This is a genomic window from Bradyrhizobium sp. BR2003 (assembly GCF_009720285.1).
GTDB lineage: Bacteria > Pseudomonadota > Alphaproteobacteria > Rhizobiales > Xanthobacteraceae > Bradyrhizobium > Bradyrhizobium elkanii.
In genome coordinates, this window is record NZ_SMYJ01000038.1 from 1 (window position 1) to 56,677 (window position 56,677).

The following is a 56,677-nucleotide window of genomic DNA, read 5'->3' on the forward strand; positions in this document are numbered from 1 at the left end:
CCACGGCATCGTGCCCTCCCTCGAATCTTCGCAAATCCGAAGGAATCACAGCCTACCGAGATCACTCACTCCTTTTTCAGTCAGGCTCTCAGGATGGACGGTTCGAAAGCGGCGGGCTGCGCTCAATGCAGATGCAGCAAGTGCGGCTGGAACAGGCCGAGCGCCGTCATCACGATGCCGGCGAGCGTCACCAGGCCGGACACCCAGGCGAGCGCGAGGATACCCGTGATGATGGTCGCCGATGCCAGCACGATGGCGATCTGGAAGGCGGCGGAGGCAAGCTCGAAATGATGATATTTCGCGGTGGCCTCGTCGCGCTCATGCTCGGCGTGCTTGGCGCGCTCGGAGAGCTGCTCTGAACCCTCGCCGGTTTCCGGCTCCGAGCGATAGCGCGCCGCGGTCTTCTGCCAATCCTCGATCTGCTTCTGCAGCGCGGCCCTGGCCGCCTCGTCGGTGGTGGTCGCGAGGTTCAGCTTGCCCTGTTCGGCCGCGGTCTGCACCGCGGTCCGGCGGATGCTCTTGGCCTGGAAGAAGGCCCACAGGTTGGAGGCCTCGACATTCTTGCTGATCGATTCGGTCTGGGCGCCCTTGCCGAGCGTTTCCGACAGCGCCAGGCACAGGGCGATCACGGCGATCAGGAGCGCGATCTTCTTGTTCTCGCCCGAAGCATGCTCGGCATGCTCCGCGTGCTCCATACTTTCATGTGCGCTCATGATTCCCCTCCGGATGAGACCGCGCCACGATTGCCGAATGCAGCGCACAAGGCAAGGGCCGAACGGTTTGCAGTAGCCGTCTCAAGATGAACGGCGCATGACGGCGGGCCAAAGCTCGCGCTTTATTTTGAATCCAGGCCTGGGCGTTCAGCCGCGCGGATGCGCGGAGCGATAGACTTCGAGCAGACGCTCGCTGTCGATGCCTGTGTAGATTTGCGTGGTCGACAGCGATGCGTGGCCGAGCAATTCCTGGATCGCGCGCAAATCGCCGCCGCGGCTGAGCAGATGCGTGGCGAAGGAGTGCCGCAGTGCATGCGGCGTTGCGCTGTCGGGCAGGCCGAGCGCGCCGCGCAGCCGCTCCATGGTGAGCTGGATGATGCGCGGGCTCAAGGGGCCGCCGCGCGCGCCGACGAACATCGGCCCCGCGGGGCTGAGCTGATGCGGGCAGATCGCGGCATAGTCCGCGATCAATTGCAGCACGTTCTGCAGCACCGGCACCATGCGGGTCTTGTTGCCCTTGCCGGTCACCACAAGCACGTCGCCTTCGCCTGGCTTCGGCACGTCGCGGCGCTGCAGCCCCAGTGCTTCGGAGATGCGCAGGCCCGAACCATAGAGCAGTGCCATGACGGCGGCGTCACGCACCAGGATCCAGGTCTCGCGGGTCTCGTCCGCGCGCTCGTCGGCATCGGCAAAGCGTTTCGCCGCTTCCACGTGAATCGGCTTCGGCAGGCTCTTCGCTACCTTCGGCGCGCGGATCGCCGAGAGTGCGCCGACCTTGCCCTTGCCTTCGCGTTCCAGGAAGCGCCCGAACGAGCGCAGGCCAGCCAGCGCCCGCATCAGCGACCGGCCGCCGATCTCCTCGGTGCGGCGCATCGCCATGAAGGCGCGGACATCGCTCGCTTCGAGCCCGGAAAATGCCGCAAGCGTGACGCGCGCGCCCCAGTGTTCGGCCAGGAAGGCGAGGCATTGGCGCACATCGCGGGCGTAGGCCTCGAGCGTCTTCGGCGACAGCCGCCGCTCCGCACGCAGATGCGACAGCCAGCGCGTCATCTCCTGCGTGACCGATGCGTCGGCGCAGTCGAGCTCGAGCGGTTGGATGGGCTGATCGGTCCGGGCCATATCCGTGTCTTAGGGGCTATTGGCGCTGCCCATCTCCTGATTATATCGCACTGCCTTCGTTTACCGTTCGCTAAGAGCGCGAAGCGGTGGGAGAGCGTTTTCGAGCGGGGTGGACGCCGGTTCGCGTGAAGAAAACGCATCAAAACAAGAAGCTGGAGATTTGGTTCTGATTCGATCAGAAACCAAATCTCTAGCCCGCTCGGGTTCAAGGTTTCTGATTCAATGGACCATACCACGCGCCCCGGCCCAGCCTCCGCATCGACGACACGTGTCGTCGACGTGCTGGTGCCTGTCGCGCTGAACCAGACCTATTCCTACCGCATGCCGCGCGGTATGGAGCTTGCGCCGGGCGACGTGATCGGCGTTCCGCTCGGGCCGCGCGAGGTGGTTGCGGTGGTGTGGGCGGAAAATGCCAATCCGGATCCGCGGCTGCACAACCGGCTCAAGGACGTCAGCGAGAAGTTCGATGTTCCGCCGCTGAGGCCGGAGCTGCGCCAGCTGGTCGACTGGGTCTCCAATTACACTTTGTCGGCGCGCGGCATGGTGCTGCGGATGACGCTGCGGATGGGCGACAATCTCGGGCCGGAGCGGACGCGGCTCGGCGTGCGGCTGGTCGGCGAGCCGCCGCGGCGCCTGACGCCGGCACGCCGGCGGGTGATCGAGGTGCTGTCGGACCGGTTGCTGCACGGCAAGTCGGAGGCGGCGCGGGAGGCCGGCGTCAGTTCCGGCGTGATCGACGGCCTGGTCGACGAAGGCACCCTGACGGTCGAGGCGATGCCGCCGCCGGCACCGCCGCCCGTTCCGGATCCCTCCTACGCGCAGCCGGATTTTTCGCGCGAGCAGCGCAGCGCCGTCGACGTGATGCGGACGCTGGCTGCGAGCGGCAGCTTTCACGTCGCGCTGCTCGACGGCGTCACCGGTTCCGGCAAGACCGAAGTCTATTTCGAGGCGATCGCCGAGAATATCCGCCGCGACAAGCAGACGTTGATCCTGATGCCGGAGATCGCGCTGACCGGCCAGTTCCTCGACCGTTTCGCGCAGCGCTTCGGCGTGCGGCCGCTGGAATGGCATTCGGAGCTGACGCCGCGCACGCGGGCGCGAAACTGGGCGGCGATCTCCGAGGGCAAGGCGCCGGTCGTGGTCGGTGCCCGCTCCGCGCTGTTCCTGCCCTATGCCGATCTCGGCCTGATCGTCGTCGATGAGGAGCACGACCAGGCCTACAAGCAGGACGACGGCGCGCATTATCACGCGCGCGACATGGCGGTGGTCCGCGCCCATATTGCAAAGATCCCGATCGTGCTGGCCTCGGCCACGCCGTCGGTCGAGAGCGAGGTCAATGCGCGCAAGGGGCGCTACCAGCGCGTCGCGCTGCCGTCGCGGTTCGGCGGCCAGCACATGCCGCATATCGAGGCGATCGACATGCGACGCGCGCCGCCGCCGCGCGGCCGCTTCATTTCGCCGGTTCTGGCCGAGCAAATTCGCCATGCGATCGAGCGCCGCGAGCAGGCGCTGCTGTTCCTCAACCGCCGCGGCTATGCGCCGCTGACGCTGTGCCGGGCCTGCGGCCACCGCTTCGCCTGCACGATCTGCGATGCATGGCTGGTCGATCACCGGTTCCGGCAGCGGCTGGTCTGTCATCACTGCGGCTTCTCGATGCCGCGGCCGAATATCTGCCCGCATTGCGCGGCCGGGGAATCGCTGGTTGCGGTCGGGCCCGGCGTCGAGCGTCTGCAGGAGGAGGCAGCTCACATCTTCCCCGAGGCACGGACGATGGTGCTGTCGAGCGATCTCATCACTTCGATCGAGACCATGCGCAGCGAGCTCAACGAGATCGCCGAGGGCCGCGTCGACATCATCATCGGCACCCAGCTGGTGGCGAAGGGCCACAACTTCCCGCGGCTCAATCTGGTCGGCGTCATCGACGCCGATCTCGGTCTGAGCAATGGCGACCCGCGCGCCGCCGAGCGCACGTTCCAGTTGCTGAACCAGGTGGTCGGCCGCGCCGGCCGCGAGCAGGGCCGCGGCGTCGGCTTTCTGCAGACCCACCAGCCCGAGCATCCGGTGATCAAGGCCCTGATCGCCAATGACCGCGAGGCGTTCTATGCCAGCGAGATCGAGATTCGCGAGCGCACCGGCTATCCGCCGTTCGGCCGGCTGGCGAGCCTGATCGTCTCCGCCGGCGACCGTCCGACCGCGGAAGGCTTCGCCCGCAAGCTCGCCGCGGTGGCGCCGCTCGACGAGCGGATCCAGGTGCTCGGCCCCGCCGAGGCGCCGCTCGCCGTCATCAAGGGCCGCTACCGCTTCCGCCTGCTGGTGAAGTCGCTGCGCAATGTCGACCTGTCGCAATATCTGCGCGAATGGCTGGCGGCGGGTCCCAAGACCAAGGGCAATTTGAAGTTCGAGGTCGACGTCGATCCGCAGAGCTTCCTGTAGAGCATGATCCGGAAAAGTGTATCGCGGTTTCCGACAAGATCATGCTCAAGACAAAGAAGTAGAGCGGGATGACGGATAGAAGAGGAGTCATCGCGCTCTACTGAGCCGCAAAAGAAAAAGCCTGCCGTCATTTGCGACGGCAGGCCGTTTTGGTGCGAAGCCGGCCTCGCGGCCTTACGCAACGCAACGCTTACTGAACGCGCTTACGAGACGACCTCGGCGGTGACGCGGCCGACGCCGGCACCGGTCAGGCCGATGGCGCGGGCTGCGCCGGTGGAGAGGTCGAGCACGCGGCCGCGGATGAACGGACCACGATCGTTGATGGTGACGACGACGCTGCGGCCGCCATGGGTGACGCGGAGCTTGGTGCCGAACGGCAGCGAGCGGTGGGCGGCGGTCATGGCGTTCTGGTTGAAGCGCTGGCCGGAAGCGGTGCGGCTGCCCGACTCATTGCCGTAGAAGGAGGCCATCCCCGAGAAAGAGTGTCCGCCGGACGGCTGGATCGATGCATTGGCGTCGCGCCAGGACGAGCCCTCGGCGCGGGCGTGGTGATGATGGTGGTGGCGATGATGGTGGTGCCGGGACTTCGCGGACGCCTCGGTCACGCTGCCACCGACCAGAATAGTTGCGGCTACAAAAGCAAGCGCCGTACGCGAGCGGGTTACGTTGCCCGCCGCCTTCTTGATATTCAGCATTGATAAGACCCTCAGACAGTATTGCCGCTAACGCGGCAAGTGGAACCCCCGTCCCTTCGTTGACCAAGGCCGTTTGGTTTCCCAATGAGGCACGAATTGGGCAGTAAATCCCGATTATCTCGTGCTGAAATATCTTGTTACCGCCTTGGGGTAGTCGATCGAGGTTCCGTAATCTTGCTATTTAACCAATTTTTAACGACAAATATACTTGCCAATACTGATTATCGGGGCGACGCTAAGTTTTCGGTAAGTAATCGCCAAATGAAACCGCAGCCCGTCCGGAGTTCCCTGCGCGATCGGCCATAGGCCTATGCAAATTTCGATGGAACAAAATCGCGGCGGCACGAATCGGGTCCGGCGCGTCGAATTTCCGCGCACCAAATTTTTCCGATTCGGTCGCCGGCCGCGGTCGGCAAAAAGCGCGTGCGACAAGGCGGCACTCACGATGCCGTCATGTTGCACCTGCGCGATTGCTATGTTAGCAAAGCCGCGATTTTAACGGTCCCGGCACGTCCTGTGCCGGTCGAAAATCGAAGTCCCGCTTGAATTCCAAGGGCTTGGATCGCTAGGCGCTGCTTTGGTGGCGACGGTTTTTCCCTTGCGAATTTGACAGCAAAAAAGAGCGAGCTCGTGGCTGCTGAAGATCCGTCCGTTTCGGGAGTGTCCGGTCGTTACGCAACGGCCCTGTTCGAGTTGGCGCGCGACGAGCAATCCGTCGATCAAGTCCGGGCCGACCTCGACAAGTTCGAGGCCATGCTCAACGAGAGCGTCGATCTCAAGCGCCTCGTCCGCAGTCCGGTGTTCGCCGCGGACGCCCAGCTGAAGGCGCTGACCGCGGTGCTCGACAAGGCCGGCATCGCCGGCACGTCGGCCAAATTCCTCAAGGTGCTCACCGCCAATCGCCGGCTGTTCGCCGTTGCCGATGTGATCCGCGCCTATCGCGCGCTGGTGGCGAAGTTCAAGGGCGAGGCGACTGCGGAAGTCACCGTCGCCGAGCAGCTCAGTGACAAGAATCTCGACGCGCTGAAGGCCGCACTGAAATCAGTGACGGGCAAGGACGTCGCGCTCAACGTGAAGGTCGATCCCTCCATTATTGGTGGCTTGGTGGTCAAGCTCGGCAGCCGCATGGTGGATAGTTCGCTTCGCACCAAACTCAATTCGATCAAGAACGCGATGAAAGAGGCAGGCTGATGGACATCCGCGCCGCAGAAATTTCTGCGATCCTCAAGGACCAGATCAAGAACTTCGGCCAGGAAGCCGAGGTCACCGAAGTTGGCCAGGTGCTGTCGGTCGGTGACGGTATCGCCCGTGTCTACGGTCTCGACAACGTTCAGGCCGGTGAAATGGTCGAGTTCGAGAACGGCACGCGCGGCATGGCGCTCAACCTCGAAACCGACAACGTCGGTATCGTGATTTTCGGCGCCGACCGCGAGATCAAGGAAGGCCAGACCGTCAAGCGCACCCGCGCGATCGTGGACGCGCCGGTCGGTAAGGGGCTGCTCGGCCGCGTCGTCGACGCGCTCGGCAACCCGATCGACGGCAAGGGCCCGATCCAGGCCACCGAACGCAAGCGCGTCGACGTCAAGGCGCCCGGCATCATTCCGCGCAAGTCGGTGAACGAGCCGATGGCCACCGGCCTCAAGGCGATCGATGCGCTGATCCCGATCGGCCGCGGCCAGCGCGAGCTGATCATCGGCGACCGCCAGACTGGCAAGACCGCGATCGCGCTCGACACCATCCTGAACCAGAAGCCGCTCAACGCCCAGCCGGACGAGAACCTCAAGCTGTACTGCGTCTACGTCGCGGTCGGCCAGAAGCGTTCGACGGTTGCGCAGTTCGTGAAGGTACTCGAGGAGCAGGGCGCGCTGGAATACTCGATCGTCGTTGCCGCGACCGCGTCCGATCCGGCTCCGATGCAGTACATCGCGCCGTTCACCGGCTGCACGATGGGCGAATACTTCCGCGACAACGGCATGCACGCCGTGATCATCTATGACGACTTGTCGAAGCAGGCCGTCGCCTACCGCCAGATGTCGCTGCTGCTGCGCCGTCCGCCGGGCCGCGAGGCCTATCCGGGCGACGTGTTCTATCTGCATTCCCGCCTGCTCGAGCGTGCGGCGAAGCTCAACAAGGATCACGGTTCGGGCTCGCTGACCGCGCTGCCGGTGATCGAAACCCAGGCCAACGACGTGTCGGCCTACATCCCGACCAACGTGATTTCGATCACCGACGGCCAGATCTTCCTGGAAACCGACCTGTTCTTCCAGGGCATTCGTCCCGCGGTGAACGTCGGTCTGTCGGTGTCGCGCGTCGGTTCGTCGGCGCAGACCAAGGCGACCAAGAAGGTCGCCGGCAAGATCAAGGGCGAGCTCGCGCAGTACCGCGAAATGGCGGCGTTCGCGCAGTTCGGCTCCGACCTCGATGCCTCGACGCAGCGCCTGCTCAACCGCGGCTCGCGCCTGACCGAGCTCCTGAAGCAGCCGCAGTTCGCGCCGCTGAAGATGGAGGAGCAGGTCTGCGTGATCTGGGCCGGGACCAACGGCTACCTTGATCCGCTGCCGCTCAACAAGGTGAAGGCGTTCGAGGAAGGTCTGCTGTCGCTGCTGCGCGGCAAGAACGCCGACATCCTCAACGCGATCCGCGACAGCCGCGATCTCTCCGACGACACCGCCGCCAAGCTGAAGACGGTGGTCGAAGGTTTCGCCAAGACGTTTGCATAACGAATGGGGCGTCGCCCGGCTCGCCGCCGGGCGTGACGAACGGAGGCTTGCGATCTGACCATTATGGTCGGATCGCCGGGGTGAACGAAGAATGGCGTCACTAAAAGACATGCGGGTCCGCATCGCCTCGACCAAGGCGACGCAGAAGATCACCAAGGCCATGCAGATGGTCGCAGCCTCGAAGCTGCGCCGCGCGCAGAACGCCGCCGAAGCGGCGCGGCCCTATGCCACCAAGATGGATGCGGTGATTTCCAACATCGCCGCGGCAGCCAACGGCACGCCCGGCGCGCCGGCGCTGCTTGCCGGCACCGGCAACGATCAGGTGCACCTGCTGCTGGTCTGCACCGGCGAGCGCGGCCTGTCCGGCGCGTTCAACTCCGCCATCGTGCGCCTGGCGCGCGAGCGGGCGAACGCGCTACTCGCGCAGGGCAAGGAAGTCAAATTCTTCTGCGTCGGCCGCAAGGGCTACGAGCAGTTGCGGCGGACCTTCGAGAAGCGCATCGTCGAGCATCTCGACCTGCGTTCGGTGCGCCAGATCGGCTTCGTCAATGCCGAGGACATCGCCCAGAAGGTGCTGGCGCGATTCGAGGCCGGCGAGTTCGATGTCTGCACGCTGTTCTATTCGCGCTTCCAGTCGGTGATCGCGCAGATTCCGACCGCGCAGCAGATCATCCCGCTGGAGGTGGCTGAGCCCGCGGCCAATGCGGCGCCCTCCACGTCCTACGAATACGAGCCTGAAGAGGACCAGATCCTCGGCAGCCTGTTGCCGCGCAACCTCGCGGTGCAGATCTTCCGCGCGCTGCTGGAGAACAACGCCTCGTTCTACGGCGCGCAGATGAGCGCGATGGACAGCGCGACGCGCAACGCAGGCGAAATGATCCGCAAGCAAACCCTGATTTACAACCGGACCCGTCAGGCCCAGATCACGAAGGAGCTGATTGAAATCATCTCCGGCGCTGAGGCGGTCTAAGGCAGATTTCGAAGGAGAACAGTCCATGGCTACAGCAGCCAATCAGCTCGGTCGCGTTACCCAAGTCACGGGCGCCGTGGTCGACGTGCAGTTCGAAGGCCATCTTCCGGCGATTCTCAACTCGCTCGAGACCAAGAACGGCGGCAACCGCCTGGTGCTCGAAGTCGCCCAGCATCTCGGTGAATCGACCGTCCGCACCATCGCGATGGACACCACCGAAGGTCTGGTCCGCGGTCAGGAAGTGACCGACACCGGTGCGCCGATCCGGGTGCCGGTCGGCGAAGGTACGCTCGGCCGCATCATCAACGTCGTCGGCGAGCCGATCGACGAAGCCGGCCCGATCAAGTCCGAAGGCCTGCGCGCCATCCACCAGGAAGCGCCGACCTACACCGACCAGTCCACCGAAGCGGAAATTCTCGTCACCGGCATCAAGGTCGTCGATCTGCTTGCTCCGTACGCGAAGGGCGGCAAGATCGGCCTGTTCGGCGGCGCCGGCGTCGGCAAGACCGTGCTGATTCAGGAGCTGATCAACAACGTCGCGAAGGCGCACGGCGGTTATTCGGTGTTCGCCGGCGTCGGCGAGCGCACCCGTGAAGGCAACGACCTCTATCACGAGTTCATCGAATCGAAGGTCAACGCCGATCCGCACAACCCGGATCCGAGCGTGAAGTCGAAGTGCGCGCTGGTGTTCGGGCAGATGAACGAGCCGCCGGGCGCCCGCGCCCGCGTCGGTCTGACCGGTCTCACCGTTGCTGAGCACTTCCGCGATCAGGGCCAGGACGTGCTGTTCTTCGTCGACAACATCTTCCGCTTCACCCAGGCGGGTTCGGAAGTGTCGGCGCTGCTCGGCCGTATTCCTTCGGCGGTCGGTTATCAGCCGACGCTCGCGACCGACATGGGCGCGCTGCAGGAGCGCATTACCACTACCCAGAAGGGCTCGATCACCTCGGTGCAGGCGATCTACGTGCCGGCCGACGACTTGACCGACCCGGCGCCCGCCACCTCGTTCGCGCACTTGGACGCCACCACGGTGCTGTCGCGCGCGATCTCGGAAAAGGGCATCTATCCGGCGGTGGACCCGCTCGACTCGACCTCGCGCATGCTGTCGCCGCTGGTCGTCGGCGAGGAGCACTACAACACCGCGCGTCTCGTCCAGCAGATCCTCCAGCGCTACAAGTCGCTGCAGGACATCATCGCCATTCTCGGCATGGACGAATTGTCGGAAGAGGACAAGCTGACGGTCGCCCGCGCCCGCAAGGTCGAGCGCTTCCTGTCGCAGCCGTTCCACGTCGCCGAAATCTTCACCGGCTCGCCGGGCAAGTTCGTCGACCTCGCCGACACCATCAAGGGCTTCCGCGATCTCTGCCAGGGCAAGTACGACCATCTGCCGGAAGCGGCGTTCTACATGGTCGGCACCATCGAAGAAGCCGTCGAGAAGGGCAAGAAGCTGGCGGCTGAAGCCGCCTAAGCTTCGGGATGTCGTCATCGCCGGACTTGATCCGGTGATCCATCGCACGAGAAGTATTTTGACTGATGGACCCGCGGGTCGAGCCCGCGGGTGACAGCGCAAAGAACGGAAAGACCATGGCCACCTTCCACTTCGATCTCGTCTCTCCCGAAAAGCTCGCCTTCTCCGGCGAGGTCGATCAGGTTGACGTCCCCGGCGTGGAGGGTGATTTCGGTGTGCTCGCCGGTCATGCACCTGTGGTCGCCACGGTGCGTCCGGGCATCCTGACGATCACGGCCGCCGGCAAGCGTGAGAAGGTGATCGTGCTCGGCGGCCTCGCTGAGGTCTCGGACAAGGGCCTCACCGTGCTCGCCGACGTCGCGACCGCGCTTGCGGACATCGATCGCGCGAAGTTCGCCGAGACGATCAACGAGATGCAGGAGAAGCTCGCCGAGAAGGAGGGCTCCGAGCTCGACCACGCGATCGAGCGGCTCGACCACTTCAAGAGCATCCAGCAAGAGCTCAACGCGACGGCTATGCACTAGGGCGCGGTTGCCGACCGGCGATCGCGCCTTTGCGTCGAGTGAGCCGACCCTCCTGATGGAATAGCTCACACTCTTCCAGTTATCGCCTACCAAGACTTGAACAAGTCGACGCTCGCCACACCCTGGCGGGCGTTGAATGCTTATTGCGCGCGGCATCGTCCGGCGGCATTCTTCCGGCATATCCGGGTTCCGGGGCTGGTATTCATGAAGCGCAAGGTCGCAGCGATCGTCGCGGCCGATATAGCAGGTCAGAGCCGATTGGTTGCCGACGATGCGCAAGAGACGCTGCGGCGGCTCACCTCCTCCCGACAAGTCCGCATCTTCGCGGTCGGCCCGGGCGGACGATCTGGAAGTTTGTGAAACGGCTTACAGCGGGGATCATGCACAAATGACAAGCTGCAGCGCGATGACGATTTGGCCCGACCGCATCGCGACTTCACTCCCGGCGTAATGGACAAGCTGCCGTGCTGACTTTCTCCACCGATGCTCTCCGCCCGCAGGACCGTTTCGAGCACTGGTGCGAGGTGCGCGGCAAGAGCCTGTTCGGGGTCACGATCGAACTCGAGCGCGACAAGCGGGCCGATTTCCGCGGACGCTTCACCGCAACGCCGGTGGGCGGTGCTGTGCTGGCGCAGATGTCGGCCTCCTCCTATCGCGTCAGCCGGACCGCATCCGACATCGCGCGCGTTCCGAGCAACAGCCTGCATCTCGCCTGGCAGGTGCGCGGCCCCGGCCACATGAATATCGGCCGCGATCGCGTCCAGTTTGTGCGCAACGGCGACCTGGTGTTCGGCCATTCCAATCTTCCGTTTGCCTCGACGCCCGAACGGACCGATGGCTTCGACTTCTTCAGCCTCAAGATCCCGGTCACCGACGAACTCGTGCTCGGCGTGCGGATCGAGGACGCGCCGCCGGTTGCGCTGGCGCGCGATGCGAGCCTGACCCGACTTGTCGGCGCCATGTTCCGCTCGATGACACGAGATCTCGCGCAAGCCGGGCAGTTCGCCGACGACGTTGCGCATATGGTGCGCCTGGCGCTGCTCGCGCGCGGTCGCCTGCGGCCACGCCGGGACGAGATCCGTGCCGCGCTGCATGCGGGCTACCTCCATGCCGCCCGCGAAATTCTGTTCCGCGACCTGCATCGCGCCTCGCTCACGCCGGCCGCGGTCGCCGCCGAGCTCGACATCTCACTGCGGCAATTGCATGCACTGTTCGAGCCGACCGGCCTCTCATTTGCGCGGACGCTGACGGCGGCAAGGTTGAAGGCGGCGAGGCGTTCGCTCTACGCCAAACGGGAGCGCAGCATCGACGAGATCGCGTTCTCGTGCGGCTTCGACAGCATCGCGACCTTCTATCGCGTCTTCCGTTCGACCTACGGCATGACGCCGGGCGATGCGCGGCGCATTCCGCCGCAGGATCAGCCGGCGAATTCCGCGAACCAGGTCGCGACCGCGCGATAGACATCGCGGCGGAACGGCACCACGAGATCGGCAACGCGATCGAGGCGCTCCCAGCGCCATCGATCGAATTCAGCCGGCTGGCCGTTGCGCGGCGTCAATGGATCGATCTCCTCGTCGCGTCCGGTGAAGCGCAGCGCAAACCATTTCTGCCGCTGGCCGCGGAATTTGGCCAGCCGGTGCGATGCCGGCCCGTCATAGGCGGGGAATTCGTAGGTCATCCAGTCGGTCTCGCCGAGATAGTCGGCGTTAACCGCCCCGGTCTCCTCCCACAATTCGCGCATCACGGCCTCACGCGGATCCTCGCCGGCGTCGATGCCGCCCTGCGGCATCTGCCATTCGAGACCGGGCAGCACGATCTCCGGACCATCGTCCTTGATCCGGTGGCCGATCAGCACGCGTCCGCCGGCGTTGAACAGCGCGATGCCCACATTGGGGCGATAAGGCTTGTCTGATGACATCTCGGTGGCTACGTGCGCGTCTACCTGGCCGGTTACTTGGCGGCGAGACCAGCAAATTCCTTCACGACGCGCTCATAGACCGGACGCTTGAACGGCACAATCAGCGCCGGCAGATTCTTCATCGGCTCCCAGCGCCAGGTGATGAACTCGGCCTTGTGGCCGCCGCCCGGATTGGCAACGTTGATCTCGTTCTCATCGCCGGTGAAGCGCAATGCGAACCACTTTTGCCGCTGTCCGCGATAGCGGCCCTTCCAGGCGCGGCCCGCGACGGTGCGCGGGATATCGTAGATCAACCAGTCCGAGACCTCGCCGAGCTTCTCCACGGACTTGATGCTGGTCTCCTCATAGAGCTCGCGCCGCGCAGCCTGAAACGTATCCTCGCCGGGATCGACGCCGCCTTGCGGCATCTGCCAGACATGCGCGTCGTCGACATGCTCGATGCCGCCCGCACGGCGTCCGATGAAGACCAGCCCTGCTGTATTCAGCAGCATGATGCCGACGCAGGTTCGATAGGGCAGGTCTTCATAACGTGCCATGCTGCCGCTACCTCACACAGTTCCGGCGCTGCCCGACCCGGCCCCCCGGCAAGGTCTCGAGCAACACCAACGGATTGATCGTTAGCCCGATTTTGATTTCAGCATCGCCGTTGTCAATGGCACAAGCATAATGCCCTTGGAATCCAGTGTCTTGAGCCAGGCGCCGAGCCGCTCGATCGAGACCGGCAACGCCGAAGCGACGCCCACCGCCGTGCCGCGTTCCTTGGCGATGGTTTCCAGCTTGACCAGCGCGCGGTCGATTTCCGCCGACGTCGGCACCGCGTCGATGGCGAAATCGGCCTTGGCGAACGGCAGCGACTGGCCCGCGGAGAGGGTCTGCGCGACGCTACGCGGGGTGGAACCGTCGTCGAAATAGCTCAGGCCGCGCTTGGCCGCTTCGCGGACGATAGGCTGCATCACGGGATCGGCCGCAACGAACCGGCCTCCCATGAAGTTGGCGATCCCGGCATAGCCTTGCAGGCGGCTCAGGTGCCAATAGAAGCGGTCGAGGTTCTGCTCGCTGCTCAGCGTGGTCAGCAGGGTTTGCGGACCCGGATCGTTGTCGGGATAGTCGAACGGCTCCATCGGGATCTGCAGCAGGATCTCGTGGCGCTGGCCCCTCGCGCGTTCCGCGAGCTTGCCCGGATCGGAGCCATAGGGCGTGAAGGCCAGCGTCACCGACGGCGGCAGCTTGATGATGGCGTCGGTGGTCTTGGCGGCGCCGACGCCGAGGCCGGCGACCACGATGGCGACCACGGGCATCCGGGCGGCCTTGGCGCGGTCGGCCTCGGCTGCGTAGACGGTAAACGGCTTCAGGCCGTCGGCGACAACAGGGATCATGCCATAGCGTGACTTTTCCAGCAGGCGCGGATCAATGCCGGTCATCGCGAGTGGCGGCGTATCGCCATCGGCCTTGTCGGCCGGATCGCCGGCGCCGATTACCACGTCCTGGCGCTTGCCGCTGGAGCCGTCGATGATGGTGACGGTTCTCGCGTCAGTGGATGCGGCCGGCGCCTTGGCGGCGGATTTGGCCACCGGTTCGGCTGCCGCCTGGCTGGCCGGAGCGTGCTTGTCGCCAGCGGCGGCGGGCGGGGGATTGCGGAGCGCGACACGGGCAATCGGCTCGCCGCCGAGTGGGTTGTCGTTGAACAACGCGATGCCGACAAAGCCGACCAGCACGAGCCCGAGCAGCACGGCGAGCGCCTGCATCGCCGTGAACGGCAGGCGAAACCGGCGCGTCCTGCCCACGGTCTGCTGCCCAAGCGGCGTGCTCAGTTCGTCGGCCGCCTCTGCCATGGCCCTCCCCGAATCAACAGCGCGAACGATAGCACGATGCGGTGCATTCCCGCGCGCCGGCCTCCCCGTCAAAGCACGGTTGCGGGTGGACACCGAAAGCAGAAAGGGCGGCCCGCGGGGCCGCCCTGTTCGCCGAATCGATCGGATTAAATCAGTTCGCGGCCTTGTTGCCCGGCTTGTCGACCGCGGCCTTGTCGCGCGCAGCCTCCGGCGCCGCCGGCGCGCTCGAGGTCGACTTGATGCCATGCAGCAGGTCGTCGGCCATTTTCAGCGCCTTGTCGTCCTTGGCGTCCGGCGGAACGTAGGACTGCGAGCCGGTCTTCTCGTCGCCGTCGTTCTTCAGATGGCCGCGCAGCGAAGCTTCGCCCTTGGTGTCGGTGCGCGCCTTCAGCTCTTCCGGCACGTCCTGCAGCACCTCGATATCGGGCACGATGCCCTTGGCCTGGATCGACTTGCCCGACGGCGTGTAGTAGCGCGCGGTGGTCAGGCGCAGCGCGCCATTGCCCGAGCCGAGCGGGATGATGGTCTGCACCGAGCCCTTGCCGAACGAACGGGTGCCGACCAGCGTGGCCCGCTTGTGGTCCTGCAGCGCGCCGGCGACGATCTCGGAGGCCGAGGCCGAACCGCCGTTGATCAGCACGATCACCGGCTTGCCCTTGGTCAGGTCGCCCGGATGGGCGGCGCGGCGCTGGGTTTCCTCGGCATTGCGTCCACGGGTCGAGACGATCTCGCCACGCTCCAGGAAGGAGTCGGACACCGTGACCGCCTCTTCGAGCAGGCCGCCGGGGTTGTTGCGGAGATCGATGATGTAGCCCTTCAGCTTGTCGCCGATCTGGCCCTGCAGATTGGTGATCTCCTTCTTCAGACCTTCGGTGGTCTGCTCGTTGAAGGTGGTGATGCGGATATAGGCGACGTCGTCGGCCTCGACGCGCGCACGCACCGAGCGGACGCGGATGTTGTCGCGCACCAGCGTGACGTCAATCGGATTGTCCTGGCCCTTGCGGATGATCTTGAGCTTGATCTTGGTGTTGACCGGACCGCGCATCTTCTCGACGGCTTGGTTCAAGGTCAGGCCCTGCACGGCCTCGTCGTCGAGGGTCGTGATGATGTCGTTGGCCATGATGCCGGCCTTCGAGGCCGGGGTGTCGTCGATCGGCGAGACCACCTTGATCAGGCCGTCTTCCATCGTGACTTCGATGCCGAGGCCGCCGAACTCGCCGCGGGTCTGCACCTGCATGTCGCGGAAGCTCTTGGCGTCCATGTAGCTCGAGTGCGGGTCGAGGCCGGACAGCATGCCGGAGATCGCGGATTCGACCAGCTTGCTGTCATCGGGCTTCTCGACATAGTCGCTGCGCACCCGCTCGAACACGTCGCCGAACAGATTGAGCTGGCGATAGGTGTCCGACGTCGCGGCGCGCGCGCTCGACCCCATCAGCACAGCGCGGGGCTGCGTGACGAAAAGCGTCAGGGCCGCGCCGGTGGCGGCGCTAAGGAGAATTACCGAAGTCTTGCGCATCATCCGCGAACCTTTTCGCCTTCATTTGCGGCCCACCATGGACCTGGATCGATTGGAGTGCCGTCTTTCCGGAACTCGACATAGAGCACTGGCTGGCTCGCATTGGTGGCGAGAATGGATGCAACTTGGGACGTCGACCCCATGGTCGCAACCGGCTCCCCCGTAAGTACAAACTGGCCGATGTTTACCGAAATACGCTCCATCCCGGCGATCAGGACATGATACCCGCCCCCGGCATTGAGGATCAAGAGTTGTCCATAGCTGCGGAAAGGACCAGCGTAAACAACCCAGCCGTCACACGGGGTTGTGACCTGCGCGCCCGGCTTGGCTGCCAAAGAAATGCCTTTTTGTACGCCCCCCGCCCCGTCGGAACCGCCAAATTCGCGAATCTTGGTGCCATTCACGGGATAGGAGAACAGGCCTTTGGCCGAGGCGAAAGCGACCGCCGGGCTCATGCGGGCCGGGTCCTTGAGCGCGCCCAGATTCGGCTTGCCGTTAACCGTCGCCGGCGCGCCCTGGAGGCTGGCCGTGGCGGCGGCCTTGGCCGCGCTCTTGAGATCCTGCTCCATCTTGGCGATCAGGCTCTGCAGATTGTCGGCCTGCTTCGACAGCGCGATGGCGCGGGCGCCTTCGGCCTCCATGTCCTTTTCGGCCGCGCTCTGCTGCCGCTGCCTTTCGTCGACCAGCGCCGCCAGGCGGGTCTGGTCTTCCCTCAGCTTGTCGCGGTCGCCCGCCAGCGCATCGCGTTCGGTCGAGATGGTCTTGCGCAGCGCCACCAGTTCGCCGAGATCGCCCGCAAGCTTCTCGGCGCGGACGCGCAATTCCGGCACCACGGCGCCGAGCAGCATCGCCGTGCGCAGCGATTGCAGCGCGTCCTCGGGCCGCACCAGCAGCGCCGGCGGCGTGCGTCGTCCGGCGCGCTGCAGCGCGGCCAGCACCTCGATCACCTCGGAGCGGCGTGAATCGAGCGAGGCGCGGATGTCGCGCTCACGGCCGTCGAGCGGCTGCAGGCGCGCCTCGGCGTCGGCGATCCGCGTCTCGACGCCGCGCACCTGGCCGGCAATATCGATCAGCTGCTGATTGAGCTTGCTGCGGTCCTGGCCGATCGCGGCAATGTCGGCCTTCAGCTTCTCCTGCAGCTCGGTCGCCTTGCGCTGTTGCTCGCGCGCGGCCTCGAGCTCCTGCTCGCGTTGCCTGATCGCATCGGGCGATGTCTCCGCGGTTGCAGCCTGCTGCGCCGGCGGCGTGGATTGCTGCGCCGATGGTGTCGCTTGCGCGTGCGCCGCGGCCAATGGATAGGCGGCGAACATGGCGATCGACAGCGGCAGCGATGCCGGCAGCCGGCGGCGGCGCGCGGTGCCGGCATGCGAAGCCGAATACGAAGCTGTGTCCCGCTTGTGCTGCATTCGCGTGCGTTCAGCGCTTTCGACTGTCCGTCACCACGCCTTACGCGCGATGATAGGGGTGGCCGGCCAAAATGGTCGCGGCGCGATAAATCTGTTCCAGAAGCATGACGCGGACCATTTGATGCGGCCAGGTCGCGGAGCCGAATGCAATTCGCAACAAAGCCTTGCGCTGCAATTCGGGCGAAAGTCCGTCTGCGCCGCCGATCACGAAGACAGTATGCGCTGTTCCCTCGTCGCGCCAGCGGCCAAGCTGCCGGGCAAAGCTCGCGCTGTCGATGTTCTTGCCGCGTTCGTCGAGGGCGACCAGCGCGTGCTTCTCAGGCAGCAGCGCCGAGATCGCCGCAGCTTCTTCGGCAATCCGCGCGGGCGTGTCGCGCGCGCGGCTTTCTGCGATCTCATGGATCTCGAGGCCGCGAAACCCGAGCTTGCGGCCGATATCCTCGAAGCGCTCGCGGTAACGCACGGCGAGCTCCCGTTCAGGGCCCTGTTTCAGACGGCCGATGCAGATCACGACGAGACGCATACACGCGTTTTCCGGCAAAGTGGAATCCGGTTTGCCGTAGAAAACGCGTCAAGTCTATAACTCGCATGCCTCCAGGCGCGCGCCCAGACTAGCTGCGCCGCAGCCGATTCGCATCGGCTTCGATACCCCTTAGACCGCCGCGACCGCCGGGTTCTGAGTCCACAACCGCTCGAGATTGTAGAACTCGCGCACCTCAGGCCTGAACACGTGCACGATCACCTCGCCGGAGTCGATCAGCACCCAGTCGCAATTGGGCAAGCCCTCGACATGGATGTTCTTGACCCCGTTCTCCTTGAGGCTCTTCGTCACATTTTCCGCAATCGCGCCAACGTGCCGGTTAACCCGGCCCGTGGTGACGATCATGTAGTCGGAATATGCGGATTTGCCCCGAAGGTCGATGGTGACCGTCTCTTCCGCCTTCATGTCCTCGAGGCGGGAGAGGATCAGGCTCAGCGTCTTGTTGGCATCCGGTTTGTCGGCGTCCGGTTGCGCCTGCAAGGCCGCGGTTTTGGTCGATGTTTTACGCGCAGTCTTTGGAACCTTGGGTAAAACAGACTTTGACAATACAGATGTGGCCAGGGACCATTCCTTTCACTGTATCGCGGGTGCCGAATCCTCGGCCCCACGCACCATACTACGCATGTGGGGTTAATGGTTTCAATATTCCAGTAACCCTTTTGCGCTTCATGCCGTTCTCCAGCTCCCGTCCGGGTTCCGAAGTCCGGTCGAAGACAGATTGGATTTCATTCCTGTCAGGAACACCCAGGCCGGCGCCCGCTGGTCGGCCAGCCGTGTCGCCTGATTTTCGGGCATCCGATAGCGCGCGAGCGCCTGCGCCGCCGGTGCGGCAAGGGCGCGGAAGCTTTGGGGCGGACGGTCGATCACGGCAATCGGCACATCGGACGCGATGCGCCGCCAATCTTTCCAGCGATGAAATTGCGCGAGATTGTCAGCGCCCATGATCCAGACGAAGTGCACGCCGGAGACGCGGCGGCGCAAGTGGATGATCGTGTCCACAGTGTAGCTGACGCCGATGACAGCTTCGAGACAGGAGATGTCGATGCGCGGATCGTCGGCAACGCGGCGCGCGGCCTCGGCGCGCTCGGCGAGCGCGTGCAGGCCGTCATGGTTCTTGAGCGGATTGCCCGGCGTCAGCAGCCACCACACGCGGTCCAGCTGCAGGCGCTTGAGCGCAAACAGGCTGATGGCGCGATGCGCGGCGTGCGGTGGATTGAACGAGCCGCCAAGCAGCCCGATGCGCATGCCGTTGGTATAGAACGGAAGCGCCTGGGCTGCGGATAACGACACGCTCGATGCTTGCTGCAAGGGCTTACCGTGCGCGTGCGACAATGATCACGGCCGCGTCTGCCCGGTGCCGTGGACGCGGTACTTGAAGCTCGTCAGCTGCTCGGCGCCGACCGGCCCGCGGGCGTGGAATTTGCCGGTGGCAATGCCGATCTCCGCACCGAAGCCGAACTCGCCGCCGTCGGCGAACTGGGTCGAGGCGTTGTGCAGCACGATCGCTGAATCGACCTCGTTGAGAAATCTTTGCGCGGCAGCGGCATCCTCCGTCACGATCGCATCGGTGTGATGCGAGCCGTGATTTTGAATATGCGCAATCGCTTCATCGAGACCATCGACGACCTTCGCCGAGATGATCGCGTCCTCATATTCGGTGTCCCAGTCCTCGTCGGATGCGGGCTTCACCCTGGCATCGACGCCCTGCACGACGTCGTCGCCGCGCACCTCGCAGCCGGCATCGATCAACAGCTCGACCAGCGGTTTCAGCTGCGTCCCGGCAGCGCTGCGATCGATCAGCAGGGTCTCGACGGCGCCGCAGACGCCGGGACGGCGCATCTTGGCGTTCAGCACGACCGCCTTGGCCATATCGAGCCTGGCGCTGGCATCGACGTAAATGTGGTTGACGCCTTCGAGATGCGCGAACACCGGAACGCGTGCCTCCGCCTCGACGCGTGCGACGAGGCTCTTGCCGCCGCGCGGCACGATCACATCGATGCCGCCGTTCAATCCCGTCAGCATCAGGCCGACGGCCGCGCGGTCGCGGGTCGGCACCAGGGTAATCGCGGCCTCAGGCAGGCCGGCTTCGCGCAGGCCCTGCACCAGGCAATCATGGATCGCGCGGCAGGAGCGGAAACTGTCCGAGCCGCCGCGCAGGATCACCGCGTTGCCGGACTTCAGGCACAGCACACCGGCGTCGGCGGCGACGTTGGGCCGGCTCTCGAAGATCACGCCGATCACACCGAGCGGCACGCGGACGCGCTCGATGGTCATGCCGTTCGGCCGCTGCCAGCTTTCGGTGACGGCGCCGACCGGATCAATGATCTCGCGCACGGTGGCAACGCCATCGGCCATGCCGGCGACGCGCGCCTCTGTCAGCGTCAGGCGGTCGACGAAGGCAGAGGTCATGCCACCCGCGCGCGCCTCGGCGACATCCTCGGCATTGGCGGCAAGGATGGCCGGCGCGTTGGCGCGGATCGCGCGTTCGATCGCAGCGAGCGCCCGGTCCTTCTGCTCCGGCGGCGCCAGCGCCAGCACGCGCGCGGCGGCGCGCGCCTTGGCGGCGAGGTCGGTCATCAGGGTGGTGAGATCGGCGTTGCCGTCGATCGCCTTCAGGGGGGCGCTCATGAAACTACCAGCTTTGGACTAAGGCCATGTTCTAGCATGGCAATTGAAGGGTGGCGAGGCGCGGAACCGGCATGGCAGGTGGGCGGCAGGCCGCCCCGCTCGGCCAATGGCCTATCCAGTGGCTTATTTCGGCGGGATCGCCCCGGCCGGGCCGATCACGAGGTCGTCGCGATGGATCATCTCGGACCGGCCGCTGATGCCCAGAATGGCCATCACGTCGGGCGAGGAGCGGCCCATGATCTTTTCGGCGTTCTCGGCGTCGTAGGCGACCAGGCCGCGGCCGATCTCATGGGTGTCGGGGCCGCGCACCACCACGGCATCGCCGCGGGCGAACTGGCCGTCGACCCGGATCACGCCTGCGGGCAGCAGGCTTTTGCCGGCGCGCAGCGCCGCCACCGCGCCGGCATCGATGGTCAGCGTGCCCTTCGGCTCGAGCGAGCCCGCGATCCAGCGCTTGCGCGCGGTGACGGGATTGGCCGGGGTCAGGAACCAGGTGCAGCGGCCGCCGTCGGCGATCGCAGCAAGCGGATGCTCGATCTTGCCGGACGCGATCAGCATGTGGGTGCCGGCGGTGGTCGCGATCTTCGCGGCCTCGATCTTGGTGGTCATGCCGCCGCGCGACAGTTCCGAGCCGGCCGAGCCAGCCATCCCCTCGATCTCCGAGGTGATGCTTTCGACCACCGGGATCAGCTTGGCGTCGGGATCGAGCGCGGGCGGCGCGGTGTAGAGGCCGTCGATATCGGACAGCAGGATCAGCAGATCCGCACTCGCCATGGTGGCGACGCGGGCGGCGAGGCGATCATTGTCGCCGTAGCGGATCTCGGTGGTCGCGACCGTGTCGTTCTCGTTGATCACGGGCACCGCGCCCCATTCCAGCAGCTTGGCGATGGTCGAGCGCGCGTTGAGATAGCGGCGGCGCTCCTCGGTGTCCTGCAGCGTCACCAGGATCTGCCCGGCGCCGATGCCGTGATGGCCGAGCACCTCCGACCAGATCCGCGCCAGCGCGATCTGGCCGACCGCTGCGGCCGCCTGGCTCTCCTCGAGCTTCAGCGGGCCGCGCGGCAGCTTCAGGCGACTGCGGCCGAGCGCGATCGAGCCCGACGACACCACCATGACCTCGCAGCCTCGCTTGTGCAGCTTTGCGATGTCCTCGACCAGCGCGGCGAGCCAGGACGCGCGCACTTCGCCGGCCTGCGAGTCGACCAGCAGCGATGAGCCGACCTTGACGACGATGCGGCGAAAGTTCTTGAGCGCGGGGCGTTTCATGAATTCGGTCTGGCAGGAAGATGGAAGCAATAGACGCCACAATGTGGCTTGGGAAGTCCAGGCGTTGCGCGGCCTGTGCCGTTCAACCCTGCGGCGCCGGCGTTGCCCACGGCTCCGCCTGGCCCTTGGCCTTGTTGGACACCGGCGCCTCGCCGATCACGTCGACCAGCGCGCGCAGCGCATCCTGCACGCCTTCGCCGGTCGCGCCTGACAGCAGCAGCGGGGTCTTCTTCGCCGCCCGCTTGAGGCGGTCCTTCTGCTTCTTCAGTTCGTCGGGCGCGACCGCGTCGATCTTGTTGAGCGCGACGATCTCGATCTTGTCGGCGAGCTGGCCCTCATAGGCTTCGAGCTCGGTGCGCACCGTCTTGTAGGCCTTGCCGGCATGCTCGCAGGTTGCGTCGACCAGATGCAGCAACACGCGGCAGCGCTCGACATGGCCGAGGAAGCGGTCGCCGAGGCCGGCGCCTTCATGCGCGCCTTCGATCAGCCCGGGGATGTCGGCCAGCACGAATTCGCGGCCGCCGAAATTCACCACGCCAAGCTGCGGATGCAGCGTGGTGAAGGGATAGTCGGCGATCTTCGGCCGTGCGGCGCTGACCACCGACAGGAAGGTCGATTTGCCGGCATTGGGCAGGCCGACCAGGCCGGCATCGGCGATCAGCTTCAGCCGCAGCCAGATCCAGCGCTCTTCGCCCGGCGCGCCGGGATTGGCGTTGCGCGGGGCGCGATTGGTGGAAGATTTGAAATGCGCATTGCCGAAGCCGCCATTACCGCCCTTGGCCAGCACGAAGGTCTCGCCGAGCTCGGTGAAGTCGTGCAGCAGGGTCTCGCGGTCCTCGTCGAACACCTGGGTGCCGACCGGCACTTTCAGCACGATCGACTTGCCGTTGGCGCCGTGGCGGTCCTTGCCCATGCCATTGCCGCCCTTCTGCGCCTTGAAGTGCTGCTGGTAGCGGTAGTCGATCAGCGTGTTCAGTCCGTCGACGGACTCGATGATGACGTCGCCGCCGCGGCCGCCATTGCCGCCGGACGGACCGCCGAACTCGATGAACTTCTCGCGCCGGAACGCGACGCAGCCGTTGCCGCCGTCGCCCGAGCGAATATAGACCTTGGCTTCATCGAGGAATTTCATGGTTTTCACTAGTTAGGGCAGGGTGGCCGCGGCGGCAACCCGGAAAGGCCCTGACTTCAGCGAAAAGCCTTAATTTTCGGGCCTTTTTACGGCCCTTGCGGCTAAGCAGGCCGCCGCCGGACCAGGAATTTCTGCATCCCCTCCAGCACCAGCTCGCGGCGCTGGTTGTGCACGGTCGAGCGCAGCGTCACGACGCCGGTGGTCTTGCCCGGCGACAGCTCGATCACCTCCAGCGCGGGGTAGATGGTATCGCCGGCATAGACCGGCTTCAGGAACTTGCTCGATTGCTCGAGGAAGCCGATCAGCGACTCCTCCACGACATAGGGAAACAGCCCCGCGCCGGGCGCGGTGTGCACCAGGGTCTGGAAGCCGTGGGCAAGCAGATCCGGCATGCCGCGCGCGCGGCAATATTCGACGTCGTAATGGATCGGATGGGTGTCGCCGCTGGCGGTCTGGAACGCCGCGAACACGGCCGAGGTCTGGGTCCGGCTCGGAATCACGAAGCGCTCGCCGAGCACGAAATCCTCGAACCACCGCTGCGCCGGGACCATGCGATGCTGGGTGGGGTCGAAGTCGCTCATGCGGCGTTTCCTGCTCTTCTTGTTGCCGGGATCAGCTACCGGTATCGCAGCGACGCAGGTGCGGCAATCCGTTCAATTCGTCATGCCCGGGCTTGTCCCGGGCATCCACGTCTTTAAAACCGGACGACTCGGGAACAATAGCGCAAGTCTGCTCATGAGCCTGTTCGCAAAGCTGTCCTCCTACGACGACCGATCGGCGCGGCTCGCCGGCATCGGCCTGATGCTGCTGTCGATCTTCATGTTCTCGTTCGGCGACGCGATGGGCAAATTCATCGTCGCCACCTATTCGGTCGGGCAATTGTTGTGGCTGCGTGCCTGCGCGGCGCTGCTCGTGCTGCTGCCGATCGTGTGGCAGCGGCGCGCGGATTTTCTGCATCTGGAGCGCCCTTGGCTGCAATTGCTGCGCGTCACGCTGTCGACGGTGGAGGTTGCGGCATTCTTCCTCGCGACCGTCTATCTGCCGCTCGCCGACGTCATCACCTACTATCTGGCCGGACCGATCTTCGTCACCGCGATGTCGGGCCTCGTGCTCGGCGAGCATATCGGCTGGCGGCGCTGGACCGCGATCCTGGTCGGCTTCTGCGGGGTGTTGATCGCGCTCCGGCCGTCGGCGCAGACGATCAGCTGGCCGGCGATGATCGCGCTTGGCGGCAGCCTGTCGTTTGCGGTGCTGATGCTGATCACGCGCTCGCTGCGCGCGACGCCCGATATCGTGCTGGCGACGACGCAATTCGGCGGCACGTTCGTCCTGGGCCTCGTGCTCTCGCCGTTCGGCTGGGTGACGCCATCAGCCGGCAGCCTCGTGCTGTTCTTCACCGCCGGCATCATCTCGGTCGCGGCGCTGCTTTGCGTCAATCGTTCGCTGAAGCTCGCGCCGGCGAGCGTGGTGGTGCCCTACCAGTATTCGATGATCGTCTGGGCGGTGATCTTCGGCTTCGTGGTGTTCGGCGACGTGCCGTCCTGGGCCACCATCATCGGCGCCGCCATCATCATCGCGGCCGGCCTCTACATCTTCGTGCGCGAGCAGCAGCTTGGACACCCGGACTCCGCGGTGAATCCGCCGGCGTGATTCCTACCCTCCCTGGAGGGGGAGGGGCGACGCGAATGCAATGAGCGGCGGGGTGGGGTGAAGGTCTCTCCTCATCCAACTGTGCCCGAGTGGAGAGATCACCCCACCCCGTTGCGCCTTCCGCTGCGCTTCACGCGCAACGACCCTCCCCCTCCAGGGGAGGGTGAAGGCCGAGAAGGGAGGAATCAGCTCTCCCGCCGGGTCGAGTTGTTCCAGCTCTTCAGCGACGCCCAGACGCCGCGCGACAGGCGGAAGCAGTCGACCGGGCTCGATGAGCCGAGCGCCTCGAAGCGGTGCAGCTCGACGCCGCCCCACTGGAAGCCGCACTTCTCGAGGATATTGCGCGACGACGGATTGACGACGCGGGCGCCCGAGATCAGCTGGTCGAGATCGAATTCCTCGAAGAAGTAATCGATCACGGCGCGCGCGGCCTCGGTGCCGAATCCCTGGCCCCAATAGTCGACGCCGAGCCAGTAGCCGAGTTCGGCCGATGTCTCCTCGCGCCAGTCGATGCCGACCATGCCGATCGGCGTGTGATTGTTCTCGATCAGGAAAACGGTTTCGCGTCCGCCGGCGCCGAGCGCGCGCACGAAGTCGATGGCGTCGTCGTGGGTATAGGGATGCGGCAGGCGGCGGGTGTTCTCCGCGATGCGGCGGTCATTGGCGAGGCGTGCGATTGCTTTTACGTCCGCGAGCGTCGGCTTGCGCAATGTCAGCCGTTCGGTCTCGAGGACGCATGCTCTTGCCTCGCGCAAGGTCGGCGTCGGGATGTCCTGCAACATGTCGAGCTCCTGTGATGCGAAAAATCGGTACGCAACGCTTGGAACGTCACGCGCGGTCGAACCGGATCGCGCGCAACAAAAAGGGGAGGCCGGTCATCCCGCCTCCCCTTGGAGCCCTTTGCGACTCCGCCGGTTCAACAGGACCCGGCGGACTCATGTGTGTCCACCGTCTACTCGGCCGCCTCTGCCATCGGAATAACCGATACGAACGTGCGGCCGTTGGCTTTGGCACGGAACTCGACATGACCCTCGACCTTGGCGAAGAGAGTATGATCGGTGCCCATGCCGACATTAAGGCCAGGATGCCAAGTGGTGCCGCGCTGACGCGCGATGATGTTTCCGGGGATCACGCGCTCGCCACCGAACGCCTTGATGCCAAGGCGCTTGCCCTTGGAATCACGTCCGTTGCGCGATGAACCGCCTGCTTTTTTGTGAGCCATGGCTCGTCTCCGACTTCGCTTTGATCTCTAGATCAATTCCTTGACGGAATCATTTCACGTTTTGTCACGCTTCACGTCTCAAAGCGCGACGATCACTTCTTCTCAAGCCTTGGCCGCGGCCTTCTTGGCCGGAGCCTCCTTGGCGGCCGGCGCCTTTGCGGACGCCTTCTTCTTGGCCGCCTGCGGCGCTGCGTCCTCGCCATCGGCGGGCGCTGCGACCTTTTCCTTCTTCGGCCGCGGGCCGACGGTCGGCTTGGCGTTATCGGCGAGGATCTCGGTGATGCGAAGCACCGTGAGCTCGTCGCGATAGCCGCGCTTGCGGCGTGAATTCTTGCGGCGACGCTTCTTGAACGCGATCACCTTGGCGCCGCGCTTGTGCTGCAGCACTTCGGCTGCAACGGACGCGCCTGCCACGGTGGGCGTTCCCAGCACCGGCGTGTCACCGCCGAGCACCAGAACTTCGCCAAGCTGCACGATCGTGCCGACATCGCCGGCGATCTTGCCTATCTCGAGTACATCATTCGGAACGACACGGTACTGCCGGCCGCCGGTTTTGATGACTGCGAACATCGTTTGATTCCTTCGTGTTCGATCCCGGCCTCGGACGGTTCGCCCGGGTCGGCTTCTTGTTCAGTCGCTATGGGTTGCGTGTCTCGTGCGAAGGGAATGAATTCCCAAACGGTCCGCACAAAAACAATCGGCGCGAGAAATCCCCGCGCCGGATGGGCGGACTTATAGCCGCAATCGACCGAGAGTCAAGGTAAAGCAGGGCAAAAACCGGCCAAAAATGAAGGGTTTGGCGTGGTTCCGGTCCGAATCGACCCTCAGGCCGCGGTCTGTGCCGCGGCCCGCGCGTGGCGGCGGATGGTCTGGGGCGGCTGGCCCAGCACCCGCAGGAACGCCCGCCGCATCCGTTCGCGATCGGCAAAGCCGGTCTCACCAGCAATTTCGTCCATCGAATGGCGGCCGTCACCGATCAATTCGCGCGCCGCCTCGACCCTCAGATGCTCGATCGCCTTGGCCGGTGACTGGCCGGTCTCGGAACGGAAGGCGCGGCTGAACTGGCGCGGGCTGAGCCGTGCGACGGCAGCCAACTCCTCGACCGAGAGCTCGTTGCGCAGATGCGCCTTGGCGTAATTGAGCGCGTTCTGGATGCGGTCGGATTTCGGGTCGAGCTCGAGCAGTGCCGAAAACTGCGACTGTCCGCCGGTGCGGCGGTAATAGACGACGAGCTTGCGCGCCACCGAACGGGCGACCTCGACGCCGAGGTCATGCTCGACCATCGCCAGCGCCAGATCGATCGTCGCGGTCATGCCGGCCGAGGTCCAGATCGGTCCGTCGACGATGTAGATGCGATCCTGCTCGACTTTCAGCTTGGGAAAGCGCGCCTGCAGCTCGGCGGCGTATTGCCAATGCGTGGAGACGCGCCGGCCGTCGAGCAGGCCGGCTTCGGCGAGCGAGAAGGCGCCAACGCAGGGCGCGGCAATGCGCTGTGACGCCGTCATGGCGCGGCGAACATAGTCGGTCAGCTTCGATGACGCCGGATGCAGCTCGGTGCCGGCGCCAACGAACAGCGTGTCGAAGCTGCGCTCGCTGAACGCTTCGGTCTCGACATTGAAGCCCGCGGATGACCGTACCGGGCCGCCATTCTCGGACAGCAATGTGACCCGGTAGAAGCTTTCACCGGCCACCAGATTGGCGATCTCGAAGGCGGTGATGGCGGTGAAGCCCATCACCTGGAAGCCCGGGAAGACGACGAACCCGATCTCCTGCATGGAACTCTCCAACGGCAGTTTTTGTCCTAAAAAGGTGTATATATGACATTTGAGACATGCAAGGGGGCCTGTAAAACCTGAGCAGCGGCCAAGACGGCCGCCCGGGTCAAATACCCAGGTCAAACAGGAGACCAACATGACCAAGTCAGCCAAGGAGACCACGACCGGAACGGCGCTCGTTACCGGTGCGTCGTCCGGAATCGGTGCCATCTACGCGGACCGGCTCGCACGGCGTGGCTACGATCTGATCCTCGTCGCACGCAACCGTGAGCGCCTCGATGGGCTTGCCAAGCGTCTGTCGGCGGAGACAGGCCGATCGATCGAGATCGTTGCCGCCGACCTCAGCAAGCGCGGCGATGTATCGCGGATCGAGTCCATTCTGCGCAGCAACGCCGGCATCAGCGTGCTGGTGAACAACGCCGGCGTCGGCGCCACCGCGCCGCTGCTCGCATCCGATGTCGACAAGATGAGCGACATGATCGCGCTCAATGTCGACGCGCTGATGCGCCTGACCTATGCGGCGGTGCCGGGGCTAGTCGCGCGCGGCGGCGGCACCATCATCAACATCGCCTCGGTCGTCGGCGTCCAGCCGGAGCTGCTCAACGGCGTCTACGGCGGCAGCAAGGCCTTCGTGCTCGCGCTGACCCACTCGCTGCAGCATGAGCTGAAGGACAAGAACATCCGGGTCCAGGCTGTGCTGCCCGGTGCCACGGCCACCGAGTTCTGGGACATAGCCGGCACGCCGGTCGCGCATCTGCCCGGCGAGATCGTGATGAAGGCCGAGGACATGGTCGATGCCGCGCTCGCCGGTTTCGACCAGGGCGAGGTCTTCACCGTGCCGTCGCTGCCGGAGGCCGCCGACTGGCAGGCCTATGAGGCAGCCCGCCAGAAGCTGATCCCGAATCTGTCGCGCAGTTCGCCTGCGGCGCGCTACGGGGTGAAGGCCGCCTGAGGCCCCGCGATAATTGCGTCCCGCGGGCCAGGCGCTGGCTCTGCGGGACGCAACCATTTGAGTTCCCGATTGTTAGTGCTGGGAACCTCAAGCGGGCAGGGCGAATGGCCGAAGACACCGGACTGACCACGGGCATCGCGCACCACGGTGCCGCGCGGCTGCCGTCTGTCGACATCGACAGCTTCAACATCGAGCTGAAGGACGACGAGGGCTTTCTCGGCGATCGCGCCTCCAAGGGCGCCTTCCGCAAGATCCTCGACCGCTGGCGCAAGCCGCTGCGCAAGTCGGACGAGGATCCGTTCGGCGACGAGCCGTCCGACAAGATCAGCAAGAAGAAGCTCGATGAGCTGCTGGTCGGCGACGACACCGAGGCCTCGGCGGTCGTGCACAGCGCGATCGAGGAGTTTGCCCAGGAGCTCGCCTATGTGACGCGGCGCTTCCTCAACACCAAGGCCTGGGCCAGGACCGAGCGCATCGTGGTCGGCGGCGGCTTCCGCGACTCCAGGCTCGGTGAGCTCGCCATCGCGCGCACCGAGATCATCCTGAAGTCGGAGGATTTCAAGGTCGATTTGCTGCCGATCCGCTTTCACCCCGACGATGCCGGGCTGATCGGCACGCTGCATCTGGCGCCATCGTGGATTTTCGAGGCCCATGACGGCGTCCTCGCAGTCGACATCGGCGGCACCAATATCCGCTGCGGCGTTGTCGAGACGCGCTGGAAGAAGGCGCCCGATCTTTCCAAGGCGGCGGTCTGGAAATCGGAGCTGTGGCGCCACGCCGACGACGAGCCGACGCGCGAAGGCGCGGTGAAGCGGCTGGTGAAGATGCTGAAGGAGTTGATTGCCTCCGCCGAGAAGGAGAATCTCAAGCTCGCGCCGTTCATCGGCATCGCCTGTCCCGGCGTCATCAATGAGGACGGATCGATCGAAAAGGGAGCACAGAACCTGCCCGGCAATTGGGAGAGCAGCAAATTCAACTTGCCGGCGAGCCTGGTCGAGGCGATCCCGCAGATCGGCGATCACGACACCGCGATCGTGATGCATAATGACGGCGTGGTGCAGGGGCTGGCCGAGGTCCCGTTCATGCAGGATGTCGCGCGCTGGGGCGTGCTGACGATCGGAACCGGGCTTGGCAATGCCCGCTACACCAATCGCAAGAAAGACAACGGCAAGGACGAGAAGAAGGCCGAGAAGAAAGAAGACGACGAGAGCGGAAAGAACGAGAAAAAGGCCAAAAAAGCCAAGAAGGCCGACGCCTGAGCCGTCAGGATTCAGCGATCGCGCGGTAAGGTTGATCGGTTAGGTTAAGATCGGGTTCGCGTTGCCGTTTCGACGTCGCTCGCTACCGTGGCCCGTGTCGCTCCCGCCGACCGGCGAAGCCGCACTTCCCGGCCAGCAATATTAAGAAGCGGCACGGGACCGCCAGTTTTTGTCGCGTCCTGGCGGTCCCACCACTTTCTACTTCCAATTGATCCGCGCGAAGAAGCCGGCGATCTCGGCGGCGGCGCGGTCGGGGTCCTCGCGATGCGGGAAGTGCCCGACATCGGGAAACATCTCGAGGTCCAGATCGGAGAAGGTCTCGCCCAGCCGGTCGGTCCAGGCATAGGGAAACAGCGGGTCGTGCTCGGCCCAGCGAATGCAGGTCGGCACCGTGATCGGCGGCAGCGCCGGGGCCTCGCCCTGCATCATCTTCACGCGCCCCGCATGTGACGCGCGATAATGCGCAAAGCCGCCGGCGAGATTGCCGGGCTTGAAGAAATTGTCGGCGAAATCCTCGATCACGTCGTCGAACGCAGCCTTGCGGTGCGACCAGTTGTGCAGGAAATGGCCGATATAGGTGCGGCAGCTGTTCCTGTTGGCGCCGACCAGCGCCGGCGCCATCTCCATCTGGTGGAACGACTGGTACCAGATGTGGTTCAGCCGGTCGGGCGCGGCCATCCGCGGCCCGATGCCGGGATAGACGAAATCGAACAAGAACAGCCCCGCGATGCGGTCGGGCGCGTTGCGGGCGAGGGGCTGCATCACGGCGCCGCCGACGTCGTGGCCGACAACGCCGGCCTTGTCGACGCCGAGCGCGTCCAGCAGCGCCAGCATGTCGTCGGTATGCTGATCGGGGCCATAGGCGCCGTGCGGCTTGTCGCTGTCGCCGAAGCCGCGCAGGTCGGGCGCGATCAGGGTGTAGCGGCCGGCGAGCCGCGCCATCACCGGCTTCCAGGTCAGCCAGAATTCCGGCCAGCCGTGCAACAGCAGCAGTGGCCTGCCGCTGCCGGTCCGCGCGACGTGGAACGCCGCACCATTGGCTCTTATCGTCACATGCTCCATGGCCCGCTCCTGCTCCGGCTGGTTCGCTCGCGCGCCGATCGAGCCAGAACCGTTCTGCTAGACCTTCGGTTCTAATTGAACCAGAACCGAAGGCCTGGATTCTTGCTCTGACGCGTTTTCTTCACGCGAACCGGTGTCCACTTGGCTCCAAAACGCTCTAGTGCTTTGTTTCCGCGCGCATTCTTGGCCGTATCCCGGTGCTTCGGTGGCGCGAGGCGTCAGTGACGGAAATATTATTGCAGCGCCTTGTCTGTCCCGCCATCCTCGCCTAGAACACGCCCCGACCGCGGGTGGCGCAAATCACCCGGGCCACTGGAGAGGTGGCAGAGTGGTTGAATGCACCGCACTCGAAATGCGGCATAGGTGCAAGCCTATCGGGGGTTCGAATCCCTCCCTCTCCGCCACTTCGACGTCACCGCGCTCATTTTCCCGGAGTGCGCTGGCTGGGTCCTCACCTTGACGACAAGACAAAGTCGGCCGCCAGATACTCGCATTGAGCGACGATATGGCAGCGCTGGGCGACGCGGATGAGGCCAGCATTAGCCGGGCCTGCCCGCCGTGCGGCGACAGGAACTTGCGAAGCTAGGGCGTTTGTGGATAGCGCGAATAATGACGATTTCGCCCCAGATGTGGTCCTTCACCGAAGGGCACCAACGCTTCTTCGAGGTGAAGGATTGCGTTGCCGCTTGCGATGGCTCGCCATGCCGCGGTCGGATCGTCCGCGCCCACATCATTCCTCGCTCTCAATTGAGGCAGATCGCCCAGAGAGGTCGCATCGTAGCCGTCCCTACCTCGCTGCCTGCCATAATGAAGATGCAGAGGACCGAGTTCGGGGCGAAGGAAATCGGCGTCGGCACGTTTTCGACCATGAATTGTTTTTGCGCCAAACACGACAAAGCTCTCTTCGCGCCAATTGAAGACGTCCCGCTCAATTTCTCACCCGAGCAACTTGCGCTGCTGCACTATCGAGCAATTGCGGCTGAGTTCTATCACCGTAGAAACCAGCAGGAGTCAGCGGCCTCCGAGCTAGATTGGGGAGCAGATGAACCCCAGAATTTCAGGTTCTCCTGGATTTTCACGTGGAGCGGCAAGGCGTTCCATGAAGCGCACCACGCTCTACGGCGCACCGAGAAGTTGATTGCTGCTCGACGATTCAGGGATGTTCGCAGCCTCGTCGTGCGCTTCGATGCTCCGCCTGCTGTGATGACCGCTGGTGCCTTTCGTCCGCAATACGATTTCGCCGCACGCCGGGCTCAGAACCTCGCCGGCGACTGTTGCTACGTGGCGATGCACTTGCTTGCTGCTGATGGTGCCGCAGTTTTGGTTTTCACTTGGCTTCACACGGATTCCGCGGCGGCGCGGTTCGTTCGCACGTTCGGCGCTCGGCCAAGGAAGCAGATGGCATCGCTCGCTGTCCAATGCGCCTTCGAGCACATCGAACACACCTGCATGTCTGATGTATGGTGGAGCGATCTGAAGCGTTCGATGCGTGTCGCGCTCCTTGAGCGCGTCAGACGGGCGAATTCCCTAGCTTACCGCCGCTCGCCACGATGCTTATCCTACCGCATGCACTATGCTGATTGGCCCGTTGCGGACATTCAGTAATCACTGGCGCAGATGCCAAGCGCGTCACGGTGAGGTGCGTTGGGGGCGCGCAATCAAAAAAAGAAGAAGCGAGATAAAGGAAATTCCCTAGTCCCAAAGGACACCTTGGGATGCGGTCTATTGTTTCAGCGAGGTGCTGATGGTGCTGGCGACTCCGCTATCGTCTGTGAGGGGTTGGAAGCATCGCACGGGCGTATGTCGGTGGTATGTAGCGACGGGCAATCATTGCAATATGTTTAAGACAATGGCTTAACACTGATTTAGGCCGACTCCCTCTCCATCACCCAGGAGCAGATCCGACCTTGCCAAAGCATCCCGACACGTCAGGGACGTTCTGCAGCTTGTCCGGATTGCGGGTCACATAGATCGCAAGGACCCGCTCGTTCTCGATATGCAAGGCTGTCGTTTGAACGAGGTCGTGCTCGATGGTGATGAAGCCCGGCAATCCGTTGATGGTGGCGTAGCGGATCAAGCGTGAGGGATGCGTCGCGAAGAGACGGGTGAGCCCCGCGAAACGCTCCATCGCGGCTTCCAGTCCGACCAGAGGTCGCGTCGGTGCCGGGACCCGGCCACCGCCATCCGCATAGACCACGACATCCTCGGCGAGCATCGCGCGCAGCGCGGCAAGGTCGCCGGTCCGTGTGGCCGTGAAGAAGGCATTGGCGAGCCGCAGGCCTTCTTCATTGCCGACGATGAACCTGGGCCTGGCGTCGTGGATATGCGCGCGGGCGCGGCTGGCAAGCTTGCGGCAGGTCGCAGCCTCGCGCCCGATCGTCTCGGCTACGGCATCGAACCCCAATCCGAACACGTCATGCAGCAGAAAGGCCGCCCGCTCCAAGGGCGACAGGCGTTCCAGCGCAATCATCAACGGCAGGATCAGATCGTCGGCGGCTTCCTCTGCTTCAGGATCGAAGAACGGTTCGGGGAGCCACGGTCCGACATAGGCAGCACGCCGGCGCCGCGCGGATTTCAATTCGTTGAGGGATAATCGGGTGACGATGGTGTGCAAGACGGCCTTGGGATCGCGCATCTGATCGCGATCGGCGGCGAGCCAGCGCACCCAGGCGCTGTGCACCACATCCTCGGCGTCGGCGACCGAGCCCAGCATCCGATAGGCCAGCCGGATCAGGCGCGGCCGCAACTCGGCGAAGATCTCGGCCGCCGATGCTTCGGCTGCATTGTTCATGACGCTGCCCGAACGGTCGCCGTGGCCGCGTCACGGCCACGCGCAAACTGCAGCGCCGTCTTCGCCACCCGCCGTCCCAAGTGGCGGGCGGTTGCGAGATCGGAGTCGGGCGGGGCGGTGTCCGCGCCCTCGTCGGTGTTCGACTGCGCGCCGGCTCCGAGCCAGAACCCCAGCCTGTTCGGATCGGCGTCCGATCCCGCTGCGGAGTTGTTCCCCGGGGGCAGGTCGAGATTGACCCAATGCATCCCATGCTGCGCGGCGAACAATGCAAGCTGGATCAAAGTGGACAGCTTGTCGCCGGCGTGTGCCCCCGAATTGGTGAAGCCGGCCGCGAGCTTGTCTTTCCAGCGATAGCCCTTTGACATCACCGCGCGTGACGTTGCTTCCTGAAAGGCTTTGAAGGCCGCGGAGGCGGCGCCCATGTAGGTGGGCGTGCCGAAGATCAGCGCTTCCGCATCCATCAGCCGATCCCAGTTCTGTTCCACGTGCTCGACAGGCACCAGAAGCGCTTCCGCGCCATCGACATCCTGGATGCCGGACCTGACGGCCTCCGCTTGACGCCGGGTATGGCCGTAGGCGCTGTGATAGACGATCGCGATCAGGGTGCGACCGCCTCCGGTTCCGGGTGTGTGCATGGTGTCCTCTGCTGCTGCCATTGCAGAAGCCAAGACAAGGCAGCGCGTCGAAACGTGACATGCCCCTCCGAACTTTCGTTCCGAAAATGTTGCTCGAACTGAACGTCGCTCAGGCTGGCGCGGCGGCCGCCGGCTCCTTTGCATGGGGTTGTTTTCGATATTTTGGTGGGAGCCGGCTTTCGGCCCGCCTCGGTAACCTTAATTCTTCGTTTCGATTGTCGATAAAATTTTATCGATTATCCTCGTGGCAGTTGAGCGGTGTGACGAACCGCGCGATGAGCGGCAACAGCCGAGTGGCTGGACGACCGCTCTGAAATCGAAGGGTGGGCAGAGCGCAGTGCCAGCCACCTTTCGGGCTGTCCGGCGGCGGCCGGCGGGGCAAATCAATTTTGAAGTGCTTTTGATTGCCAGGTTGCGGCGCATATCGCTCCGCATGAAGCCTTTCAATTGGGATGTTCCAAGATGACGCTCGCGCATTTCCTGATCGCGGCCGGTGGCGGCTTTTTGTTGCTGGCTGGCTTCGTCGCATTTGCCCTCTGGAGAAACGCGCTTCATTCGACGGCGCGGATTTAGCAACAGACCAGATTCAGCTCCGACGGCCTCGCGCTTGGGGACAAGCGAGGCTGGCGGGATGGCCGCACCGCCGCGCGGCCTGACAGCCGGGCACCGCGCCTTACGACCTACCCCAAGGCGACGCGTGCTCGGCTGTTCAATTCCTGACTGATCTTCGTCGTTCGAGCATTAATGCGTAAAGGCAATTCCTCCGCTCTGCGCGTCACGTCCACGACGCGAGATCCAGTCTGCGCGTGATCGCGATGGCCTCGAGGAAGGCCTCGTCGTGGCTGACAACCAGCAGCGCGCCGTCATAGGCGCGCAAGCCGGCCTCGACCGCTTCCATGGATTCGATATCCAGGTGATTGGTCGGCTCGTCGAGGATCAGAAAAGGCGGCGGTCTCTCGCCGCCGAGCACACAGGCGAGACCGGCGCGAAGCAACTGGCCGCCGCTGAGGCTCGCAACGGCCTGCAGCGCCGCATCGGCGCGGAACATGAAGCGCGCCAGCGCCGCGCGACAGGCGTTCTCGTCGGCATCCGGATTGATGCGCCGGAAATTCTCCAGGATGGAGGCCGACGCATCGAGCAGGCTGACCGCCTGATCGAACATGGCGAACCGGGTCATCACCTCGACGATGCCGCGCATCGCGATCAATTCGCCGCTGAGGAGCTTGAGCAGCGTCGTCTTGCCGGCGCCGTTGGGGCCGATGATCGCGACGCGCTCCGGACCCGACATGGAGAAGCTGACGTCACGCAGGATCGGCGCATCCGTGCTATAGCCGACATCGGCCGCGTCGATCCGCAGCACCATCCTGCTCGCCGGCAGATGCGTCGAGGGCAGCTGCACCGAGAAGGGTTGCAGCACCTCGATGCGCTGCCGGGCCGCGGTGGCAAGTTCGAGCGCTTGCGTCCGCCGTCGTTCGGCGAGACGGGCGTTCTCGCCGCCGCTGTCTTCGCTGCGGTCCTTGCGCAGCCCGGCGGCGATGCGCGGCAGATCACCCTTGGCGCGCTTCCTTGCGCCTGCGCCGTCCTTGCGCGCCTTCCGCTCGTTGGCTTCTCTGGCGTTGCGGTCGATCTCGGCAACGCGCTTTTCGGCATCCGCCAGATCGTGCCGTGCTGCCGACAGCTCGATCGCCTTGCGTGCGCGGTACGCGCTCCAATTGCCGCCGTAGCGCCTGGCTTCCAGCGAGGTCAGTTCGACGATCGCATCCATCGTCTCCAGCAATTCGCGGTCGTGGCTGACAACGATGGCGCCGTGCCGCCAGTCGGCGAGCAGGTCGATCACCGTCTTGCGCCCCGCGCGGTCGAGATTGTTGGTGGGTTCATCCAGCAGCAGAAAATCGGGCTGTGCGAAGGTCAGTGCCGCCAGGCGCGCCCGGGTGGCCTGTCCGCCGGACAGCGTCGCCAGCGGCGCGTCGAGTGCATCGCTCAGTCCGACGCGCTCGAGCGCGGCCGCGATGCGCGTGTCGAGCGTCCAGTCGACGTCGGCAATCTCCTCGATGCTCGCAAGGCCCTGTTCGGCACGGCGCAGCGCGGCCAATGCGTGGCGCGCGCCGAACAGGTCGACGACGCGTTCATCCGGCTTCAGCTGAACCGTCTGATGCAGCATCCCGACGCGTCCCTGAACCGAGACGGTGCCGGATTGCGGCGTGCGCACCCTCGCGATCAGGCCGAGCAGCGTCGTCTTGCCGACCCCGTTCCTGCCGACAAGGCCGGTGCGTTCAGGTCCGAAATTCAGATCGATGTTGGAAAGGAGAACCCGGCCGTCAGGCGCGGACAGGGTCAGATGAGAGAGCGCGATCGATGCAGGCATGGATATCCCCGAGGGCAAGGCTGATGGGCGTTGCTGTCAGGGTGAAATCCATGGTCGTCGGCATCCTGTCGGATTGATGATTTAACTGATGTAGTCGCCTGTGAAGGCAGGATCAAGGCGCGAAGCGTATTGTCACGCGGCTTCGGCGAAGGTCCAGCGGTCGGGATCGGGCGTATGACCGATCAAAGCGAGGCCGTAGGCGATCGATTCGAATTGATCCGCCGAGGTCAGCCGCGCTGCGCCAAAGCGCTCGGCGAACAGGCGCTGCACGGCCGGCACGAACGAGGTGCCGCCGGTCAGGAATACCTTCTCGACGTCGCGCGCGGTGATGCCGGACTTGGCCAGCGCCTCGTCGACCGTCGCGCCCAGCCGTTCGATGTCGTCGGCGATCCAGGATTCGAAATCGTCGCGCGTCACGGTCGCGCCGATGTCGATGCCTTCGCGGGCGAAGCGGAACTCGACGCGGTCGCGGCTCGACAGCGCGACCTTGGTGTCGGACACGGCGCGATACAGCGCGAAGCCGAGATCGTGGTCGACGATGGTAATGAAATCGTGCAGCGGCGCCGGATCGAGCGCGGTGCGCGCGAGCTGCTGCAATTCGCGCAAGTCGCCATTGCCCCGCATCATCGCGAGCTGATGCCAGCGAGCGAGGCTCGAATAATAGTGATTGGGGATCGGCAGCACCTTGTCGAACGAGCGGTAGCTGGTGCCCTTGCCGAGCCGCGGCGAGACGATGTGGTCGACGATGCGGTAATCGAAGGTGTCGCCGGCGATGCCGATGCCGGCATGGCCCAGCGGCTCGGCGCGCAGCACGCCGCCCTTGCGCGAGAACCGCATCACGGAGAAGTCGCTGGTGCCGCCGCCGAAATCGGCGACCAGCACGGTGGCATCGTGGTCCAGACTGCGTGCGAAGGAGAACGCCGCGCCGACCGGCTCGTAGACATAGCGCGCATGGCCGGCGCCGAGCCGCTCGAACGCGGCCCGGTAGCGCTGCATCGCGAGCTCGTCATTGGGATTGCCGCCGGCAAATTTCACCGGACGACCGACCATGATGGTCGGCGCGCCGAGATCGAATCCGTCGCCGGCATGGCGCGTCAGCGTGCGCAGGAACGCCGCGAGCAGGTCCTCGAACTTGTAGCGTTGCCGGAAGATCTGGGTGGTGTTGAAGGCCGAGCTGGCCGCGAACGTCTTGAACGACTGGATGAAGCGATGGATCGTGCGTCCCTCGAGGAACTGCTCGATCGCCCACGGGCCGCCCTCGGCGCGCGGATGCAGGCCGGCGCCGGGCCGTTCCTCCCAGAAGCACAGCGCGGACACATAGACGCTATGCGTGCGGCCGCCATGGTCGAAGCGAACAGCCTCGACGCGGCCGTCGCCGTCGGACAGCGCGACCACGGTGTTGCTGGTGCCAAAATCGACGCCAATCGAGACGGCGGGCGGGGCGCTCGACATGTCATGCTCGGATTGTCTGTGAAAGGGGGCGGACCTTTAGCGGCTTTGGCCGGATTTGCCAACCCGTCTGGACGCTATCCAGTTGGGCCAGTTCCACCTCCCCTTGGAAAGGAGAGGTCGCTTTGCTCACCGGAGCAAAGCGGGTGGGGATTCACTCTCTCGGGGGGAGCATCACCTGCGGCTGATCCCCATCCCGACCTTCCTCCTTTCAGGGGGAAGGAGAAGGAAGATGACGGCCCGATGAAGCGGCTCAATCCTTCAATGCGTAGGCGATGACGTAGTCGCCGCGCTTGGTGCCGAACGAGCCGTGGCCGCCGGCCGCGGTGACGACGTATTGCTTGCCGCCAGCCTCGTAGCTCATCGGCGTCGATTGGGCGCCGGCCGGCAGGCGATCCTCCCAGAGCACCTTGCCGTTGCGCACATCGTAGGCCCGGATCGTGTACTCATAGGTCCCGGTGTAGAACGCAACGCCGCCGGCGGTGGTGATCGGCCCACCCAGCATCGGCATGCCCATCTTGAATGGAAGCGGCAGCGGCGTGGTGTCCCGGATCGTGCCGTTGGGATGTTGCCAGACGATCTTCATCGTCTTCAGGTCGATCGCGGCCATCGAGCCCCATGGCGGCCGGTAGCACGGCACGGAGAAGGGCGAGAGGAAGCTCGAGATACCCACCCCGAACGGCGTGCCATACATCGGCTGCACTCCGACCTCGCTGCCGACCGGTTTCTCGGCTGTCGGCGCCGGAGGATTATGCGGGCCGCGCGGAATCAGCTTTGACGCGAACGGCAATGACATCGGATTGGCGATCGCGATCTGCCTGACAGGATCGACCGCGATGCCACCCCATTCGAACATGCCGAGATTGCCCGGGAAGACGAGCGTGCCCTGCAACGACGGCGGCGTGAAGGTGCGTTCGTAGCGCAAGCGGTGGAACATGATCCGGCACAGCAGCTGGTCGAAGATCGTGCCGCCCCACATGTCGGCGCCGGTCAGCTTCGCCTCCGGGCGGAAGGTCAGTTCGGAGAACGGCTGGGTCGGTGCCGAGCGGTCGCCGGGCGCCGGCCCTTGCGGCACCGCGCGTTCCGGCGCCGGCACGATCAGCTCGCCAGTCCTGCGGTCGAGCACGAAGATGTTGCCCACCTTGGTCGGCTGGATCAGCGCGGGAACGACGCCCTTGGCCGTCGTCACATCGACCAGGCTCGGTTGCGAGGGAACGTCCATGTCCCAGAGATCATGATGCACGGTCTGGTAGGACCAGGCGCGCTTGCCGGTGTTGACGTCAAGCGCGACGATGGCGCTGGAATAGCGCTCGACCAGCGCATCGCGATTGCCGCCCCAGATGTCAGGTCCGTTGTTGCCGGTCGGGATGTAGACCAGATTCAGTTTCGGATCGAACGAGGCCGTGATCCAGGAATTCGGCGACCCGTTGGTGTAATGCCGCGCCGGCGACGGCAATGCGTTCTCGTCCGCCGCGCCGGAATCCCAGGCCCAGACCAGTTTGCCGGTGTAGACATCGAAGCCGCGGATCACGCCCGACGGCACCTCGACCGCATAGTTGTCGATCACTGCGGCGGCCACGACCAGGATCTTGTCGCTGACGACCGGCGGCGACGTCGGCTCGAAGAAGCCGGCGGTCTTGATTCCCATCCCTTGCTGCAGGTCGAGGATGCCGTGATCGGCGAAACCTTCGCAGAGCTTGCCGCTGTCGGCATCGAGCGCGATCATGCGGCCGTCATTGACGGGCAGGAAGATCCGCCGCGGGCACTCGGCCGGCGCCGGATTGCCACTGCTGTCGACGGCGCCAGGCGCGGTTTCATGATAGGAGACCCCGCGGCAGGTCATGTGCTGGAACGTCTGGTTGTGCACAAGCTTGGGGTCGTAGCGCCAGCGCTCGGTGCCGGTCTTGACGTCGAGCGCGAACAGCACCTGGTGCTGCGAGCAGAGATAGAGCGTATCGCGCACCTTGATCGGGGTGACCTCGAAGGTCGTCTCGCCGGAATCCTCCGGCGTCGCCACGTCGCCGGTGCGGAAGGTCCAGGCGATCTTGAGGTTGCCCACATTGTCGGGCGTGATCTGCTTCAGCGGCGAATAGCGCTGTCCGAATTGCGTGCGTCCATAGGCGCGCCAGTCGCCGTCCGGCTGCGGGTCGGCTTCGCTTTGCGGCACGGCAGAGCCGGACTCGGCAATCGTGCCGTTGATGTCGTGATAGCTCGACAGCAGCCCGACGATGAGCACCGCCGCCGCTGCGGCGACGCCGATCCAGAGTAGCGCCGTCGCGCGCATGTAAGGCACTGGCCCGCTTCGTGTCAGGGCGCGCACGATCACCGGCGCGAGCAGCCAGAGCGCCATTGGGAAGATGACGTCGCCACGCGCAGCGAGCGGCCACCAGTCGAACCGCACCTCATAGACGGCCCATGCCAGCGTGCCGAGCAGCACGATCGCAAACAGCCATAGCGCCTGATGGCGTTGCGCCAGCAGCAGCAGAGCCGTGGCGAGAACGCCGACGCCGAGGACAGTGTAGAAGATCGATCCCCCCAATGCGGCGAGCCAAATGCCGCCGCCGGCGAGGACCAGGCCAATCAAGGCGTAGACGATCGCTGTGATGAGGACTACCCTGGATCGCTGCATGGTCGCTCCGGTGCGGGCAGGATCGGGCTTGTCCCGCACAAGCGCGACAGGCCGTGTCCGCCATCGCGAACTGTCGTTCAGCCAACCGCAACTTGCAACCTGGAACTGCGCCGTTGATGCAACACAAGCGCGTAAGGTTGCTATGCGAAACCCGCCGAAGCCAATCATCCAAAATGCGTGCACCTTCAACAGGGAGCAGCGGAGCTGCGACGCTGACGCAAAGGTGAGAGGTCTTCAGCGGATTTTGAATCGACGCGCTCTTCCAGTCCTGTGCAGGCGCTGCTCTATACCGTTCCGCGGATCGCACCGCAGACGGTTGGCACGCAGGAGAAGCAAGCATGACACTGAACCCCACTGCCGAGAACTATCGTGTCGCGGTTGCAGCCTACGAGGCGGGCCGACCGAGCTACCCTGCGGAGATCGTCGCCGCGCTGCCGCTTGCGGCTGCGCGCTGTGTCGTCGACCTCGGTGCCGGAACCGGCAAGTTCACCCGCCTGCTGCTGCAGCATTTGCCCGCGACTGCGCGCCTGGTCGCGGTCGAGCCCGTCGCCGAGATGTCGACCAAGCTGGCCAAGGAAGCCGGGGTGGAGGTCATCAACGCGCGCGCCGATGCGATCAATCTCGAAACCGGCAGCGTCGACCTCGTCACCTGCGCCCAGGCGTTTCACTGGTTCGACAACGAAGCGTCGGTTGCCGAGATCGCGCGACTGCTGCACCCCGGCGGGACGCTTGCGCTGGTCTGGAACAACCGGGATGACCGCACGCCGTGGGTCGAGGCGTTGTCCGTCATGATCGAGGGCTATGCGGGCGACACGCCCCGGCAACGGACCGGACGCTGGCGCTGGATCCTGAAGGACCCGCGCTTCGTGCTCGAGAGGGAAATCGCGCAGGACCATCCGCACCGGATGAAGCGACGGGACGTCTTCGAGCGCATTGCATCGACGAGCTATGTCGCCAATCTTCCCGGTGCGGAGAAGGCGATCCTGCGCGACAAGACCGGCAGCATCCTGCGTGAGGCCGGTCTCGGCGACGCCGACGAAGTGGTGTTCCCCTATGTCACGCAGCTCTTCCTGCTGAAGCGGGCCTAGGCCGCGTTACTGCGCGGCGCGTCCTTGCTCGACCGCCTGCTTCAGGCGCGGCAGCGTCATGCGCCAGTAGAAGGCAACGTGTTTGGCGCCTGAGTCGGGCCCGATTTCCCAGCCGCTTCCGCGGCGGATCGGCGAAGGCGGCACCTGCTGGGTGACGGTCAGCACCGTCTCGCCGCCGTCAGGCACGAGCGTCATCGTGATCGTCGCATAGGATTGCGGAACGTCCGGCAGGCCGGAGACCTGCGACCAATAGGAGTATTCGAGCCGCATCGGCGGCTCGACATGGAGGACGCGGCCCTTGTCGTGATAGCGCTTTGCGCCGATCTCCGCCTCGATTTCGATCGGCGCGCCGATCCGCCAATCGGCCCTGAAATGCGCATTGCGCCATCTCACGCCCGCATTGGGGTCCATGATCGCGTCCCACACCTGCTTTGGCTCGGTAGCGATGCGGATCGTCTCGGTGACAAGGTGCGGGGCCAGGCGATCGTCTTTCATCGAGCACTCACTTGTCGCCCACGACCTTCCATTTTCCATCGACGCCGCGCCGCAGCGAGGGATCGCCGATGCGGATGTGTTGCGCTAGAAAATCGATGAAAGCGCGGACCCGCGCCGGCAGCGGGCCGGCATGGCCGACATAGACCGCATGGATGTCCTCGCGGTCGCCAGGATTGAGATTTTGCAGCACCGGCACCAGACGGCCGGCCTCGATATCGGGGCCGATGTGGAACAGCGCCAGCCGGCCCAGTCCGATCCCGCCGAGCGTGAGCTGACGCGCGGCTTCGCCGTCGCTGACGCGGGCGACCGGCGGCGGCAGCGCTTCCTCGATCCTTTCAGCACGGCGGAACGGCCAACCGCGGATGCTGCGCGGAAAGGTCCAGCCGATGCCGCGATGGGCGGCGAGGTCGGCCGGCGTCTTCGGCGTGCCGAAGCGGGCGAGGTAGGACGGCGCGGCGGCCACCACCATGCGGCTGGTGCCGAGCTTGCGTGCGATCAGCCGCGAGGCGCCGAGCGGGCCGACCCGGATCGCGATATCAGCGCGCTCCTGCATCAGATCGACCAGCGTGTCGGTCAGCACGATGTCGAGCGTGATGTCGGGATGTTCGCGCATGAAGCGCGGCAGCAGCGGCATCACATGCAGCATGCCGAACGGGATGTTGCTGTTCACGGTGAGATGGCCGCGCGGCACGCATGAAGCGGCCTCGCGTTCGGCCTCGTCGATATCGGCGAGGATGCGCTGGGCGCGCTGGTAGAAGGCCTGGCCTTCCTCGGTGAGCTGCAGCTTGCGCGTGGTGCGGTTGACGAGCCGCGTGCCGAGCCGCGTCTCGAGCCGCGAGACCAGCTTGCTGACGCCGGACGGCGTCTGGCGCAGGCTGTTCGCGGCAGCCGTGAAGCCGCCGAGATCGACGACGCGGACGAATACGTCCATTTCGCCGGAGCGGTTGGTGTCTGTGCGGGCCATCTTGAATTCAAGTCACAAATGATTGGATTACGGCAATTCTAATCCTTCCCGGTCCGGACCGCTATCTCGCTTTGCGGAATCCTTTTGTCCGGAGCGACACATGCCTGCTGCAGTCCTTGCCTTGACCGCCGGTGCCTTTGGCATCGGCACCACCGAATTCCTCATCATGGGACTGCTGCTGCAGGTCGCCGCCGACATGCAGGTATCCGTATCCGCGGCAGGACTGCTGATCTCCGGCTATGCGCTCGGCGTATTCGTCGGCGCGCCGATCCTGACGCTGGCGACGCGGCGGATGCCGCGCAAGGCGGTCTTGCTGGCGCTGATGGCGATTTTCACGCTCGGCAATGCGGCGTGCGCGCTGGCGCCGAGCTACGGGCTCTTGATGGCGGCGCGCATTCTCACCTCGCTGGCGCACGGCACCTTCTTCGGCGTCGGCTCGGTGGTGGCGACAAGCCTCGTCCCGGAAGACAAGCGCGCCTCGGCGATCGCCACGATGTTCATCGGGCTCACGGTCGCGACCCTGCTCGGCGTGCCCTTCGGCGCCTGGTTCGGCCTGATGCTCGGCTGGCGCGCGGCGTTCTGGGCGGTGGCGGCGATCGGCGTGATCGCGTTCATCGTGCTGGCCTTGCTGGTCCCCGGCCATGTCGGCGCCAACGACAAGCCCGCGCCGCTGCGCGAGGAGCTCGCCGTGCTCGGCCGCCCGCAGGTCCTGCTGGGACTTGCCATGACGGTGTTCGGCTTCGGCGGGCTGTTCGCGGTCTTCACCTATGTGCAGCCGATCCTGACGCGGCTCACCGGCTTTTCCGACGCCGCGGTGTCGCCGATCCTCCTGGTGTTCGGTGCCGGCCTTGCGATCGGCAACGTCGCGGGCGGGCGGCTCGCCGACAAGGGACTTGCGCGGGCGCTGCTGGTATCGCTCGGTGGCCTCGCGGCCGTGCTCGTCGCGCTGACGGCGGTCGTCTCGATCAAGGCATTGGCGGTCGTGCTGCTGTTCGTTCTCGGCATCGCCGCGTTCGCGACCGTCGCGCCGCTGCAGCTCCGTGTGCTCGAAGCCGCCGGCGTCGAAGGGCGGACGCTGGCCTCCAGCCTGAACATCGCGGCCTTCAATTTGGGCAACGCGCTCGGTGCCTGGGCCGGCGGCGTCACCATCGATCGCGGCCTCGGCCTCGGCGCGCTGCCGCTGGTGGCCGCCGTCATCACGGCAATCGGCCTGTTGCTCGCGCTGTGGAGCCTGCGGCTCGATCGGCCGATCGCGCTCGCCGCGCAGTGCCCGGCGGAATGAATCGGATCAAGGGAGCATGACCATGGAATACCGCAATCTCGGTGCATCCGGCCTGAAAGTCCCGGCGCTCAGTTTCGGCACCGGCACGTTCGGTGGACAGGGACCGCTGTTTTCGGCCTGGGGCCGCAGCGGCGCCAGCGAGGCGCGACGGCTGATCGACATCTGTCTCGAGGCCGGCGTCAACCTGTTCGACACCGCCGACGTCTATTCGAACGGCGCGTCGGAGGAGATCCTCGGCGCCGCGATCAAGGGCCGCCGCGACAAGGTGTTGATCTCGACCAAGACCGGCCTGCCGATGGGCGACGGCCCGCTCGATGCCGGCACGTCGCGGTATCGCCTGGTCGCCGCGGTCGACGCCGCGCTGCGCCGGCTCAACACCGACTATATCGACCTGCTGCAGCTTCATGCCTTTGATGCCTTCACGCCGGTCGACGAGGTGCTGTCGACGCTCGACACGCTCGTGCGTGCTGGCAAGCTGCGCTATGTCGGCGCCTCGAATTTTTCCGGCTGGCATCTGATGAAATCGCTCGGTGTCGCCGAGCGGCAGGGCTGGCCGCGCTATGTGGCGCATCAGGGTCTATTATTCGCTGGTCGGCCGCGACTATGAATCCGAGCTGATGCCGCTCGCGCTCGACCAGGGCGTCGGCGCGCTGGTCTGGAGCCCGCTCGGCTGGGGCCGCCTCACCGGCAAGATCAGGCGCGGCCAGCCATTGCCCGCCAACAGCCGCCTGCATGAGACCGCGCAGTTCGGGCCGGCGGTCGACGACGAGAAGCTCTATGCCATCGTCGACGCGCTGGACGCGGTGGCCACAGAGACCGGCCGCAGCGTGCCGCAGATTGCGATTGCCTGGCTGCTGACGCGGCCGAGCGTATCGTCGGTGATCATGGGCGCGCGCGATGAGGCACAGCTTCGCGACAATCTCGGCGCGGTCGGGTGGTCGCTCTCGCCAAACCAGATCGCGCGTCTCGACCGCGCGAGCGCGGAGATGCCGGCCTATCCGTACTATCCCTACCGAATCCAGGAAGGCTTCGCGCGCCTCAATCCGCCGCCGGTGTGAGGCCGTCGCTGACCCGGTCTCACGCCTGGACCGTGCGCTCGCAGACCTGCCGGCGATATTCCGCCGGCGTGACGTTCATGTGCTGCCGGAACACGCGATTGAGGTGGCTTTGATCGGCAAAGCCGGCGAGCAGCGCGATCTCCTTCAGCGCGACGCGGTCCTTGCGCAGATGCTGGCACGCATGCTCGACCTTGCGCCGCAGGACATAGGCATGCGGCCGCATGCCGTAATGCACGCGGAACTTGCGGGCGAACTGGACCGGCGTGCAATTGCAGATGTTCGCGAGCTCCTCCAGCGTGATGTTCCGGAAGATGTTCTGCTCGATATAGTCTTCGATCAGCCGGGCATGCGCCGGGCGAAAGCGTCCTTGCGCGTAGGGCATCTTGAACTCGATCGCCGCATATTTCCGCAGGATGTGCACGCTCGCCTGCAGCGCCAGCGCATCATAGCAGAGGCGTCCGCCCGGACCTCCTGAGGCAACTTCCTGGACCATTTGATCGTTGATCCAGGTCAGCATTGGGTCTTCGACCTTGAGCAGGTCGTGAATCTCGATCGTTTCGGCGTCGCGGTCGAAGGCATCGCTCGCAGTCTTCGCCATGAGGGCAGGGGAGATGTAGAAATGGCTGACCTCGATGTCATTCTTCCAGTGCCAGCTTGACGGCTCTGCGCGCGTCATGAGCGACGTGACGCCGCGACCGACGTGATCCTGCTTCCATGCGCCGGTGACGCGGCGGTTCATCGACGTCACGCCGTCGCGATAGAGCACGAGGAGGAAGTTCTCCGATGGCGGGACCCAGATGTCGGACGGTGCATAGCGGAAGATGCGCAGCCGGAAATCGCTTCTCCCGACTGACAAACTATCCAGCTTCATCTCGCCGGGAGCGTAGCGCGGCAGCTCCTCGACCGTGATCAACTGGCCCATCGCGCGAGCCTCCTCCCTGGGATTGGTGGCGCGGTTGACCGCTTGTTCTTGGCCGGACGGCGGAGCGCAGAATAGGCCGCTTTCGCCGTTTGCCAAGGAGACCAATGGCCGGTCGGGCAATTGAACGGCAGCGTTCCAGAGATTGTCGGTTTCATCCAAGCCGTTCGGTCGAGCGGCCCGTAGCCTGCTCTGCGTTTCGGCGACAGCGGTCGAGACCAAATTGACGCAACGCACAATCACCCGGCGACGCCGGCGATTGGAGCGTGTGTGAAGCAGGATACAGGAGGAAACCATGACGGAGACCGTCACGAGATCGAATGGAAGCAACGGTGCGCATGCAACCACCAAGCTCGACGCCGTGGTCGTCGGCGCCGGCGTCGCCGGTCTCTATCAATTGTTCCGCCTGCGCGAGCAGGGACTGAGTGTCAAGGCGATCGACGCCGGGTCAAGCGTCGGCGGCACCTGGTACTGGAACCGCTATCCCGGGGCGCGCTTCGATTCCGAAGGCCACACCTATCAGTACCTGTTCTCCGAGGAACTCTACAAAGGCTGGAGCTGGAGCGAACGATTCCCGGGCCAGCCGGAAATCGAGCGCTGGCTGAACTACGTCGCCGACCGCCTCGACCTCAGGAAGGACATTCAGTTCGGTACCACGGTGAAGAGCGCGCATTTCAATGAGGCGACGCAACGCTGGCTGGTGACGACGGACCAGGGCGACGTGATCGATACCCAGTTCCTCGTCACCTGCTGCGGCATGCTCTCGGCCCCGCACGTGTCCTTCCCGGGACAGGAGACGTTCAAGGGCAAGCTGTTCCACACCGCGCGCTGGCCCAAGGGGCCGATCGAGCTCGCCGGCAAACGCGTCGGCGTGGTCGGCAACGGCGCGACCGGAATCCAGGTGATCCAGTCGATCGCCGGTGAGGTCGGCCATCTCAAGGTGTTCATCCGCACCCCGCAATACATCATCCCGATGAAGAACCCGAAATGGGATGCGTCCGATGCCGAGGCCTACAAGTCGAAATTCAAGTTCCTCACCGAGCGGCTGCCCAAGACGTTCACCGGCTTCGAATTCGACTTCGAGCATGCCTGGGCCGACCTGACGCCACAGCAGCGCCGCCAGGTGATCGAAGACTGCTGGAACGACGGATCCCTGAAGCTGTGGGTTTCGTCCTTCGCCGAACTGTTCTTCGACGAAGCCGTCAACGCCGAGATCACCGAATTCGTGCGCGAGAAGATGCGCGAGCGGATCAAGGACCCCAAGCTGTGCGAACTGCTGGTTCCCGCCGACTACGGTTTTGGCACGCACCGGGTGCCGCTGGAGAGTAATTTCCTCGAGGCCTTCCACCGGCCCAATGTCGAGATCGTCAGCGTCAAGAACAATCCGATCGCCCGCATCACGCCCGAGGGAATCCAGACCGCCGACGGCACGGTGCATGAGTTCGACGTCATCATCCTGGCGACCGGCTTCGACGCCGGAACGGGGGCATTGACGCGCATCGACATCCGCGGCCGCGACGGGCGATCGCTGAAGGACGATTGGGGCAGGGACATCCGCACCACGATGGGCCTGCAGGTCCATGGCTATCCGAACCTGTTCACGACGGCGGTGCCGCTCGCGCCCTCGGCCGCACTCTGCAACATGACCACCTGCCTGCAGCAGCAGGTAGAGTGGATTGCCGATTGCATCAGATATCTACGCGGCAAGAACCTGAACGTCATCGAGCCGACCAGGGATACCGAAGATCAGTGGGTGGCGCATCACGATGAGACCGCCAACGCAACACTGATCGCGAAGACCAACTCCTGGTACCTGGGCTCCAATGTCGAGGGCAAGCCGCGCCGGGTGCTGTCCTATTGCGGCGGTGTCGGCACCTACCGCCAGAAATGCGACGAGGTCGCCGCCAGCGGCTATCGCGGCTTCGCCGTGCAGTAAGGCTGATCGGAACTGGATTTCGTAGCCCGGATGAAGCGAAGCGCAATCCGGGGACGCCCGAAGTCATCGGTCCCGGATTTTGCTTCGCTGCATCCGGGCTACGCAAGTCAAACATTACAAGATGTGGAGGAAGACAATGAGCACGAACTTCAGTGCAGCCGCCGATGCAATCCTTGACGGCGTCGTGACTTCAAACCCGCGCGTTCCCGGCGTCGTGGCGATGGTGACCGACCGCCATCGCAACATTTATGAAGGTGCCGCCGGCAAGCGCCGCCTCGACCAGCCGGCCGACATGACGACCGACAGCGTGTTCGCCATCTTCTCGACCACCAAGGCGATCACCGGGACGGCCGTCCTGCAGCTCGTCGAGGAAGGCAAGCTCGATCTCGACGCGCCCGCCAGGACCTACGCGCCCGACATCGGCAAGCTCCAGGTGATCGAGGGTTTTGACGACAAGGGCGAGCCGCGGCTGCGTCCACCGAAGCGCGACATCACCACCCGCATGCTGATGGTCCATTCAGCGGGTCTGAGCTACGACTTCATCAATCACACCTATAACCGGCTGGCACAGGAGAAGGGGCAGCCCAGCGTCATCACGGCGTCCAAGGCTTCGCTGATGACGCCGCTGCTGTTCGATCCGGGCGAGCGCTGGGAATACGGCACCAACATGGATTGGTGCGGCCAGATCGTCGAGGCCATCACCGGCAGGCGGCTCGGCGAAGTCTTCAAGACACGCATCTTCGAGCCGCTCGGGATCATGGACACGACGTTCGAGCTCACCGACGCGATGCGCCGCAAGCTTGCCGGCATCCACGCCCGCAATGCCGACGGCTCGCTCACGCCGATGGATTTCGAGTTGCCGGCCAAGCCCGAGATCCACATGGGCGGCCACGGGCTCTACGGGACCATCGGCGACTACATGCGCTTCATCCGGATGTGGCTGAACGACGGCGCCGGCGAGCACGGGCGTGTCCTCAAGGCGGAGACCGTGCGGATGGCGGAGAAGAACCATCTCGGCAACAACAAGGTCACCGCGATCACCGGCGTGATCACCTCGCTTGCCAACGACGCCGAGTTCTTCCCCGGTCAGTCGAAGTCCTGGGCGCTGAGCTTCATGATCAATGACGAGCAGGCTCCGACCGGCCGCCCCGCCGGCGCGCTGGGCTGGGCCGGTCTCGCCAATCTGTTCTACTGGATCGATCGGCAGAACGGTTTTGGCGGGTACTGGGCGACGCAAATCCTGCCGTTTGGCGATCCGACGTCCTTTCTCGGCTACATCAATTTCGAGACGGCGTTCTACGAATCCCTGCGGCTGCGCAAGGCGGGTTAAAGCATGATCCGGAAAAGTGCGAAGCGGTTTTCCCAAAAGATCATGCTCAAACAAGGAGCTAAAGCGCGATGACGATTCAACTCAATCTCATCGCGCTTTAGTCCCGCCGCGCGGCGTCGACCTCCGGCCGATCAACAGCGTAGCTGAACCTCGGGGAATACCATGCGCATGCAGGCGCCGCCGGACGGCGCCTGATCGACCTCGATCCGGCCGCCATGCAGTCGCATGATGGTCTGCACCAGATCGAGGCCGAGGCCGGCGCCGCGCCCGCCGGGATGCAGCCGGCGGAACGGCTCCAGGATCTGCTCGCGCGCGTCGGGTGGAATGCCGTCGCCATCGTCGCTGACCTCGATCCGGCCGGCGGCCGCCACCCGAACCAGGATCGTGCCGCGCCGCTGCCCGTGGTCGACGGCATTCTGCACGAGATTGGTGAGGGCGCGCTCGAGCGAGGTCTGGTCGCCGGTCACCATGATCGTCTCGACGTCGTGCTCGAACGACATTTCATATCCGGCCGCGAATGCCAGCGGCGCGAGGTCGAGGACGACCTGTCGCGCAATGCCGACGAGATCGACCGGGCCGAACGTGTCGGCGCGCTGGTCGAGCCGTTGCAGGTCCAGCAGCTGGCCCGCCATGACGCTGAGGCGGGTGGCGTCCTCCAGCAGGTGGGTCTTCTCCAGTCCGGCCTGCAGCGAGGCGACCCGTGTCGAGAGAATCGCGATCGGCGTGCGCAGCTCGTGCGCGGCATCGGCGAGGAAGCGGCGGTGCCGTTCGTAACCCTTGTCGAGGCGGTCGAGCGCGGCATTGATGGCCTTGACCAGCGGGGTGATCTCGACCGGGACATCGTCGAGCGGCAACTGCACGCCACGCTGGTCGATGTCGATGCGTTCGGCCTGCGCCGCGACCAGTGCGAGGCCCTTCATGGCCCGGCGCACCACGAACGGGGTCGCGACCAGCGTCGCCAGCGTCATCAATACGACGATCGGCAGGATCATGTTGAGGAACAGCTGTGGTGTGATCTGCAGCGCTCGCCACATCGAGAGCTCGCCGTATGTTCCGGTCAGGATCTGGAGCGGCCCAGCCGACGTGTCGACCGTCTTGACGAGTCCTGCGGGACGCGGGGCGTCGGCGGTGTTCCACTTGAGCACCGCCTCGCTGACATGTTCGAGGGCCGCTGCGATCGGTGCGAATTGCGAGGGCACGGTGCCCTCGGAGATCTGGTGACCGTCAGCGTCGCGGATGATGAACCAGAGATCGGCGTGCTCGGCGCGCAGGGCGGCCAATTCCGGCGTCTGGCGCAGCGTCAGTCGGCCCGCTTCATCGCGGGTGATGGCGTCCCTCAGCGTGTCGAGAGTGCTGCCTTGGTACTCCCCGATCAAGAGCCCTGCCCATAGCAGCCCGATCGCAGCGGCCCCGATCAGCAGAATCAGCAGGGTCAACGCAACAGCCTGCAGGCCGGCGAGGCGCCCGACCAGGCGCCAGGTGAGGGATCGCGGTCGCAGCACGCTCACGATATCTCTCGCAGCACATAGCCGAGACCACGAACGCCGTTGATCGTGACGCCGGCGTCGGCCTCCGTGAGCCTGCGGCGCAAACGCGACACATGACTGTCCAGCGCATTGGGCTGCACGTCGTCGTCAAGACCGTAAACCGCCTCCATCAGCGCGGAGCGCTGCACCATGCGTCCCATCCGGTGCATCAGCGTCTCGAGCACCAGCCGTTCGCGACGCGGCATCTCCAGCGGGCGTCCGTCGACATTGGCCTCGCGATGGGTGAAGTCGAACGCCAGGCGGCCGATCCGCGCGACATGCTGCTGCACATTGGCGGGCCGACGCAACAGCGCCCGCAGCCGCGCCAGCAGCTCCTCGAACGCAAACGGCTTGCCGAGATAATCATCGGCTCCGCTGTCGAGACCCGAGACCCGGTCCGCGAGCTCACCGCGGGCAGTCAGCACCAGCACCGGCACGGTATTGCCGCTCGCGCGCAATTTCGGAATCAGCGACAGCCCGTCGCCGTCGGGCAATTGCCGGTCGAGCACGATGGCGTCGTAGCTTCCCGCGGCGGCAATCGCCTCGGCTTCCAGAAGATCCGGCGCGTGATCGACCAGCATGTCGTGGCGCGCGAGTGCCGCACGCAGCGCCGCGACCATGTCCGGCTGGTCCTCCACCAACAGCACTCGCATTCGTTGTCTCTACCTCTGCATCGATCTGCCGGCTTTATGTCCCATTCATTGCGGCAACCTTGCGGTTTGCGCCACGTGAATGCGTCGCAGGCGAAAATTTCGCTCGCGCGCGCAGTGGCGACAGGCTCGCGCAAGCTTCGCATGAGACAGAGGCGTGCATCGGGCGGTCGAAACGTCCCATCACCGACCGGCATTGCTCAACCGGCGGGAGCCTTCCACGCACGATGGGAGGCACCCGCAATGCGAAAGACACGCGAATGGCCTTGTTGACGAATCCGTGGCGCCGGACCGGCTGTGTGCAGATCATGCGGGAGCATCAGCATGTCGGCCGCTGACATCCTGCCGTTCGTCCGCGCCTGGGTGCGCAATCCGTTGCGTGTCGCCGCGGTCGCGCCATCGGGGCCCGCTGTCTCGTCCCTGATGGCGCAGGAGATCACCGCGGACACTGGCCCCGTGCTCGAGCTTGGCCCCGGCACGGGCGTCTTCACCCGCGCTTTGCTAAAGCGTGGCGTGAGGCAGCAGGACCTGACGCTGGTGGAGTACGGCTCCGAGTTCATCCCGCTGCTGCAGCGGCGCTTCCCAGGCGCGCGGGTGCTCTGGATGGACGCGGCCTGGCTGCGCAGGGATAGTCTGTTCGACGGGGCGCCGGTCGGTGCGGTCGTGAGCGGCCTCGGGCTGCTCATGATGCCGCCGGAGAAAGTCATGACCATCCTGCACGGCGCCTTCGGCTATCTCCGCGCCGGCGGGGCGTTCTACCAGATCACCTATGGTCCGCGCTGTCCGGTCGCGGACGCGATCCTGGATCGCCTCGATCTGCAGGCGAGCTGCATCGGACAGACGTTCCTCAACCTGCCGCCGGCGTCCGTATACCGGATCAGCCGCCGTCACGCCCACGCTTGATCGAGGCGCCATGGACACGTCGAGCACGATCGCGATGTTTCTGCACTTTGGCCTAGTCGGCGTCGGCTGCCTCGCCGTCGCTGAGAAGTTCATCCCGCTGCTGCCGTCCTACGTTTTGCTGATGCTGCTCGGATTGACGGTCTCCGACGGCTCGATGCTCGCGATGACGATCCTCGCGACCAGCGCCGGATCCGTCGTCGGCGCGATCGGCTGGTACGGGCTCGGCCGCGCGCTCGGCTCGCGGCGCATCGAAGGGCTGGTGACGCGTTATGGCAAGTTCGTGCTGCTGCGGCCCTCGCTCTACCAGCAGCTCACCGATGCCTATCGAGGCAATCATTTCTGGGTGACGCTGATCGGGCAGACCCTGCCCACCGTGCGGATCTATCTGGCCTTGCCTGCAGGCGTGCTGCGGCTGGAGCCGCGCGCCTTCGTGATGGCGACGGCGATCGGCACCGTGATCTGGAACATGCCGTTCCTCAGTCTCGGCTATGCGTTGCGCGGCAGCGGCCACGATCCGGTCAGCCTCGGCTTCTGGGTGGTGGTCATCCTGATCGCCGTGGAGGTCGCGCTGCTCCTGGGATTTCGTTTCTACAAGCGCTCGCTCGCGCCGCGGAGCGTCACGCCGCCGCTTGCGCTCCCCTCACGCTTGCCGGTGGAGGAAGGCGCATGAGAGCCCTGTGGTCCCGCCTGCGGCCCGGTTCGGATACACTCGAGCGCGCTGCCGCGACACTGCTGGTCCTGGCCGCGAGCTATCAGTTTGGTCACGCGGCGTCCGGCGGGCGATATCGCGCGGCCGAGTTCGCGCTGCTGGTACTCATTGCAGGCATCTATTGGCATCGCTCGATCTTCAGGCGCTGCGCCGGTCGCGATGTCACGAAGCTTCTCGCGGGATTGGCCGAAGCCATGGCCGTGGTGTTCCGGCCGGACGGCGGCAATGTCGATCCTGTGTCGCATGGTGTGCGCGCCGGCGCCACGCAGGCCTCGCCGCGGGATGTCGTCAAGGTCAGGAGCCTGTTCGTCTCCGACGTCCATCTCGGGACCAGGGGATGCCAGGCCGAGCGGCTCATCGACTTCCTTCGTCACCATGATGCCGAAACCGTGTTCCTGGTCGGCGACATCGTCGATGGCTGGTGCCTGCGCTCGAGCTGGTACTGGCCGACGGTGCACAATGCCGTCGTGCGGGAGCTGATCGCGCTCGCGCAGCAGGGCCGCCGTCTCATCTACATTCCCGGCAATCACGACGAGTTCCTGCGTGACTATGCCGGCGCGGCATTCGGCGGCGTCGAAATTGCCGAGCGGGCGATCCATCGCGGTATCGACGGCCGCGACTATCTCGTCGTTCACGGCGATCATTTCGATCTTGTGGTGCGCCATGCGCGCTGGCTCGCGCTGATCGGCGATGTCGGCTATCGGGCCGCGCTGGCCAGCAACGTCTGGCTCAACCGGATCAGGCGCCGGTTTGGCTTCGGCTATTGGTCGTTCTCGTCCTGGGCGAAGTTGCGGGTCAAGAATGCGGTCAACTACATCGGCCGGTTCGAGGAGGTGCTGTCGTCGGAGGCCGCGCGCAGCAATGTTCAAGGCGTGATCTGCGGCCACATCCATCACGCGGCGTTGCACGACGATTTCGGCGTCCGCTACATCAACACCGGAGACTGGGTGGAGTCCTGCACCGGAGTGGTCGAGCGCTACGACGGGCAGTTCGAAATCGTTCGATGGGCGGATGCGCAGGGAGCGCTGGATAGGGTAGCCCTCGCGCCGCTCGCGCAGGCGGCCGCCTGATGCGCGTGCTCGTGGCAACCGACGCCTGGCGGCCGCAGATCAATGGCGTGGTCCGCTCGCTCGAATATCTCGCCCGCGAAGCGCCGTCGCTCGGCGCGGAGATTACGTTTCTCACGCCGGCCGATTTCCGCACCGTGCCGTTGCCGGGCTACCCGGAGATCCGGCTTGCGCTGCCGACGATCGGGCGGATCGCGCGAGCCATCGCGGCTGCGCGCCCGGACTCGGTGCACATCGCGACCGAAGGCCCGATCGGCTGGATCAGCCGGCATGTCTGCCAGACGCGCGGCTATCCGTTCACCACCAGCTATCACACGCGCTTTCCCGAATATCTCGCGGCGCGGCTGCCGGTGCCGCTGCAGTGGAGCTACGCGGCGCTGCGCCGTTTCCACAATGGCGGTGACGGCATCATGGTCGGCTCGCCGTCGCTCGAGCGGGCGCTGAAGGCGCATGGCTTCCGGAAGTTGATGCCATGGTCGCGCGGCGTCGACGCCGAACTGTTCTGTCCGCGCGCGAAGCGGCCGCTGGCCTTCCCGGCACCGGTGTTCCTCTATGTCGGTCGTGTCGCGGTCGAGAAGAACCTCGACGCCTTTCTCGGTCTCGACCTGCCGGGCTCGAAAGTCGTGGTCGGGGATGGGCCGCTGCGCAGCAGTCTGCAGGCCCGGTTTCCGCAGGTGCATTTTCTCGGCACGCGGACGGGGCGGGCGCTCGCCGACGTCTATGCGTCCGCCCACGTCATGGTGTTTCCAAGCCTGACCGATACGTTCGGGATGGTGATCCTCGAGGCGCTGGCCTGCGGCCTGCCGGTTGCGGCGTTTCCGGTGATGGGACCGCTCGATGTGATCGGCAAGTCGGGCTGCGGCTGTCTCGATCACGATCTCCGTCGCGCGGCGCTGGGTGCGCTGCTGGTGCCGCGCGAGAAATGCCGCGCCCACGCTTTGACCTTCACCTGGCGGGAGAGCGTGCGGCAGTTCCTCGATAACGTCGCGCGGGCACACGCCGCGCCGGCGCACGCGGCCGTCGCGGGCGCGATGGCAGGTTGACTAGCTGCCCAGCAGCTCCGTGATCAGCCCCGCCGCCTTGATCCCGGTGCCGCTGATGATGACGACGGTGCGCTCCGCCGGCCGGATCGCGCCGCGCGCCTTGAGGACGTCGAGCGCGGCGGCGGCCGAGGCCGAGGTCGGCTCGACGAACAGGCCGCTGCGCGCCAGCCGCTTCAACGCGGCGACGATGCCGTCTTCGGGAATTGCCACCGTGCCGCCCCCGCTCTCCTTCAGCGCCGCGATCATCTGCTTCAGCCGCAGCGGGTGCTTGATCGCGGTGCCTTCGGCGATGGTCTTGTGGACCGCGCGATCGATGGGCGTGTCGACGCCGGCGGCGAAGCTGGCATCGACCGGCGAGCAGTTGAGCGGCTGCGCCGCGAACAGGCGCGGCAGCCGCGCGATCTGTCCGGCCGCGAGGAGTTCCTTGAAGCCGATATAGCAGCCGAGCAGGCTGCTGCCGGCGCCGACCGGCATGATGACGTTGTCGGGCGCGGTGAAGCCGAAATCTTCCCAGATCTCGTAGGCCAGCGACTTGGTGCCCTGCAGGAAGAACGGCTGCCAGTTGTGGCTGGAGTAGAAGATCTGTTTCGACTGGCGGATCGCCTCCGCCTCTGATTCCTCGCGCGGGCCTTCGACCAGCTGCACCTCGGCGCCGAAGGCGTGCATCTGCGCCACCTTCATCGGTGACGTCGTGGCCGGCGCAAGGATCCTGACCCGCATGCCGCCCGCCGCGCCATAGGCTGAAACGGAGGCGCCGCCATTGCCGGAGCTGTCTTCCAGCACCGGATCGACGCCGAGCTGGCGCAGGAACGACAGCATCACCGTGGTGCCGCGATCCTTGAAGCTTGCGGTCGGATTGAACCATTCGAGCTTGAAATGCGGCCGCAGGTCATCCCACGCCTTCTCGACGGCAGGCGTGCAGCCTTCACCCATCGTGATCGGCTGCCTGATTTCGACCGGCAGCGCCGCGCGATAGCGCCACAGCGACCGCGTCGCGCGATCGATGTCGTCGCGGGAGATGCCCGGCAGCGGCGTTA

51 protein-coding genes, 1 tRNA gene and 1 pseudogene (1 of these 53 cut by a window edge) are annotated in these 56,677 nt (G+C 65.1%); 22 read left to right on the plus strand and 31 right to left on the minus strand.

Annotated elements, in window-relative coordinates; translation table 11 throughout:
- Nucleotides 1-122: 122 nt before the first annotated feature.
- Nucleotides 123-713, minus strand: coding sequence for a DUF4337 domain-containing protein (locus E2I15_RS31755; protein WP_137484012.1), 591 nt, complete (start codon nucleotides 711-713; stop codon nucleotides 123-125).
- Between the two features lie 147 nt (nucleotides 714-860).
- Nucleotides 861-1,832, minus strand: a complete 972-nt coding sequence (locus tag E2I15_RS31760) for a tyrosine recombinase XerC (protein ID WP_137484013.1) — start codon at nucleotides 1,830-1,832, stop codon at nucleotides 861-863.
- A 222-nt stretch (nucleotides 1,833-2,054) separates the two neighbouring features.
- Between E2I15_RS31760 and E2I15_RS31765 the strand changes: the two genes are divergently transcribed.
- Entirely contained in the window at nucleotides 2,055-4,265 is a 2,211-nt protein-coding gene (locus E2I15_RS31765) for a primosomal protein N' (RefSeq protein WP_137484014.1), read from the plus strand.
- A gap of 203 nt (nucleotides 4,266-4,468) precedes the next feature.
- Here E2I15_RS31765 and E2I15_RS31770 read toward each other — a convergent pair whose 3' ends face one another.
- Nucleotides 4,469-4,960 (minus strand): septal ring lytic transglycosylase RlpA family protein, encoded by a 492-nt coding sequence (locus tag E2I15_RS31770; protein ID WP_016843825.1) that lies wholly within the window; start codon nucleotides 4,958-4,960, stop codon nucleotides 4,469-4,471.
- A 630-nt stretch (nucleotides 4,961-5,590) separates the two neighbouring features.
- Here E2I15_RS31770 and E2I15_RS31775 point away from each other — a divergent pair.
- From E2I15_RS31775 to E2I15_RS31805, 7 genes are all read left to right on the plus strand, one after another.
- Nucleotides 5,591-6,151, plus strand: coding sequence for a F0F1 ATP synthase subunit delta (locus tag E2I15_RS31775; RefSeq protein ID WP_137484015.1), 561 nt, complete (start codon nucleotides 5,591-5,593; stop codon nucleotides 6,149-6,151).
- Nucleotides 6,151-7,680: a F0F1 ATP synthase subunit alpha gene (atpA, locus tag E2I15_RS31780; RefSeq protein WP_137484016.1), complete on the plus strand. Its 1,530-nt coding sequence runs from the start codon at nucleotides 6,151-6,153 to the stop codon at nucleotides 7,678-7,680. The genes E2I15_RS31775 and atpA overlap by 1 nt, the downstream gene beginning before the upstream one ends.
- 91 nt (nucleotides 7,681-7,771) lie before the next feature.
- Nucleotides 7,772-8,650: a F0F1 ATP synthase subunit gamma gene (locus E2I15_RS31785; RefSeq protein ID WP_137484017.1), complete on the plus strand. Its 879-nt coding sequence runs from the start codon at nucleotides 7,772-7,774 to the stop codon at nucleotides 8,648-8,650.
- 25 nt (nucleotides 8,651-8,675) lie between these two features.
- A complete protein-coding gene (gene atpD / locus E2I15_RS31790) occupies nucleotides 8,676-10,118 on the plus strand; it encodes a F0F1 ATP synthase subunit beta (RefSeq protein WP_066501036.1) in 1,443 nt (480 codons plus the stop codon).
- A gap of 116 nt (nucleotides 10,119-10,234) precedes the next feature.
- Nucleotides 10,235-10,642, plus strand: coding sequence for a F0F1 ATP synthase subunit epsilon (locus tag E2I15_RS31795; protein WP_137484018.1), 408 nt, complete (start codon nucleotides 10,235-10,237; stop codon nucleotides 10,640-10,642).
- A 96-nt stretch (nucleotides 10,643-10,738) separates the two neighbouring features.
- A complete protein-coding gene (locus E2I15_RS31800) occupies nucleotides 10,739-11,002 on the plus strand; it encodes a hypothetical protein (RefSeq protein ID WP_246668474.1) in 264 nt (87 codons plus the stop codon).
- Between the two features lie 104 nt (nucleotides 11,003-11,106).
- Complete coding sequence (locus tag E2I15_RS31805; RefSeq protein WP_137484019.1) at nucleotides 11,107-12,102, plus strand: helix-turn-helix transcriptional regulator; 996 nt, start codon at nucleotides 11,107-11,109, stop codon at nucleotides 12,100-12,102.
- Here the strand turns inward: E2I15_RS31805 and E2I15_RS31810 are convergent.
- The 12 genes from E2I15_RS31810 to E2I15_RS31865 all read right to left on the minus strand — a co-directional run bounded on the left by E2I15_RS31810 (nucleotide 12,060) and on the right by E2I15_RS31865 (nucleotide 23,462).
- Nucleotides 12,060-12,560 carry an RNA pyrophosphohydrolase gene (locus tag E2I15_RS31810; RefSeq protein WP_137484020.1) on the minus strand — a complete coding sequence of 167 codons (501 nt, stop codon included), beginning with the start codon at nucleotides 12,558-12,560 and terminating at the stop codon, nucleotides 12,060-12,062. The two genes, E2I15_RS31805 and E2I15_RS31810, sit on opposite strands and share 43 nt — an antisense overlap.
- Nucleotides 12,561-12,592: 32 nt before the next feature.
- Nucleotides 12,593-13,096: an RNA pyrophosphohydrolase gene (locus E2I15_RS31815; RefSeq protein ID WP_069277291.1), complete on the minus strand. Its 504-nt coding sequence runs from the start codon at nucleotides 13,094-13,096 to the stop codon at nucleotides 12,593-12,595.
- A gap of 81 nt (nucleotides 13,097-13,177) precedes the next feature.
- Complete coding sequence (locus E2I15_RS31820; protein ID WP_137484021.1) at nucleotides 13,178-14,392, minus strand: divergent polysaccharide deacetylase family protein; 1,215 nt, start codon at nucleotides 14,390-14,392, stop codon at nucleotides 13,178-13,180.
- Between the two features lie 151 nt (nucleotides 14,393-14,543).
- Entirely contained in the window at nucleotides 14,544-15,911 is a 1,368-nt protein-coding gene (locus E2I15_RS31825) for a S41 family peptidase (protein WP_137484022.1), read from the minus strand.
- On the minus strand, nucleotides 15,908-17,314 hold the full coding sequence (locus E2I15_RS31830) for a murein hydrolase activator EnvC family protein (RefSeq protein ID WP_137484023.1): 1,407 nt from the start codon (nucleotides 17,312-17,314) through the stop codon (nucleotides 15,908-15,910). Before E2I15_RS31830 ends, E2I15_RS31825 begins: the two co-directional genes overlap by 4 nt.
- Nucleotides 17,315-17,354: 40 nt before the next feature.
- The gene (gene rlmH / locus E2I15_RS31835) at nucleotides 17,355-17,837 is read right to left on the minus strand and encodes a 23S rRNA (pseudouridine(1915)-N(3))-methyltransferase RlmH (RefSeq protein WP_137484024.1); all 483 of its coding nucleotides are present in this window, start codon (nucleotides 17,835-17,837) and stop codon (nucleotides 17,355-17,357) included.
- Between the two features lie 129 nt (nucleotides 17,838-17,966).
- On the minus strand, nucleotides 17,967-18,335 hold the full coding sequence (rsfS, locus tag E2I15_RS31840) for a ribosome silencing factor (protein ID WP_016847840.1): 369 nt from the start codon (nucleotides 18,333-18,335) through the stop codon (nucleotides 17,967-17,969).
- Nucleotides 18,336-18,521: 186 nt separating this feature from the next.
- Nucleotides 18,522-19,145, minus strand: a complete 624-nt coding sequence (locus E2I15_RS31845) for a nicotinate-nucleotide adenylyltransferase (RefSeq protein ID WP_018269404.1) — start codon at nucleotides 19,143-19,145, stop codon at nucleotides 18,522-18,524.
- 45 nt (nucleotides 19,146-19,190) lie between these two features.
- Complete coding sequence (locus E2I15_RS31850) at nucleotides 19,191-20,483, minus strand: glutamate-5-semialdehyde dehydrogenase (protein ID WP_137484025.1); 1,293 nt, start codon at nucleotides 20,481-20,483, stop codon at nucleotides 19,191-19,193.
- A gap of 123 nt (nucleotides 20,484-20,606) precedes the next feature.
- Complete coding sequence (proB, locus tag E2I15_RS31855) at nucleotides 20,607-21,749, minus strand: glutamate 5-kinase (protein ID WP_137484026.1); 1,143 nt, start codon at nucleotides 21,747-21,749, stop codon at nucleotides 20,607-20,609.
- Between the two features lie 82 nt (nucleotides 21,750-21,831).
- Nucleotides 21,832-22,881 (minus strand): GTPase ObgE, encoded by a 1,050-nt coding sequence (obgE, locus tag E2I15_RS31860; protein ID WP_137484027.1) that lies wholly within the window; start codon nucleotides 22,879-22,881, stop codon nucleotides 21,832-21,834.
- Nucleotides 22,882-22,982: 101 nt separating this feature from the next.
- The gene (locus tag E2I15_RS31865) at nucleotides 22,983-23,462 is read right to left on the minus strand and encodes a MaoC family dehydratase (RefSeq protein ID WP_137484028.1); all 480 of its coding nucleotides are present in this window, start codon (nucleotides 23,460-23,462) and stop codon (nucleotides 22,983-22,985) included.
- 154 nt (nucleotides 23,463-23,616) lie between these two features.
- Between E2I15_RS31865 and E2I15_RS31870 the strand changes: the two genes are divergently transcribed.
- Nucleotides 23,617-24,531, plus strand: coding sequence for a DMT family transporter (locus tag E2I15_RS31870; protein ID WP_137484029.1), 915 nt, complete (start codon nucleotides 23,617-23,619; stop codon nucleotides 24,529-24,531).
- A 185-nt stretch (nucleotides 24,532-24,716) separates the two neighbouring features.
- Here E2I15_RS31870 and E2I15_RS31875 read toward each other — a convergent pair whose 3' ends face one another.
- From E2I15_RS31875 to E2I15_RS31890, 4 genes are all read right to left on the minus strand, one after another.
- Entirely contained in the window at nucleotides 24,717-25,313 is a 597-nt protein-coding gene (locus tag E2I15_RS31875; RefSeq protein WP_016847847.1) for a GNAT family N-acetyltransferase, read from the minus strand.
- Nucleotides 25,314-25,483: 170 nt separating this feature from the next.
- Nucleotides 25,484-25,753 (minus strand): 50S ribosomal protein L27, encoded by a 270-nt coding sequence (gene rpmA, locus E2I15_RS31880; protein WP_016847848.1) that lies wholly within the window; start codon nucleotides 25,751-25,753, stop codon nucleotides 25,484-25,486.
- A 102-nt stretch (nucleotides 25,754-25,855) separates the two neighbouring features.
- Nucleotides 25,856-26,323: a 50S ribosomal protein L21 gene (gene rplU, locus E2I15_RS31885; protein WP_137483888.1), complete on the minus strand. Its 468-nt coding sequence runs from the start codon at nucleotides 26,321-26,323 to the stop codon at nucleotides 25,856-25,858.
- Between the two features lie 254 nt (nucleotides 26,324-26,577).
- Nucleotides 26,578-27,528 carry a GlxA family transcriptional regulator gene (locus E2I15_RS31890; protein ID WP_137483887.1) on the minus strand — a complete coding sequence of 317 codons (951 nt, stop codon included), beginning with the start codon at nucleotides 27,526-27,528 and terminating at the stop codon, nucleotides 26,578-26,580.
- A 136-nt stretch (nucleotides 27,529-27,664) separates the two neighbouring features.
- On the opposite strand from E2I15_RS31890, the gene E2I15_RS31895 reads away from it, so the two are divergent.
- Together E2I15_RS31895 and E2I15_RS31900 are read left to right on the plus strand one after the other, a co-directional pair.
- A complete protein-coding gene (locus tag E2I15_RS31895) occupies nucleotides 27,665-28,480 on the plus strand; it encodes an SDR family NAD(P)-dependent oxidoreductase (protein ID WP_137483886.1) in 816 nt (271 codons plus the stop codon).
- Nucleotides 28,481-28,584: 104 nt separating this feature from the next.
- The gene (locus E2I15_RS31900; RefSeq protein ID WP_137483885.1) at nucleotides 28,585-29,739 is read left to right on the plus strand and encodes an ROK family protein; all 1,155 of its coding nucleotides are present in this window, start codon (nucleotides 28,585-28,587) and stop codon (nucleotides 29,737-29,739) included.
- A gap of 198 nt (nucleotides 29,740-29,937) precedes the next feature.
- On the opposite strand, the gene E2I15_RS31905 is transcribed toward E2I15_RS31900, so the two are convergent.
- Nucleotides 29,938-30,801, minus strand: coding sequence for an alpha/beta fold hydrolase (locus E2I15_RS31905; protein WP_137483884.1), 864 nt, complete (start codon nucleotides 30,799-30,801; stop codon nucleotides 29,938-29,940).
- 314 nt (nucleotides 30,802-31,115) lie between these two features.
- Between E2I15_RS31905 and E2I15_RS31910 the strand changes: the two genes are divergently transcribed.
- Together E2I15_RS31910 and E2I15_RS31915 are read left to right on the plus strand one after the other, a co-directional pair.
- Nucleotides 31,116-31,205: transfer RNA gene (locus E2I15_RS31910), tRNA-Ser, on the plus strand.
- A 205-nt stretch (nucleotides 31,206-31,410) separates the two neighbouring features.
- Nucleotides 31,411-32,406: a hypothetical protein gene (locus E2I15_RS31915; protein ID WP_137483883.1), complete on the plus strand. Its 996-nt coding sequence runs from the start codon at nucleotides 31,411-31,413 to the stop codon at nucleotides 32,404-32,406.
- Nucleotides 32,407-32,686: 280 nt separating this feature from the next.
- Here the strand turns inward: E2I15_RS31915 and E2I15_RS31920 are convergent, their stop codons facing one another.
- The 5 genes from E2I15_RS31920 to E2I15_RS31940 form a co-directional block, all read right to left on the minus strand.
- Complete coding sequence (locus tag E2I15_RS31920; RefSeq protein WP_137483882.1) at nucleotides 32,687-33,592, minus strand: sigma-70 family RNA polymerase sigma factor; 906 nt, start codon at nucleotides 33,590-33,592, stop codon at nucleotides 32,687-32,689.
- Entirely contained in the window at nucleotides 33,589-34,248 is a 660-nt protein-coding gene (locus E2I15_RS31925) for a flavodoxin family protein (RefSeq protein ID WP_246668465.1), read from the minus strand. The genes E2I15_RS31920 and E2I15_RS31925 overlap by 4 nt, the downstream gene beginning before the upstream one ends.
- A gap of 754 nt (nucleotides 34,249-35,002) precedes the next feature.
- Nucleotides 35,003-36,592 carry an ABC-F family ATP-binding cassette domain-containing protein gene (locus E2I15_RS31930; protein ID WP_137483881.1) on the minus strand — a complete coding sequence of 530 codons (1,590 nt, stop codon included), beginning with the start codon at nucleotides 36,590-36,592 and terminating at the stop codon, nucleotides 35,003-35,005.
- A 132-nt stretch (nucleotides 36,593-36,724) separates the two neighbouring features.
- Nucleotides 36,725-38,044 carry an Hsp70 family protein gene (locus tag E2I15_RS31935; protein ID WP_137483880.1) on the minus strand — a complete coding sequence of 440 codons (1,320 nt, stop codon included), beginning with the start codon at nucleotides 38,042-38,044 and terminating at the stop codon, nucleotides 36,725-36,727.
- 250 nt (nucleotides 38,045-38,294) lie between these two features.
- Nucleotides 38,295-40,670 carry a glucose/quinate/shikimate family membrane-bound PQQ-dependent dehydrogenase gene (locus E2I15_RS31940; RefSeq protein ID WP_137483879.1) on the minus strand — a complete coding sequence of 792 codons (2,376 nt, stop codon included), beginning with the start codon at nucleotides 40,668-40,670 and terminating at the stop codon, nucleotides 38,295-38,297.
- Nucleotides 40,671-41,008: 338 nt separating this feature from the next.
- On the opposite strand from E2I15_RS31940, the gene E2I15_RS31945 reads away from it, so the two are divergent.
- The gene (locus E2I15_RS31945; protein ID WP_137483878.1) at nucleotides 41,009-41,758 is read left to right on the plus strand and encodes a class I SAM-dependent methyltransferase; all 750 of its coding nucleotides are present in this window, start codon (nucleotides 41,009-41,011) and stop codon (nucleotides 41,756-41,758) included.
- A gap of 6 nt (nucleotides 41,759-41,764) precedes the next feature.
- Here the strand turns inward: E2I15_RS31945 and E2I15_RS31950 are convergent, their stop codons facing one another.
- Nucleotides 41,765-42,253 (minus strand): SRPBCC family protein, encoded by a 489-nt coding sequence (locus tag E2I15_RS31950; RefSeq protein WP_137483877.1) that lies wholly within the window; start codon nucleotides 42,251-42,253, stop codon nucleotides 41,765-41,767.
- A 7-nt stretch (nucleotides 42,254-42,260) separates the two neighbouring features.
- On the minus strand, nucleotides 42,261-43,217 hold the full coding sequence (locus E2I15_RS31955) for a LysR family transcriptional regulator (protein WP_137483876.1): 957 nt from the start codon (nucleotides 43,215-43,217) through the stop codon (nucleotides 42,261-42,263).
- A gap of 100 nt (nucleotides 43,218-43,317) precedes the next feature.
- Between E2I15_RS31955 and E2I15_RS31960 the strand changes: the two genes are divergently transcribed.
- On the plus strand, nucleotides 43,318-44,499 hold the full coding sequence (locus tag E2I15_RS31960; protein WP_137483875.1) for an MFS transporter: 1,182 nt from the start codon (nucleotides 43,318-43,320) through the stop codon (nucleotides 44,497-44,499).
- 22 nt (nucleotides 44,500-44,521) lie between these two features.
- A pseudogene (locus E2I15_RS31965) lies at nucleotides 44,522-45,557 on the plus strand (aldo/keto reductase).
- A 19-nt stretch (nucleotides 45,558-45,576) separates the two neighbouring features.
- On the opposite strand, the gene E2I15_RS31970 reads toward E2I15_RS31965, so the two are convergent.
- The gene (locus E2I15_RS31970; RefSeq protein WP_137483874.1) at nucleotides 45,577-46,479 is read right to left on the minus strand and encodes a helix-turn-helix transcriptional regulator; all 903 of its coding nucleotides are present in this window, start codon (nucleotides 46,477-46,479) and stop codon (nucleotides 45,577-45,579) included.
- A 292-nt stretch (nucleotides 46,480-46,771) separates the two neighbouring features.
- Here E2I15_RS31970 and E2I15_RS31975 point away from each other — a divergent pair, with 292 nt between their 5' ends.
- Complete coding sequence (locus tag E2I15_RS31975) at nucleotides 46,772-48,412, plus strand: flavin-containing monooxygenase (protein WP_137483873.1); 1,641 nt, start codon at nucleotides 46,772-46,774, stop codon at nucleotides 48,410-48,412.
- A gap of 136 nt (nucleotides 48,413-48,548) precedes the next feature.
- Entirely contained in the window at nucleotides 48,549-49,742 is a 1,194-nt protein-coding gene (acmB, locus tag E2I15_RS31980; protein WP_137483872.1) for a methyl acetate hydrolase AcmB, read from the plus strand.
- Nucleotides 49,743-49,873: 131 nt separating this feature from the next.
- Here acmB and E2I15_RS31985 read toward each other — a convergent pair whose 3' ends face one another.
- Entirely contained in the window at nucleotides 49,874-51,241 is a 1,368-nt protein-coding gene (locus E2I15_RS31985) for a sensor histidine kinase (RefSeq protein WP_137483892.1), read from the minus strand.
- Between the two features lie 5 nt (nucleotides 51,242-51,246).
- Nucleotides 51,247-51,921 (minus strand): response regulator transcription factor, encoded by a 675-nt coding sequence (locus E2I15_RS31990; RefSeq protein WP_137483871.1) that lies wholly within the window; start codon nucleotides 51,919-51,921, stop codon nucleotides 51,247-51,249.
- 321 nt (nucleotides 51,922-52,242) lie between these two features.
- Here E2I15_RS31990 and E2I15_RS31995 point away from each other — a divergent pair, with 321 nt between their 5' ends.
- The 4 genes from E2I15_RS31995 to E2I15_RS32010 all read left to right on the plus strand — a co-directional run bounded on the left by E2I15_RS31995 (nucleotide 52,243) and on the right by E2I15_RS32010 (nucleotide 55,640).
- Nucleotides 52,243-52,821 (plus strand): class I SAM-dependent methyltransferase, encoded by a 579-nt coding sequence (locus tag E2I15_RS31995; RefSeq protein WP_137483870.1) that lies wholly within the window; start codon nucleotides 52,243-52,245, stop codon nucleotides 52,819-52,821.
- 10 nt (nucleotides 52,822-52,831) lie between these two features.
- Nucleotides 52,832-53,491: a DedA family protein gene (locus E2I15_RS32000; protein ID WP_137483869.1), complete on the plus strand. Its 660-nt coding sequence runs from the start codon at nucleotides 52,832-52,834 to the stop codon at nucleotides 53,489-53,491.
- A 287-nt stretch (nucleotides 53,492-53,778) separates the two neighbouring features.
- Nucleotides 53,779-54,600 carry a UDP-2,3-diacylglucosamine diphosphatase gene (locus E2I15_RS32005; protein ID WP_246668466.1) on the plus strand — a complete coding sequence of 274 codons (822 nt, stop codon included), beginning with the start codon at nucleotides 53,779-53,781 and terminating at the stop codon, nucleotides 54,598-54,600.
- Entirely contained in the window at nucleotides 54,600-55,640 is a 1,041-nt protein-coding gene (locus E2I15_RS32010; RefSeq protein ID WP_137483868.1) for a glycosyltransferase family 4 protein, read from the plus strand. Before E2I15_RS32005 ends, E2I15_RS32010 begins: the two co-directional genes overlap by 1 nt.
- Here E2I15_RS32010 and E2I15_RS32015 read toward each other — a convergent pair whose 3' ends face one another.
- Nucleotides 55,641-56,677, minus strand: partial view of a threonine synthase gene (locus E2I15_RS32015; RefSeq protein ID WP_137483867.1) — the 3' portion only. The gene runs 94 nt beyond the window's last position; only the last 1,037 of its 1,131 coding nucleotides appear in the window; its start codon lies beyond the right edge, outside the window — the gene reads right to left on this strand; its stop codon occupies nucleotides 55,641-55,643.

Coding starts and splice junctions, on each gene's coding strand:
- E2I15_RS31755 (WP_137484012.1), bottom strand. CDS start 713: ATGAGCGCACATGAAAGTATGGAGCACGCGGAGCATGCCGAGCATGCT.
- E2I15_RS31760 (WP_137484013.1), bottom strand. CDS start 1,832: ATGGCCCGGACCGATCAGCCCATCCAACCGCTCGAGCTCGACTGCGCC.
- E2I15_RS31765 (WP_137484014.1), top strand. CDS start 2,055: ATGGACCATACCACGCGCCCCGGCCCAGCCTCCGCATCGACGACACGT.
- E2I15_RS31770 (WP_016843825.1), bottom strand. CDS start 4,960: ATGCTGAATATCAAGAAGGCGGCGGGCAACGTAACCCGCTCGCGTACG.
- atpA (WP_137484016.1), top strand. CDS start 6,151: ATGGACATCCGCGCCGCAGAAATTTCTGCGATCCTCAAGGACCAGATC.
- E2I15_RS31785 (WP_137484017.1), top strand. CDS start 7,772: ATGGCGTCACTAAAAGACATGCGGGTCCGCATCGCCTCGACCAAGGCG.
- atpD (WP_066501036.1), top strand. CDS start 8,676: ATGGCTACAGCAGCCAATCAGCTCGGTCGCGTTACCCAAGTCACGGGC.
- E2I15_RS31795 (WP_137484018.1), top strand. CDS start 10,235: ATGGCCACCTTCCACTTCGATCTCGTCTCTCCCGAAAAGCTCGCCTTC.
- E2I15_RS31810 (WP_137484020.1), bottom strand. CDS start 12,560: ATGTCATCAGACAAGCCTTATCGCCCCAATGTGGGCATCGCGCTGTTC.
- E2I15_RS31815 (WP_069277291.1), bottom strand. CDS start 13,096: ATGGCACGTTATGAAGACCTGCCCTATCGAACCTGCGTCGGCATCATG.
- E2I15_RS31820 (WP_137484021.1), bottom strand. CDS start 14,392: ATGGCAGAGGCGGCCGACGAACTGAGCACGCCGCTTGGGCAGCAGACC.
- E2I15_RS31825 (WP_137484022.1), bottom strand. CDS start 15,911: ATGATGCGCAAGACTTCGGTAATTCTCCTTAGCGCCGCCACCGGCGCG.
- E2I15_RS31830 (WP_137484023.1), bottom strand. CDS start 17,314: ATGCAGCACAAGCGGGACACAGCTTCGTATTCGGCTTCGCATGCCGGC.
- rlmH (WP_137484024.1), bottom strand. CDS start 17,837: ATGCGTCTCGTCGTGATCTGCATCGGCCGTCTGAAACAGGGCCCTGAA.
- E2I15_RS31850 (WP_137484025.1), bottom strand. CDS start 20,483: ATGAGCGCCCCCCTGAAGGCGATCGACGGCAACGCCGATCTCACCACC.
- proB (WP_137484026.1), bottom strand. CDS start 21,749: ATGAAACGCCCCGCGCTCAAGAACTTTCGCCGCATCGTCGTCAAGGTC.
- obgE (WP_137484027.1), bottom strand. CDS start 22,881: ATGAAATTCCTCGATGAAGCCAAGGTCTATATTCGCTCGGGCGACGGC.
- E2I15_RS31865 (WP_137484028.1), bottom strand. CDS start 23,462: ATGAGCGACTTCGACCCCACCCAGCATCGCATGGTCCCGGCGCAGCGG.
- E2I15_RS31870 (WP_137484029.1), top strand. CDS start 23,617: ATGAGCCTGTTCGCAAAGCTGTCCTCCTACGACGACCGATCGGCGCGG.
- E2I15_RS31875 (WP_016847847.1), bottom strand. CDS start 25,313: ATGTTGCAGGACATCCCGACGCCGACCTTGCGCGAGGCAAGAGCATGC.
- rpmA (WP_016847848.1), bottom strand. CDS start 25,753: ATGGCTCACAAAAAAGCAGGCGGTTCATCGCGCAACGGACGTGATTCC.
- rplU (WP_137483888.1), bottom strand. CDS start 26,323: ATGTTCGCAGTCATCAAAACCGGCGGCCGGCAGTACCGTGTCGTTCCG.
- E2I15_RS31890 (WP_137483887.1), bottom strand. CDS start 27,528: ATGCAGGAGATCGGGTTCGTCGTCTTCCCGGGCTTCCAGGTGATGGGC.
- E2I15_RS31895 (WP_137483886.1), top strand. CDS start 27,665: ATGACCAAGTCAGCCAAGGAGACCACGACCGGAACGGCGCTCGTTACC.
- E2I15_RS31900 (WP_137483885.1), top strand. CDS start 28,585: ATGGCCGAAGACACCGGACTGACCACGGGCATCGCGCACCACGGTGCC.
- E2I15_RS31905 (WP_137483884.1), bottom strand. CDS start 30,801: ATGGAGCATGTGACGATAAGAGCCAATGGTGCGGCGTTCCACGTCGCG.
- E2I15_RS31915 (WP_137483883.1), top strand. CDS start 31,411: ATGACGATTTCGCCCCAGATGTGGTCCTTCACCGAAGGGCACCAACGC.
- E2I15_RS31920 (WP_137483882.1), bottom strand. CDS start 33,592: ATGAACAATGCAGCCGAAGCATCGGCGGCCGAGATCTTCGCCGAGTTG.
- E2I15_RS31925 (WP_246668465.1), bottom strand. CDS start 34,248: ATGGCAGCAGCAGAGGACACCATGCACACACCCGGAACCGGAGGCGGT.
- E2I15_RS31930 (WP_137483881.1), bottom strand. CDS start 36,592: ATGCCTGCATCGATCGCGCTCTCTCATCTGACCCTGTCCGCGCCTGAC.
- E2I15_RS31935 (WP_137483880.1), bottom strand. CDS start 38,044: ATGTCGAGCGCCCCGCCCGCCGTCTCGATTGGCGTCGATTTTGGCACC.
- E2I15_RS31940 (WP_137483879.1), bottom strand. CDS start 40,670: ATGCAGCGATCCAGGGTAGTCCTCATCACAGCGATCGTCTACGCCTTG.
- E2I15_RS31945 (WP_137483878.1), top strand. CDS start 41,009: ATGACACTGAACCCCACTGCCGAGAACTATCGTGTCGCGGTTGCAGCC.
- E2I15_RS31950 (WP_137483877.1), bottom strand. CDS start 42,253: ATGAAAGACGATCGCCTGGCCCCGCACCTTGTCACCGAGACGATCCGC.
- E2I15_RS31955 (WP_137483876.1), bottom strand. CDS start 43,217: ATGGCCCGCACAGACACCAACCGCTCCGGCGAAATGGACGTATTCGTC.
- E2I15_RS31960 (WP_137483875.1), top strand. CDS start 43,318: ATGCCTGCTGCAGTCCTTGCCTTGACCGCCGGTGCCTTTGGCATCGGC.
- E2I15_RS31970 (WP_137483874.1), bottom strand. CDS start 46,479: ATGGGCCAGTTGATCACGGTCGAGGAGCTGCCGCGCTACGCTCCCGGC.
- E2I15_RS31975 (WP_137483873.1), top strand. CDS start 46,772: ATGACGGAGACCGTCACGAGATCGAATGGAAGCAACGGTGCGCATGCA.
- acmB (WP_137483872.1), top strand. CDS start 48,549: ATGAGCACGAACTTCAGTGCAGCCGCCGATGCAATCCTTGACGGCGTC.
- E2I15_RS31990 (WP_137483871.1), bottom strand. CDS start 51,921: ATGCGAGTGCTGTTGGTGGAGGACCAGCCGGACATGGTCGCGGCGCTG.
- E2I15_RS31995 (WP_137483870.1), top strand. CDS start 52,243: ATGTCGGCCGCTGACATCCTGCCGTTCGTCCGCGCCTGGGTGCGCAAT.
- E2I15_RS32000 (WP_137483869.1), top strand. CDS start 52,832: ATGGACACGTCGAGCACGATCGCGATGTTTCTGCACTTTGGCCTAGTC.
- E2I15_RS32010 (WP_137483868.1), top strand. CDS start 54,600: ATGCGCGTGCTCGTGGCAACCGACGCCTGGCGGCCGCAGATCAATGGC.